The sequence below is a fragment of the Oceaniferula flava genome (assembly GCF_016811075.1).
Lineage (GTDB): Bacteria > Verrucomicrobiota > Verrucomicrobiia > Verrucomicrobiales > Akkermansiaceae > Oceaniferula > Oceaniferula flava.
Window position 1 is genome coordinate 1 of the sequence record NZ_JAFBGL010000009.1, and the last position, 57,671, is coordinate 57,671.

Consider the following 57,671-nt stretch of genomic DNA (forward strand, 5'->3'; position numbering starts at 1 on the left):
AGGGGGATTTGTTTGTTCCTCCGGAGCTTGCGCCCTCTAAAAAAAGTAACTGTTAGGCTATAGTGAAAATGAATTTTCAACTTTGCTTTTGACATGCCTTCTCATGGAAGGGTTTGCACCCTTCGTTTGTTAGAGGTTTGGTCAGCCGTGAGCGCACGAGGGCTGCAAAGCCTTCGTTATGAAGATCCGCTATATGGGCAGGGCATTAGATGCCTAAGACGTCATTGGCCTGCTTGCGGATCTCGCGGTAGGCTTCGATGTCTTGTTTCATGTCCTTGCTGAAGCCGGGAACCATGGTGGTGAGTTTGTCAGCCCATTGGTCGAGCTTGTCCGGGAAGCATTGTTTCAGGACGTCGAGCATGACGGCTACCGAACAGGAAGCTCCGGGGCTGGCTCCTAACAGGGCAGCGATCGAGCCGTCTTCTGCGGCCACGATTTCGGTGCCGAACTGCAGCACACCACCTTTTTTCTCGTCCTTCTTGATGATCTGGACCCGCTGACCGGCGGTCTCGAGGTGCCAGTGTTCGAGCTCGGCTTCGGGGAAGAACTCGCGCAGGGTATCGATCCGGTCCTCATCGGTGAGCATGCACTGCTCGATGAGGTATTTGGTGAGGTCGAGGTTGTCTTTGCCGACAGCCAGCATCGGGATGAGGTTGGAAATTTTGACCGAGCTAGGCAGATCCAGCAGGGATCCGCTTTTCAGGAACTTGGGTGAGAAACCGGCGAAGGGCCCAAACAGCAGAGTCTTCTTGCCATCGATAACGCGGGTATCGAGGTGGGGAACGGACATTGGCGGCGCGCCGACCGCGGCTTTGCCGTAGACCTTGGCCTCATGTTTGGCGACGATTTCAGGGTTGTCGCAGACTAGGAACTGACCGCTGACCGGGAACCCGCCAAAGCCTTTGCCCTCGGGGATGTCGGATTTCTGCAGCAGCGGAAGGCTCGCGCCGCCGGCGCCGACGAAGACGAAGGGCGCTTTGATCTTGCGATTGATGCCGCGCTCCATGTTGCGGACCTTGATCTGCCAGCCGCCGTCTTTGGTGCGCTTGAGGTCTTTGACGATGTGATTGGTGGCCAGCTTGATGCTGTCCTGCGCTTCCAGATAGCTCACCAGCTGCTCGGTCAGTGCGCCGAAGTTGATGTCGGTGCCGCTGTTCACGCGGGTGGCCGCGATCGCTTCATGGGCGGGGCGACCCTGGGTGAGGAGGGGAGTCCACTCGCTGACGGTCTCGGCATCATCGGTGAATTCCATGTCTTGGAAAAAGTGGTGCGCTTGCATCTTCTCGAAGCGCTTTCTCAGGTAGCCGACGTTTTTCTTGCCGCGGACAAAGCTCATGTGCGGCACGGCATTGATGAACTCCTTGGGATCGCCAAGGATGCCCTGCTCGGTGAGGTAGGCCCAGAATTGCTTGGACACTTGGAATGCCTCGTTGATCTCCAGCGCCTTGGTGATATCGACGTCACCGTTCTCGAGCTCCTTGGTGTAGTTCAGCTCACAGAGTGCGGCGTGGCCGGTGCCGGCGTTGTTCCATGGATTCGAGCTTTCGCGTGCGACGTCGGCCAGGGCTTCGACGATTTGGATGTTCAGGGTGGGGTCCAGCTGGTGCAGCAGCACACCCAAGGTGGCACTCATCACACCGCCGCCAATGAGAAGCACATCGGCCTCCTCCATGGTTTCCCGACGCGCATCAACATCATTATTTTTCAAAGCCTGATCGTGAGACATGGTCGTGCATTTGCCATCCACCTGACTCGCTGTCAAGACTATCGCCTTACGGAAATGGTCACTTTCAGCGGTGGCTACTCGCTTTTTGGCTCCTCAGTCGCCTTGGGCGCGGTGGCGGTGACGGGGAGGACCGGAAAGAGCGGGAATGCGGCGTCCAGCTTGATCTCGGCAGGAGGTACCAGATCGAAGGGGCCTTCATGTGGCGGGCGCAGCTTGGAGGCGAGGCTGACGGCGGTGACCACCACGATGGTGTCGTCGTCTTTTACCGCCACTTTTCCTAGGTGCAGCAGGGAGGCAAAATGCGGCGTGATGCCCAGCTCAATCATGTCGCCCTGATGAAACCCCTTGTAGGAATCGGCATAGGGAGTGGGAAAAATGATCTCGGCGACCACCGGGTAGGGGGAGAGCTGGGTGTATTCATCCGGCTGCATGTAGGCACGCAGTTGGACGGCAAAGCCCTCGCTGATGATGTCGTCCTTCGTCAGTTTGCGAGCCCCGATCACGCGGTAGTTGCCTTCCAGATAGGTGCAGAAGGTGTTCTCGCGGAAATTCGTCAGGTAGCTGTGCAACAGGCTGGTGTTCACCTTCTCGAGCTCGCCGTCGGAGAACTCGAGGTAGCTCTTGCGCAGCACCGGTGCCGATCCGGCAGGCAGGCCAGGGGCGGTCTGGGAGGTATAGGCCTTGTGCTCTGGCAGTCGTCCCAGCTTACGCAGGATCTCGTAGTTGCGCGGCACCTCCGGATGGTTGAAAATGCTGAAGCAGAGTGACCAGGTGAGCACTGTGAAGCAGGAGGAAAGAATCAGGATAAGCATCCACCAAAACCACGGGGGACGGCTGTTCGCCATACGCTCCATAAATGTTGGTTGTGGGTCTCTCGGCACGGTGGGTTAATGGATAGTGGATAATGGGTAATGGACAATTAAAAAATCCGCGGATGGGAAAACTACTATTGGCTTCGAGGCGTCGCTACGCATAGTCTGGGGCAGATGCCAGCCCGCTCTGGTGGCATCCTTTCCAATCTCAACTTTTCATTCGCCGCGTGCCCAAAATTCAAATTCTCGACGACACCCTAGCCAGCCAGGTCGCAGCCGGGGAGGTGGTGGAACGACCGTCCTCGGTGGTCAAGGAACTGGTGGAGAATAGCCTGGATGCGGGGGCGAAACACGTCACCGTGGAAATCCAGCGCGGCGGCACGGCGATGATCCGGGTGACCGATGACGCCTGCGGCATGAACCGCGAGGACGCACTGCTCTCGCTGGAACGCCACGCCACCAGCAAGCTGAAGAATAGCGAGCAGCTGGAATCGATCCTGACCCTCGGGTTTCGCGGCGAGGCGGTGCCGAGTATTGCCAGTGTGGCGCGGTTCAGGATGACCACGCGGGAAAAAGGCAGCGTCGCAGGCACCGAAATTCAAGTCGACGGAGGCACGCTGCGCGACGTCCGCGATGCTGGGGTTCCGGAGGGCACGTCTATCGAGGTGAAACAAATTTTCTTCAACGTGCCGGCTCGGCGCAAGTTCCTGCGGGCGGAGAGCACCGAGTTCGCCCATGTCGAGCATCAGGTGCGCCTGCATGCCTTGGCAGCTCCAGAGGTGCGCTTCACCCTGATCAAAGATGGTCGACCCGTCTTCGATCTGCCGGCGGCCAGCGATTGGCGGGTGCGCATTTCGAGTCTGGCCGGGAGTGAGGCGGCGGGGAAATTGATCGAGGTGAAACGCAGTGCCGGCCCAGGCATGGTGCTGCGCGGATATCTGCTGCCTGCGGACTATGCGCGGAAGGGGAGACGACAGCAGTTTGTCTTCCTCAACGGACGCCCCATCGAGGACTCCGCGATCTCCCGAGCTCTACGCGATGGTTATAAAGGGGCGGTCAGCGATGGCGTGCACCCGGCGGCTTGGCTGTGGATCGATATGGATCCCTCACTGGTGGATGTGAATGTGCACCCGGCCAAAAAAGAGGTGCGATTCCGCCGTCCCTTCGATGTGCGCAATTTGATTGCCGAAGCGGTGGAGCGATCGCTGGCTGGCGATCTCGAGGAGCCGCCACCAGCTACTGATTTCCCCGCGACACCAGAGCGTGCGGAGACCACCGAGCAGCCAGTGGGCTCGCCGGTGGCGCCGACAGGTAAGAAACCTTCTGTCTCCGCTGTGGGGGCATCCTCGCAGCGGGTGCCTGTTTCGCCCCCTGCAGCACCGTCGCAGCCCAGCTCGCCGAGTCGGGAAACCTCGACATCTCAGCCGGTTTTTCCCCATCAGGTGGAGCAGCAGGAAGAGTTGACTGCTCCCTCGGGGAAACCCGTGGTGGAGCAGCCGGACTTCCGACTGATCGGGCCGTTGCACGATCGTTATGTCGTGTTAGAAGGTGACGAGGGAGTGGTGCTGCTGGACCCGGTCGCCGCGCGCGAACGAATCGTCTACGAAGATTTGTTAGCGGCGGGCAGTGGCGCGGCGATCGAATCCCAAGGCTTGTTAGTGCCAGAGCTGTTGGAACTGGATGCCGTGGATTACGACATCGTGCTGCGCCACGCGGGCCACTTTGCCGAGGCGGGCATGCAGGTGGATTCCTTTGGTGGCACCACGGTTCAGGTCAGCAGCATGCCGGCCTTCATCAAGGTGTCCGACGTCCGCGGCTTCTTGCTGGAGCTGGTGGACGAGCTGCACGAGACCGTGGGGTCGCGTCGTGGCAAAGCGATGGCGTTCGAGGCTTTTGCCACCGGTCTGGCCAAGCGGGTAGGGCGGCGGGAGCCATGCCGGATCGATCATGCGGAGTCCTTGCTGACCGCGATGTTTGCCTGTGACCTGCCCTATTGCACACCGGATGGTCGGCCCACCCTGATCCATATTTCCCTCAATGAACTCGACCGCAAGTTCGGTAAATAAGCTTCCGCCATGCTCCTGATCATTCGCAAACATAACGAAGCCGCTGCGATGACTCGCTGGGGTGTGCGCATTGCCCGCGCCCTCGACAGTCCGCTCAATATTCTCTGGCTGGAACAAGGCGGTAGCGATCAATCGGCGACCGATCTCAGCTGGAAGCCATGGGGGGTGGATCTTTTGGACGAGGAGGCGCAGTGGAGCCATCTGGCCGATGCCCTCATCGACTGCGGCACCATGGAAATCAAGCTTTGCCGAGTGAATTGCTTGAGCCGACACGAAACCGCGCTTTCCGTGGAGCGATCGCTCACCCCGGATCTGATCGTGGTGGGGCGGCATGATTCGGCGCGCGATGGATCGATGACAGGAAAGCTGGCGCGTGAAATCCTCGACGACGCGCACTGCCCGGTGCTGGTTCTGCGGCTCGGCAGTTTCAATATCGAAGAAAACACCGCCCCCTCGATTCTCGTGCCTTGCGCCGGAGGAAGTCACTCGCGATTGGGGCTCAGGTTGGCGGCGAAGATGGCCGGCAGCGAGGCCACTGCATTTTACATTGAATCGGATACCGATGAGCTCTCTGCGGATGTGGGGCGCGAGCACCTGCGGCGTGCGGTGCAGCGAGCTGGCGTTTCCGAAGAGGAGATCAGCTCCAAGGTGGTGCTTTCCGATAGCATTTCCACAGCTCTCAAGGCAGAGGTGAAAAGTGGCCAGTATGGGCTGTTGCTGATTGGCGCTACAGGCGGTGGCACGCTGCGGCGGAAGCTCTTCGGCACGGTGCCGGAGCGGCTGATGAAAGGTGACGAGGGGATGAGCGTGGGCGTGATCCGCGCGGCCCGACCCATGGGGCATCGCTTGCGCGAGAAAATGGGGCAGCTGCTCAGTCTGAACGTGCCGCAGCTCGAGCGAGACGAGCGGATTCTTCTGTTCACCGAGATCGAGGGCAAGGCGCGCTGGAGCTTTGATTTTGCAGTGTTGATGATTTTGGCCACGGCCATTGCTGGTCTGGGGCTGTTAGCTGACAGCGCGGCGGTGGTGATCGGTGCGATGCTGGTCGCTCCGCTGATGACCCCTTTGTTAGGTGGTGGTCTGGCGGTGGTGCAGGGGAACTGGCCGCTGTGGAGGCAGTGTCAGAAGGCCGTCCTCTTGGGCTTTTTCTCGGCTTTACTGATCGGCATTGGCCTCGGCTTTGGTGCGCGTAGCATCGGTATGGGGATCACCGGTGAACTTCTCGCGCGGGGCGAGCCGACCCTGCTGGATTTGGGTGTCGCGTTTATCTCGGGCATTGCGGCATCGTATTGCTTGGCCCGACCGAAACTCAGCAGCGCGCTTGCCGGTGTGGCGATTGCCGCCGCTCTGGTGCCACCGATCGCGACCACTGGCATCTGCCTCGCCTTGAACGAGCAGGACACAGCCAAGGGGGCGGGCCTGTTGTTTGGCACCAATGTGGTCGCCATCGTCCTGGGATCGGCGATGAACTTTCTCATTGCCGGAGTGCGTGGGAAAAAAGACGCCGCCCAGCTGTGGGCGCAACGTTTGGCGATTGTTCTGGCTCTCGTCTGTGCCGGCTTGACGGTTCCGCTGGCATCTGTGCTGGTCAGTAAGGCGGCGAAAACCAACCCCATCGAACGCAGCATCGCCGAGGTGCTCGTGGCGTCCGATCTTCCCGCAGCGCAGGATTACCGACTGCTGAGCACTCAATTTCATCGCAAAAAGAACCAGTCGGGAGTCATGGAGATCCACCTGGAAGGTCCCGGATTTCCTCCCCCCGAGCTCGCACAGAGCATTCAGCGGGCTGTTGAAAAGAGTCGTGGAAAAGGAGTGAAAACACGCATTCGGATGTCCCTGATCCGCGATGTGTCGTCCATCAATTGAGCGGGTTTTGCGTAACTTGCTGAAAAAGATGTATTTATGGGTTTTTCGCGGGTGGCTGAAATCCATCTATTCTTCTTGCCAAACCGGTTGATTTTAGTAAGTTCCGCCCTCTGATTTTCTTTCGTCCTGCGGATTGGCGCCCCGTATCTGTAGGACATCATGGGGCAACGCTGCTGAGTAAGATCAGCGGTAAACGGAAAGAAATTAACCAAGGAACCTAACCTTAACCACAAAACCAAAACTAATGACTGCTACTGCAGAACTGGAATCTTTGATCGACTCAAAGTTCCGCTCATTCGAAGAAGGATCCGTTGTCAACGGAACCATCATTGCCATCAAACCTCAAGTTGTCCTCGTGGACATCGGCTACAAATCCGAAGGCGCTATCCCAGCGGCTGAATTTGAAGACGAGGAAATCGAAGTAGGCGATGAGTGCGAAGTCCTTCTGATGAAACTCGAAAACGATGAAGGCATGGTCGTGCTCTCCAAAGAGAAAGCCGCCCACCGCAAGAACTGGGAAAAAATCGTCGGTGTTTACCACGACGGTGGACTCGTCAAAGGCAAGATCAAGAGCGCCGTCAAAGGTGGTCTCATGGTCAACGTCGGTGTCGAAGCCTTCCTTCCCGGCTCACAAGTCGACATCATCCCACCCAAAGACCTCAACGAATACGTTGGTAAGGTTTACGAATTTAAGATCGTCAAGGTCAACGACGAGCGCAAGAACATCGTTCTTTCCCGCCGCGAAGTGATCGAAAGCGAGCGCGCCGAGCAACGCCAGCAGTTCCTCCAGTCCGTCAAAGTTGGCGACAAGGTGGAAGGTCAGGTCAAGAACATCACCGACTTCGGTGCATTCGTCGACCTGCAAGGCATGGACGGCCTGCTTCACGTCACCGACATGAGCTGGGGTCGTATTTCCCACCCATCCGCTCTGGTCCACATCGGCCAGACACTGGAAGTGCTCATTCTCGACGTCGATCGTGAAAAAGAGCGTGTTTCTCTGGGCCTCAAGCAAATGGAGGACAACCCATGGGAAGACATCGAAGCTCGTTACCCAATCGGCACCGAAGTTACCGGAAAAGTCACCAAGCTTCTTCCTTACGGTGCGTTCATCGAGATGGAGAGCGGCGTCGAAGGCCTCGTTCACGTTTCCGAACTCTCTTGGGTCAAGCGTATCAACCGTCCAAGCGATGTGCTTGAGATCGACCAGGAAATCAAAGCTGTCGTCCTCGGTATCAGCATCGAGGAGCAGAAGATCTCCCTCGGCGTCCGTCAGATGGAAGAAAACCCATGGGACATCCTTGAGACCAAGTACCCAATCGGCACCCAAGTCAAAGGCGAGGTGCGCAACCTCACTCCTTACGGTGCATTCCTCGGAATGGAGGAAGGTATCGACGGTATGATCCACGTGTCCGATCTCTCTTGGACTCGCAAGATCAACCACCCAAGCGAAGTCCTCAAGAAGGGCGACGAAGTGGAAGCCGTGGTGCTCAGCATCGACAAGGACAACCAGCGTGTTTCCCTTGGCGTCAAGCAGCTTGACGGTGATCCATGGGCCGAAATCGAAAACGACTTCAAGGTCGGTGACCTCGTTAAAGGTTCCGTTGCCAAGATCGCTAGCTTCGGCGCATTCGTTAACCTCGAGAATGACATCGATGGCCTCATCCACATCTCCCAGCTTGCTGAGGGACACGTCGAGAAGGTCAAGGACGTCATCAAAGTGGGCGACGAAATCGAAGCCCGTGTCATCAAGGTGGACAAAGTGGAGCGCCGCATCGGTCTCTCCATCAAAGCCGTCAACTACGACCCAGAGCAACTCGAGAAAGAGTCCGCCAGCTTCGAGACCCTGCGTCCGTCTGGTGACCTCGTCGGCCTCGAGCAGGCATTCAACCTCGCTTCCTCCGGAAGTTCCGAGGAGTGGAGCCCAAGCTCTGACGACAAGGAGTAATCTCCGAGTCGCTTAAACGACCCAACAACAATCATCACGCCGCCGAGGGGAAACCTTCGGCGGCGTTTTTTTTGAGTGTGGTAGCTCGACACCGCTTTGTATTCTATGAATTTGGACAGCATTCATGTTGGAACCCTCGCCGAGAGCCTCCAATGCACCACTTTGGGGCAGGGTTGCCTGGAGGGGACATGGGGGCAAATCGCAAGAGTCAACCGCACCCTCCACTCACCACTTTGGGCGCAATGACGCCAGCAAGCTCGAATGGTGCGGCCCTTGCCTCCGAAGTGGCTTTCGAAGGAGATGGTATGGAGATTTTTGGCGAGGGCTCGGAGCTGAGTGACGCTCCACCCGTGAGATCGCAAAGCGGTGTCGAGCCACCGCACTCAAGATTACTCTCGCTTCGATCCATCGATTCAAGTTAGGTTCGACCAATGGCTCATCGTGATTCCATACCTTGGCCTCATGCGCCCCCGCATTTCAATAAAGCATCAGGGGTGTATATGGTGACTGCCGGAACCTACCGCAAACAGCACTTTTTTAAGAGTCGCTTAAGATTGAAGTTTCTTCATGAACAGCTGATGACTTTATCAGATCGCTACGGGTGGCAGCTCCAGGCTTGGGCATTATTTTCCAATCACTATCACATGATTGCCACCTCACCGAAGGAGGGTGGAGGCAATCTATCGAATATGCTTAGCCATCTCCATACGGTGAGTGCTCGTTACGTGAATAGCTTGGATGAAACTCCGGCACGCAAGGTGTGGCATAACTACAGGGACACGCCACTGACTTATGAGGCGTCCTACTTCGCGAGACTGCATTATGTAATAGAAAACCCAGTTAAACATGGATTGGTAGCTGTCGCGGATCAATACCCATGGTGCTCGGCTTCATGGTTTGCCCAGAAAGCCTCACCAGCTTTCCAAAATACGGTGCGGTCTTTTAAATACGATAGAATCAAGATCGAGGATGATTTCTGAGTGCGGTGGCTCGACACCGCTTTGTATTCTATGAATTTGGACAGCATTCATGTTGGAACCCTCGCCGAGAGCCTCCAATGCAACACTTTGGGTCAAGGCTGCCTGGAGGGGGCATGGGGAGGCAAATCGCAAGAGTCAACCGCACCCTCCACCCACCACTTTGGGCGCAATGACGCCAGCAAGCATAAATGGTGCAGCCCTTGCCTCTGAAGTGGCTTGCGAAGGAGCTGAGTGGCGCTCCACCCGTGAGATCGAAAGTGGTGTCGAGCCACCGCACTTATAGTAGAGCATCTACTGCGCATCCATTTTACTGAGGCCTCGTTTGGTGAGCCGCACGGTGAGGTCTTCACCTGTTTCTTCCGGGTTCCAGCCCATGGCGCGCCCTTCTTCGATGATGGTTTCCACCATGTCCGGTCTGAAAATGCGGGGACATTGGGCGATGATCATCTGACCGTCGGGGAACTCGTTGAGCTCGATGCGGACTTCGGTGAATCGATCGGTGCTGCGCTTTGCCCAGCGGTATTGGAGATCGTAGAAGCAGATGACTTCGCTGCGTTTGAGGGGAAGGGCCATGCAGGAATTCTAAGCACTAAGTGGTAAATTCTAAATGCCAAATAGTGGAAATAAATCAGTGCCAAAGATGATGGCTTCAGGGATGATGGGCGCGCGATGGCATTGACGGCTTACCAACAAACAGCAGAGGTTTTACGCGAGCTGGTGCGCGAGGCGGTGCTGGATCACGAGGCCTTCGAGCAGAAGGTGCGCGCCTGCGAGCTGGATCGGTGTCGGGCGACTTGTTGTCACGATGGCGTCTACCTTTCACAAGAAGAGGCTGAGGGCCTTCAGCGACTGATCGTAGATCATGCGGACACCTTTAAGGACTATGGTTTAAGTTTGCCAGTAGAGCCGATCGTTTCTGTCCGCGGAGGAAGATCATTGAAAACGGCGACCCGTGAGGCTGACGACGGGGAGCTGGCGGATGATTACCCGGCGCATTTTCCCAAGACCCGCTGCGTGTTTCTCGACCGGCAAGGTCGCTGCGGCATCCAACGCTTGGCGATGGAGCAGGGAGGGGAGCCATGGTTTGACAAACCGCTGACCTGCTGGATTCATCCGATTGTGGTCCAGCCGTCGAACCGAGAGAGGTCTCGGCCTGTGGTGAGTCTGGTATCGCCAGAAAATGATCCTCAGAAAAGCGGAGGCTATCCGGGCTTTGCCTCCTGCACTCACTGCGGCAGGCCGGATGAGGGTGGAAAAAAAGCCCGGCAGGTGTTAGCTGCCGAGCTTGAAATGTTAGGGGCGATTGCAGGTCGCGATTTATTGGGCGAACTGAATGCCGAGAATGTTTGATTGGAAACCTTAGAATGGCTCATGCAAGGGCATGAGGAACGTTCAGGGTCCGAATATCGTTAGACATCCAAGCTCGTCCACGCTGCATTCTTGGCGCTGGATCCGACCACGGCTTCAATGAAGGCCATGCCGCGAATGCCGTCGTCAATGCCTGGGTAATCGGTGGCGATCTCTGACGGTGTCTCACCAGCTTCTACCGCGCGAATGTGGTTGGAGAAATTCAGGTAAAGGTTGGCAAAGGCTTCCAGGTAGCCCTCTGGGTGGGCTGGGGGAGTGCGGGTGCCCGCTTTGGCGGCTTCGCAAAGGTAGTCGTGACCGGTGCGGTAGACTTCGGCTGGGCGGTCGTTGTATTTCACCAAGAGCGTATTCGGCTCGTTCTGATGCCATTCGAGCCCCGCCTTGGTTCCCCAGACGCGGATGCTGAGATTGTTCTCTTCACCAACGGCAATCTGCGAGGCATGTAAGACGCCCTTGGCACCGCCTTCGAAGCGGAGTAGCACGTTGCCATCGTCGTCGAGGCGACGACCGGGAACAAAGGCGGTGAGGTCCGCGGCGAGTTCGGAAATGTGCAGGCCGGAGATGACCTCGGCGAGGTTCTCAGCGTGGGTTCCGATGTCGCCCATGCAGCCGGCAGCGCCGGATTTTTTCGGGTCGGTGCGCCATGCTGCTTGTTTTTGGTCGTCCGACTCAATGGCATCGGCAAGCCAGCCCTGCGGGTATTCCACCACCACCTTGCGGATTTCACCAAGATGTCCTTCCGCCACGAGGTGGCGTGCTTGTTTCACCATCGGGTAGCCGGTGTAAGTGTGGGTCAGACCGAAGAGTTTGCCTGATTTTTCAATGATCGGCTTGAGCTGTTTGGCCTCGGCCAGGTCAAGAGTGGCGGGTTTATCACAGAGCACGTGGAAACCGGCTTCCAAGGCAGCCTTGGCGGCAGGGAAGTGGACGTGGTTAGGTGTGACGATGGCGACAAATTGCATGCGCTCATTTTCAGGCAGCGCACTTTCTTTTTCCATCATCTCCTCGTAAGTGCCGTAACAACGGTCGGCGGGGAGGAACAGGTCAGCGCCGGAATCTTTCGAGCGCTGTGGGTCAGATGAGAAGGCACCACAGACGAGCTCGATCTGTTGATCAATGGCAGCTGCGATGCGGTGCACTGCACCAATAAAGGCACCACGGCCACCGCCGATCATGCCCATGCGGACTTTTTGAGTAGGAATCATAATGAGTGTGTTTTGTTAGGTCGCTAGGGTCCGTTTGTTAGGCGGGTTTACTGATTGTCGTTATCAAAAGCAGAGTCAAACAGCCCACCGGTATTACGCGGGAAGTCGAGGTTTTTGACGTAAGCGCACGACTCGGTGGCGCCGTGGAAGCGGTCCATGCGGGCATCTTCCCATTCGACGGAGAGAGGACCCTCGTAGCCGGTGTCACTGAGAGCGACGATGATTTCTTCGAAATTAATATCGCCACGACCCACGGAACGGAAGTCCCAGAAGCGGCGGGCATCAGCGAACTCGGTATGACCCCCAAAGACCCCTACGGTGCCGTCACCGTGCCCCCACCAGGCGTCCTTCATGTGGACGTGGTAAATGCGATCCGAGAAGGTGCGGATGAATTTGACGTAGTCGACGCCTTGGTAGCCGAGGTGTGAAGGATCGTAGTTGAAGCCGAAACGCTTGTGCCCCTTGACGGCCTCGATGGCGCGTTCGGTGGAGGCGATATCGAATGCGATTTCCGTGGGGTGCACTTCGAGGGCGAAGTTGACATCGACTTCTTCGAAGACATCGAGGATGGGGATGAAGCGCTTGGCGAAATCGTCGAAGCCGGCTTGCAGGTATTCCTGAGATGTCGGTGGGAAGGAGTAGAGCGCGTGCCAGATTGAGGATCCGGTGAAACCGTTGACCGCTGGAGTGATGGGGTGTTTTCCGCCGGGGCGGGCATCCATGAACTTGCGGCAGGCACGGGCGGCATTTGCCATGTGCTCGGCGGCGCGCTGGCGCACACCTTCCGGGTCGCCATCGCCCCAAATGTCCTCACTGAGGATCGCTTTGTGGCGCTCATCGATGTTATCGCAGATCGCTTGGCCGACGAGGTGGTTGGAGATGGCGTAGCAGTCGAGGCCGTTGTCGTTGAGCAGCTGCCATTTCTCGGCGATGTAAGCATCATCGGAGAGTGCGGCATCGACATCAAAGTGATCGCCCCAGCAGGCGAGTTCAACACCATCGTAGCCCATTTCCTTAACCTTGGGCAGGAGATCGGCAAGCGAGAGATCGGCCCACTGGCCGGTGAAAAGAGTAACTGGTCGTGACATAATTGGATTCGGTTAGGTTGGTGTAGAGAGGTGTTGTTTCAAGGTGGCATCAAAGCGTGGTGCCATCCTCTGGTATATAGCTACAGCATTAGCATCGGGTGTGACAAGCGAGTCTTGCATTGGCTGCGTGAATGATGCTTCCAGAGCTTCCAGCGAGTAGCCGGGGGCATGACCCGCACGCATCGCCGCGCCCAGTGCGGCGGAGGCGTTGGTTTCCATGCGTTGCACATTGGCATTGAAAATGTTAGCGATGGTCTGGCAGACGCCGTGGCTCTGAGAAGTGCCACCGGTGACGTAAATGCTGTTGGGCACCGTGCCCATCCACTGGCTACGAGCCAACATGTTAAGAAATTGTCCGTCGAGCAGGCTGCGGATGGTGGTGGCGTCTTGCGGTGCCGCCGGAGCGAGCGGGGTGATTTCTGCTTCGAAAAACGGCAGGCTCGGCTGACTGTCGGCGGTCGGTGGCACCGAGGCGTGCTGGTCGAACTCCTCCCAGCTCAGACCGAGTGAGTTTTTCAGGCGTTCCGAGCAGAGTGCTCCATTGTGGAAGCAGATCAGACTCATGAAATTGCCGCAGGGGTTGCCGAATACGTGACCGTAGCCATCCGGATCGGTCCGTGGCTGGTCCATGGCGGCGAAGAGGGTGTAGCTGGTGCCCAGGCTGATCACCATTTTGCCCGGTGAAGCGGCACCCATACCAACCAGGCTACAGGGGTTGTCGCCCGACCAGAGAATGACTTTGGCCTTGGGGCTGAAGTGGTATTTTTCCACGAAGTAGTTAGCCAGCGTGCCGGCTACGGTGGACGATGCTGCTAGCGGGGGAAGCTTTTCAGCCAGACCGGGTGCGGTCGCAGCCAGCGCGGTCTCGTCCCACTCGCCGCTGCGGAGGTTCATCAGGTTCATACCGGCGCCGTCACCATGGTCGATGGCCACGGACTTGCCTGCCAGCACGGAAGCAAGAAACGAGCTGGTGAGGTGGATGCGATCGGTCGCCGCCCAGGCGTCGGGCGATTGCTTGAAAAAGCGGCGGATTTGCGGGCCGGAAAAGCGTTGGGTGGTGGTGGAGCCAGTGCGGCGCCCCATTTCCTCGTCGCCACCCATGGCGGCTGCGATTTCGGCGCATTCCTCAGAAGTCGAGCTGTCCATCCAGATGGGGGAGAGCGATCGGCTGAGGCAGGGAGCGAGCTGGGAGGAAAGGTCGCTTTGAGGATCCAAAGCGGCCAGTGTGTCAGAAAAAGTGGAGTTCAGGTAGACCGTGGCATGCTGCTGCCCGGAGCCTGAAATGGCGGTGATTTGAGAAAGATCCATGCCCTCGTCAACCAGACGGGAGAGAAGCAGATCCAGGGCGTCCAACCACATTAGGGGGCTGGAAAAAACCTCGCCATCATGGTCGCCGCGGACAAAGCCGGAGGTGGTTTGATGCTGCGGCAGATTGGCTTCGAAGTTCACCGATGACTGCGTGACAATCGTGCCAGCCTGAGTGTCGAGGATCAGGGCCGAGAGACTTTGGGTGGAGCAGTCTAAACCAAGGAGCATGGTGGGAAGGCTGAATAGTGGTGTGAAAGGGGGCGACTTGTCACCAGCAAGTGAAAGGGAAGACGCCTTCTCCGCTGGAGACGGAGAAGGCGTGATAAGAGACAGGTAGGTTTAGTCGTCAATCTTGACTGGCTTGTAACCACCGATGGCTTTGAAGTAGAGCATCAGCAAGAGGTAGATCACAGCCATGGCAGCGGGGATAAAGGAATCCACTTTCAAGGTGCGACGGTTACCTTCGATGTCTGCAGCGACCACAGTTTTCTGGGCCTCTGTGCGCTCATCGACGGCTGTTTTCTTAGCTTCTTCCAGACGTTTGCCCTCGATTGGAGTGACGGTATCGAACTGGAGGAACTGGCTCTTCTGCTCAGGTGCTTGCCAATCTGCGTAGAGTTCGGTGTCGGCTTTCTTGAGCTCTTCAGCGGCGTAGCGGTCTTTGAAATATCCGAGACCAGGGGTGCCGATGAGACCGGCGGACATCATGCCGATACCACCCATCAAGCTCATGGCGATAGCGCCAGTGGCAGGGAAGCGATCGCCAACGACGGCGAGCATGGTAGGCCAGAAGAAGGTCTTACCGAGAGCGTAAACGAGCAGGGCTCCGAGTGCTGGACCGAAGGAGGTGACAGCGGAGACCAGGTTCAGGCCAAGGCAACCGAGCAGGGCACAAACAAACAGCAGGCTGATAGGTTTGAGACCTGCTTTTTCCTCGATGAAGTGAGCGCAGAAACGCAGCAGGAACATCATGGCGGAGGTGAAGACAAAGAGGATCTTTCCTTCTTTCTCACTCAAGATGGCACCGGTGATATTCTGGATCCAACCGTCGGTGCCCAGCTCAACCGCGCCGACGAGGGCGTGGGTGATGAAGAGAACAAACAGCAGCCAGTGGCCGATGGCGAACTTGGTGATGGCTCCAATAGAGACCAAGGTGATGATGGCGATGAACAGCGAAATCAATTTTGGAGCGTTGGAGTCAGCTTCGAAGAATGGTGCGATCGTGCCCTGGAAGAACAGGTAGAGCATGAAGGAAACAACCAGTCCGCCGAGGATGCCGACGTCCTTGAGCATTTCACCAAACTTGAGGCCCTTCGCAGTAGCTTCCGACTGAGGAAACTTCTGGCCGAAGAACATCACACCGTAAACGATGGTAGGAACGAGGTAGAGTGCCAGCTGAGCTTTCCAGCCCCAGCCGCCTTCGCCACCGAGGAACCAACCGACCATGCCGCCGAGGATCATACCGAGTGGCCATGATGCGTGGAGGATGTTGAGGTAGTGGTTACGGTTCTCAGGGAAGAGGGTTGCCACCAGAGGGTTGGCCACCGCTTCGAGCGTTCCGTTAGCAAGCGCGAACACGAACATGCCCCAGAACAGGAACTGGTAGGCCGTGGCACTGTCCTGACCTTGCATCGCACCAAAGGTGATAAAGGCAGAGAGGATGTGGAAGAGGAAGGCGGCGATGACCAGCTTGCCGTAGCCGATTTTATCGACCACCACACCACCGATCATGATACCGAAGCAGAAACCAGTGAATCCAGCACCACCGATGGCACCTAACTGGGCTCCGCTAAAGCCAAAATCAGCGGCCCAGTTGGCAAAGATGCCGCCTCGGACACCGAAACCAACACCGGCTGCTAGAATCGCTACAAAGCCAGCCCATAAGAGCCGTTTTGCATTAATATTGTTATCGTTACTCATAGGGTAATATTAGTTTTATTTGTCAAATCGCTGAATGCGATTCACGTCTTCTATGCAAAGAAAAACGATTAGACCAGATAATCATTGATAATGTTTTCCAACATTTCTTGGCGTCCGCTAGAGAGTTGTGGTGGGTCAATTGACTGAGCGTGAGCGTCCAAGCTGTCGAGAGAGGTGGAGCCGGATTCGATCTCGGCACCAATGCCACTGTCATAACTCGAGTAACGTTCTGTGATGAAAGCATCCATCCGACCGTCTTCGATAATCTTGTGCGCGATCTTCAATCCGCGGGCGAAAACATCCATGCCACCGATGTGGGCGTGGAAGAGATCTTCCGGCTCGTGAGATTCACGACGACGCTTGGCATCGAAGTTCAAACCACCGGTGGTGAAGCCGCCCATTTTCAGAACGCGGATCATGACCTGGGTGGTGTCGTAAACATTGGTCGGGAACTGGTCGGTGTCCCAGCCGATGAGTTCGTCGCCACGGTTGGCATCGATGCTGCCGAGTGCGTTGGCACCGATGGCGACGTCGAGTTCGTGCTCCATGGTGTGGCCGGCGAGGGTGGCGTGGTTGGTCTCGATGTTGAGCTTGAAGTGGTCTAACAAATCATACTCACGGAGGAAATTGAGACAGGCAGCGGAATCGGAATCGTATTGGTGGGTGGACGGTTCGCGCGGTTTTGGCTCGATGTAGAACTGACCTTGGTAGCCGATCTTCTTGGCGTGATCCACGGCGAGGTGGAGCATGGCGGCGAGGTGATCGAGCTCACGTTTCATGTCGGTATTGAGCAGGGTGGCGTAACCTTCACGGCCTCCCCAGAAGACGTAGCCTTCACCGCCGAGACGGTGGGTGGCTTCAAGTGCGTGTTTCACCTGGCTGGCGCCGTAGGCAAAGACATCGGCATTCGGCGAGGTGGCTGCGCCGTGGGCGTAGCGCGGGTGACCGAACAGGCAGGCTGTTCCCCAGAGAAGTTTCTTGCCGGTTTCGCCTTGGAATTTTTCCAGCTCATCGACCACGCGATCGAGATTCTTGTGAGTTTCCGCGAGGGTGGCTCCTTCAGGGGAGATGTCGCGATCGTGGAAGCAGTAGTAATCGATCTGGGATTTGTTGAGGAACTCGAAGAAGACAGGCACCCGGTTCAGGGCGTTCTGCAGGGTTTCAGAGCCGTCGTCCCAGGGCATCAGTGCGGTGCCGGCACCAAAGGGGTCGCCCAGCTCGTTGCGCATGACGTGCCAGTATGCCGCGCCAAATCGCAGGTGCTCACGCATGGTTTTATCGCCAATTTTCTCGTCCGGATTGTAGTGACGGAAGGCGAATGGATTGGTCGATGACGTTCCTTCATACTGAAATTGAGGAACGTTAGGGAAGTATTCTGACATGTTTTTTTTATGTTGGGTTGATGTTGGTTGGTGAGGGTTATTGGGTTTTCCTAACGACCGAAAAGCTGGAGTTCATGGATGGACCAATAATATTTTGGACTCTTTCCTTGCTGATTGATGCGGATGAATCGAGCTTTGGTAGGCGTCGTGAAGAAGCTTGTTGTGGAGGCTGAACCTTGCTGGTTGCTGGTGGTTTTCCAGCTTTTTCCGTCCATGGAGAAACTGACGGTGTAGGTGGCTGGGAAGTCATTGGGCGACTGGGAACTGTCCATGGTGATGCGTTCGATCTCGACGGCGCTTGGCAGCTCGATCTGGATCCACATTCCTGGTTCCATTCTATGTTTCGAGCTGTAGCGGGTCTTGGCATTGCGATCGATGGCATACTTCAGGTCGTTTTCTCTGTGGCTGGCGGTGAGTTTCCACGATTGATGGTTGTTTAGCTCCTTGGGGGCTAAAGCATCCAGCTCTTTCTGTGTCCACATTTCCTTGCGACCGGAATCGACCTTGCGGATTCCTTTCACCATGGAAGGCGTGATCATCGAGGCTTTGTTGCCGAAGCTGTTACGCACGTAGGTGGCGACATCGGAAATCCATTGGTCGCTGTTGCTTCCTTGTGGTGGCATGATTCCGGCAGGGTAGTTCTTGCCATCCAAGGGACCTTGCAGACCGTGCAACAAGGTGCGCACCAGGGTCTCTCCGGAGCCGGTGACTCGCCCGGAGCTCAGCGCCGGAGCGAGAGTGACGCCTTCCTGACCTGCCATCGGCGACCCTTGACCCTTGTCGCCGTGACACTCGATGCAGAGCTGGGTGTAGATTTTCTGACCACGGGTCATGGCGCGATCCATGGGCGTGCTGGCTTTGCCCCGGCGAGGGTTGGCCAATTGTTCGCGGACCTTGATGTTGGCCACGACGGCAGGGAGATCTCCATGATCGGACATCAGCTGATCGCGCGTGCTGGCGAGGCTGGCCGGGTTACCGCAGTATTGCAGGGAGTTCAGCAGCTGGATGGCAATTTCGGGGTTTTCGGTGTCGGCGAGCTTGTTGATGGCAGCGAGCACAGTGGCATCGTTTTTCTTGATCCAGGCTTCACTAACGCGGATGGCATTGCAGACGATGCGTTGGTCGGAGTCGGTAAGGAGCTTGCCCAACAATTCCGGCTGAGCGGCTGACATGCCTTCGAGCGTCCACAGCGCGGTGATGCGCGTTTGTGTTTTGACCTTCGGGTTCAGCGTGGCTTTTTGCAGCTGCGGAGCGACGGATTCGCGGTCGTCACGGAGGATGATCAGGCGCTTCGCGGTGTCGCGCCACCAGCCGTTGGCGTGGTCGAGGTATTTAAGCAGTTCCACGGTTTTCAGTCCATTGAGTTTGGGTTTGGGCCCCGGTTTATGGTCCTTGTGCACCAGACGGTAGATGCGTCCTTTGCCGATGTTTTTGTTGAGCCCCCAGTTGTCGATGATGCCGCGCAGGTAGCTGCCGGGTTTGGTCCAGTTTCCTTGCTGGATGATGCCGCGGTGCATATCGACGATGTAAAGGCAGCCGTCCGGACCGGTGGATGTTTGCACCGGGCGGAAGTTGATGTCCCTGGTGCGAATGAATTCCGTGCCAGGCTCGGTGGCGCTGCCGATGACGGTTTTACCATTCGAGCGTTCGACTTTGGCGCGGCGGATCAGACGACCGACCGGTTCCGGGACGAAGAGGTCGCCGTAGACATCGGACGGTAAGGCATCGCCTCGGAAAATTTCCTGACCAGCGCAGCCGGTGAAGTAGTTCAGGCCTCCAGTGGGTCCCACGCGGCGTTCGCCACCTTGCACATCCGGCACGGGGGCCATCGGGTAGACTTTGTAGAAGGTTCCTTTGAATTCGTTCGGCACACTGATCATGCCGTATTGGGCAGGCTGCTGGAAACCTTCGGCCGGACGCTCGCGGCCGGCACGGGTGTAATACATCCGACCGTCGTCGTCCTGGGTCAATCCCCACTGGCCGTTGCCGCTTGGGATTTTTTCCACTTCCAATTTACCATCGGTGAAGCGGTAGCGAACGTTTTCGTAGGTGAGATAGATCCAGTTATCCAATGCCCAGATCAGACCGCTCGGCTGGTGCTCCATATTACCTCCCCGGTGACCACCTTCGTGAATTTTGACTTTCTCATCAGCCACTCCGTCGCCATCGGTATCGCGGTAGTTCCATAGGTCAAGGGTGTGGGAGACACCCACCATCAAGCGATCGTCGAGTGGAAGAATCATGCGAGGCAGCACCATCTTGTCGATGTAGACACTGTGCTTATCATACACGCCGTCGCCATCGGTGTCCTCGTGACGGGAGATTCTGGAAACCGGTTCGTTCTCGCCGGAGGCATCGGCATCCTGCATGTAGCTGCGCATTTCCACCACATACATCACGCCATTGCCATCCCACGCGACGGCGACAGGTTCGTGAATAATCGGGTCGCTGAGGACCAGTTGAAGCTCGTAGCCTTCCGTAACTTGAAGCGACTCCAGGGCGCCCTTTTTGCTGAGGAAGCCGCGTTGGTAGATTTCTTGATCCTGGTCCTGATCCTGAGCGGAAAGCGGAGAGAGGGTGGCGAAGCCGACAAGAGCGGCGGTGATGCTGTAATTACGAAATAATTTCATGCGAAGAATGATTGTTTCACCTAATACGGAAGCTGTCTATTGTTTCACACGTCAAGAGGTTATCATTTTTCGTCATTGAATCGGCAGGGGATTTAGCCAGTGTAGGCCCATGGATGAGCACCCGGAACTCGATGCCAAAGGCTTCACCGCGACGCTGATGCCGGGCCAAATCGCGCCGGCACTTTTTCAGGCGCTACCGGATGTGATTTTTTGGATCAAGGATGCTGAGGGCCGCTTTGTCTATGTCAACCAGGCCTTCTGCCACGAGGTGGCGAAAATGAGTGAGGACGAGGTGTTGGGTCTGAAGGACGGAGATATCTTCCCGCCCACTCTGGCGAAGGTCTTTCTGCGCGGCGACCAGCGGGTGCTCAAGTCGCGAAAACCGAAACTCAACAAGCCGGAGCTGCTGCCCAATCGCATGGGAGGGGTCGAGTGGCGATCGACGAGTAAAATCCCGCTGCAAGATCTCGAGGGCAACTGGGTGGGCACGGCCGGGATTTCCAGAAAAACTGGATACAGCGAGCAGCTCCCCACCTCGGGCGGCCAGCGGAAGCTTTCTGTGATCGTCGCGGCGATTCACGATAACTTGCAGCACCAGGTGAGTATTACCAGTCTGGCTCAAGCGGCCTCGATCTCGGTGAGCACGCTGGAACGTTTGTTCCGTGAGCATATGGATACCACACCGCGGCAGTTCATTCTGCAGGTGAAGATGTCGGCAGCCTGCGATTGGTTGATGAATACGGAGATGCAGGTGAGGGAAGTGGCCAATGCGCTGGGTTATGAAGAACACGCCAATTTCACCCGCGCCTTCACCAAGCTGATGGGGATGTCTCCGCGTGCGTATCAAGAATTTTACAAAAAGAGTTAGAAAATGGAATTACCGATTCATGCCTTACGTGACGAGATTGGCGAAGCTGTGCAGCAGAGCGGGCGTTTGCTGCTGCGCGCCCCCACGGGATCAGGGAAATCGACCTGTGTTCCGTCGATGTTGTTAGAAAGTGGGGTCGAGGGACTGATTGTGGTGGTGCAGCCTCGCCGGATTGCTGCCCGACTGCTGGCCAGACACGTCGCGGCACTGCGTGGTGTGAAACCCGGTGGCGAGGTCGGTCACGTGGTGCGCTTTGAAAACTGCATGAGCGAGCAGACTCGCATCGTTTACGTAACCGACGGTGTGCTGCAGCGCTGGCTGCAAGAAGATGCCGATCTTCCGGGCGTGGGTGCGGTGGTCTTTGATGAATTTCACGAACGCCGCATCGCCAGTGATGTGGCTTTGGCACGGTGCCTCGATTTGCAGGAATCTTCACGGGAGGATCTCAAGTTGGTGGTGATGTCCGCGACGCTGGAAACTGGCGGCCTGCGCGAGTATCTTCAGCCCTGCGAGGTGCTGGAGGCAGATGGGCGTGTTTTTCCTGTGGATATCAAGTATCAGGCGATCAGTCAGGGGGCGCAACGCGGCGCTCAGGGGCCACGTGCAGGACTGTGGGATCACGTGGCGGCAGCGATCAAACAGGAGGTCGGCCGCGAGGATGCGGGGCATATTCTGGTCTTTCTTCCCGGTGTGCATGAAATCCGGCGGACGGTGGAGCTGGTGGAGCGCGCGGCGTGGTCGCGTGGCTGGAAAGTCTGTCCGCTATACAGTGGTCTGTCGCCCAAGCTGCAAGATGAAGCGGTGGCTCCTCACGGAAGTCCGCGTATCATTGTCTCCACCAATGTGGCGGAGACCTCACTGACCATCGATGGCGTTTGCACGGTGATCGATGCCGGATTGGCGCGTGTCGCTCGCTACGATCCCGTGCGAGGGATCGATACCTTGATGATCGAAAAAATCTCGCGCGCTTCAGCGGATCAACGTGCCGGTCGGGCAGGACGGACGGCGCCGGGGAAATGTCTGCGTCTGTGGAGTGAGAACGATCATGGTCGGAGGGTGGCCTTTGAGCTGCCCGAGATCAAACGGGTCGACCTCGCAGAGGTGCTGCTCGCACTCAAGGCGGCGGGCATCGACGATGTGGCGAAGTTCCGCTGGTTGGAAGCACCCGATGCCCATGCTCTGGAGGTGGCGACCCAGCTGCTGCATCAGCTCGGCGCGCTGGATGTTCTCGAAGAAATCACGGAGCAGGGTAGGGCGATGGCCCGCTTTCCTCTGCATCCACGTTATGCCCGACTTCTGTTAGCGGGGCAACAGCACAACTGTGTGGCCGAGGCTGGTTTCATTGCCGCGGCCGTGCAGAGCGAGGGTGTTTTTCTACGGGGGAAAGGGGGGCAGAAAGCATTTAGTGACGACAGTGATCTCACCGATTTCGCCGCCGAGTGGCGTGCCTTCAATGTGGCACGCGATATGCGCTACGATCCCCGACGCTGTGGCGATTATGGCATCATGGCGCGTGGTGCACGCGAGCTGGAGAAGGCACTGAAGCAGTTGGAGCAAATCGCTCGAAGGTCAGGGCTCAATTGGCGCCCTCCGCGCGATGCTGAATTCGATCAAGAGGCGGTGCGCCATGCGGTGTTGGCAGCCTTGAGTGATCGCTTGGCAGCCCAGCTGGGTGAGGCCACCTTGTCGTGTCGGGTGGTCGGAAACCGGAAAGGGAAAATCGATGCCGAGAGTGTGGCTAAGGGCGCCGATGCCTTTGTGGCTGCCGAGATGACCGAGGTCGAGGGCCGGGAGGTCTCGGTGTACTTGAACCGCTGCACCAGGATCTCGCTCGAGTCGCTGCAGGCGCAATTCCCGGAGGACTTTTCCGATCACGATGGGGCTGTTTATGACGAGTCGGCACGGCGTGTTGTGAGGCGACGCGAAACCCGCTTCCGTGACCTCGTGCTTGCCTCCAAAGAAGGTGGAGAGCCACCGCTCGATCAAGCCGCTCATCTGCTTGCTCAACGGGTGGTTTCCGGAGAGCTGAAACTCAATAAGTGGGACCGCGCCGTCGAGCAATGGATCGCACGCTTGGTGAACCTCAGCCAGTGGATGCCGGAGATGGAGCTGCCCGGATTCAGCGAGGACGATCATCAAATGGTGATTGAAGAAGTTTGTCAGGGAGCGAAATCCTACAAAGATATCAAAAACCGCGACGTCCTCCCGGTGCTTTCCAAATGGCTGTCCGGACCGCAAAAGGCGGTGCTCGATGCCTATGCGCCGACCGAAGTGAAGCTCTCGAATGGGAAGTCCGCCAAGGTGAAATACAAGCGTGATGCCGAACCCTGGATTGCGATGAAAATGCAGCACCTTTACGATGTCACCGAGCTTCCGAAAATCGCCGATGGCAAGGTGAAGTTGTTAGTCCACTTGTTGGCACCCAATCAACGTCCGTGGCAGGTGACAGGTGATCTCGAAGGGTTTTGGGAACGCGGCTATCCCCAGATGAAAAAAGACCTCGCAGGAAGATACCCCAAACACGAATGGCGATGATGATGGAAAGATTCGATTGAGTTGAACATTATCTATCGAACTCCCCCTGACTATGCACGATCGATCGAACCAACTTCCCACCCGGCGCCAAGCCTTGCTTTTCTCTGCCAAGGTGAAGCTACTGCAGGGGCGGCGCATGCTGATGAATCTTGCAGACGGGGTGAGTCGACATCCTCGATCGGACGCTCTTAGCGAGGCACCAGTCATCGCCAGCTCGTCCACTCCGCTCTGGACCGAAGAGCACGCAGCCGAACGCGACCTAACAGCAGGCAAGGTCCAGAACCTTCGCATGGCCTGCCGGGCGCTGCACGGCACGGTGATTCCGGCTGGCGAGGTGTTTAGTTTTTGGAAGCAAATGGGGCGAACCACCCGAGGCAAGGGATACGTCGTAGGTAGAGAGTTGAGGGAGGGTTGCATGATTCCCAACCTTGGTGGTGGGCTGTGTCAGCTTTCCAACGGACTTTACAATGCCGCGCTCAAGGCAGGGTGCCGCATCGTTGAGCGCCATGCGCACTCGCAGGTGGTTGCCGGTTCTCTTGCGGCGGTGGGTAGGGATGCGACGGTATTTTGGAACTATGTTGATCTACGGTTCAGCTACCATGCCGCTCTGCGCCTGGAAGCCTCCTTGAGTAAAAACCATCTTCACATCCGCTTCCTCAGTGAGCAAAGCGGAGATGCGATGGCACCTGATTCAGGTTCTTCTCCGCAGCCGATTGAAGAGGTGGGAAATTGTTTCAGCTGTAATGTCGGTGGCTGTTTTCGGAACGCTCCTCAGGATGCAACAAAGCAGGACTTGGGTCGCACGGCGGTGTTGTTAGATTCGTATGTGCCCGAGTTCCAGCAGTGGTTAAACACCCACCTGCAGGCTGACGACCGGGTGCTGTGTCCTATCAACGCCCGTCGATACCGAGCTCCGGCGTATCGGTGGAAAAACCCGACGGCGACCCCTTTCCGCTACGCCACTGCTCTGACGCTTCTGAGATCGCTTCGGCTCCGTTTTCTGTCCCAGAACGGCGGAGCGTTGCAACGGACCTTGATGGAGTTCGATCAAAAACTGGCTGCTACCTACGCCCGTAGGATCGATTTCCGCGTCACTCACCTGATCGTTAGCCAGAACCTTCTGCCGCACCTCTGGCGGCTCGGAGTGATGGGTGGACGAACCTTCGATGTTCTTGCTACGCGCTATCCTCTGGGGGAAATACAAAGCCGATTGAACTCTGCTCATATCAAACACGCTCGGAGCTCGACCCTGAATGATTTTCGCGTGGATGCATCTTTGTGCGAGATCGAGCAGGAAGCTTTATCGCATGCTCAGCGGATCTTCACCGCCCACCACGGAGTGGCGGATGCCATGCCCGGCAAGGTGACTCGCTTGCCCTGGGTGGTTCCTCAAGTTGAAGTTCGGTCGCACACGCCGCACTCACCTCTGATGATCGGGTTTCCCGCTTCACCTCTTGGAAAAAAGGGCGTGTATGAGCTGCAAGAAGCGCTGCAGGGGATGGATGTCACCGTGCTGGTCTTAGGAAACGCCGATGAAGGTGTAGACTTGCCGAATAGTCGTCAGGCTAGCCTGTCTGAGATCATGCAGTGTGACCTTGTCGTCTTGCCAGCTCACATCGAGCACTCACCGCGACCTCTGCTTCGGGCACTTGCGATGGGCGTGCCGGTGATTGCAACCAAAGCTTGTGGGTTGCCTGCTCAAGAGGGACTCACCTTGTTAGAGGAACCTGATGTGACGGCTCTCAGGAAGCTCATTCAGACTTTCGCCCAGAGCGTGCGGCCTTGAGGTCGTCCATGGACGACCGCTGCGATTACACGGCGTCAAATGGCCAAAGCAGTGGGATCAGGCAGCTGGCCATGAGCCAGAGGATCACGGCGAGCGGGAAACCGGCGCGGAAAAAATCGCCGAATTTATAACCACCGGCACCATAGACAAAGGTGTTGGTCTGATAGCCGATGGGGGTCGAGAAGCTGGCGGAGGAGCCAAACATCACGGCAATGACAAAGGGGATGGGGCTCACCGGTTCGCCAATGGTGAGACTCAGGGTATTGGCCACAACGATGGCGAGCGGGGTGAGCAGCACGGCGACAGCATTGTTGGAAATGATCTCGGTCATCACCGCCGATAGCAAATACATCAGCGCCAGCATGAGGTAGGGGTTTTCAATGCCCAAACCGTTGGTCATACCGTTGGCAATCAGTTGGGCGAGGCCGGATCGCTCGATCGCCATCCCCAGCCCTAACATTCCAAAAATCAAAAAGACCACCTTCCACTCAATCGCGCGGTAGGCTTCCTGGGGCTGCACGCAGCGGGTCACTAGGACGAGTAGCGCTCCGGTAATCGCCAGCTGCACAATCGGGATCCGGGGGATGCCAAAGTTGCCACCGATAGCGCCAACAATCATGAACAAGAGCAGCGCACAGATGGCAATAGGGGCTTTGCTTCTGCGGAAGGTGGTGTGATTGGGTTCGCTGAGGTTGATGAAGTCGCGCTGACGGAAAAGGGTGCGCATTTTTTCCGTCGGACCCTGCACGAGCAAGGTGTCACCAAAGGCGAGCTTTTCGTCTTCAAAGCGTTCGCGCAGGTTGCGTCCGCGGCGGTGCACCGCTAGGATCAGGACGCCGAAGCGTTGACGGAAGTTCAGCTCCTTCAGGCTTTTTCCGGTCATCGTCGATTCCGGTCCGATGATGCCCTCCATCAGCAGCGCACTCTCGGTGCGGATGCCTTCGAGACCTGCCGATTCCTTACCGCGGACATCGATGCCCTCGGTTTGAGAGACATCCATGACACCTTCCAACACCCCTTTGAAGACGATTTCATCGCCCGCTTGGAAGATGATTTCGTTGAGTGGACGGCGCAGTCGTCTGCCGTCGCGCAGCACTTCCAGCACCCGGGCTTTTTTCATTTTCGCCAGATCAGTTTCTGGAAATGCCTTGCCATCGAGGTCACTCTCTTTGCGCACATAGGCATGGGTGATGAACTCTCTGGAGTTTTCGTTATCGAGCAGAGTGGCCAGGGTGACGCGTGTGGGCAGCAGCTTCTTCCCGATCGTCAGCATGTAAATAAATGCCGTGGCCACAAAGACGAGACCGAGTGGAGTGATGGAAAACATGGTGAAGCCCTCCAGTCCCTTTTTCTCGGCGATGCCGGTGGCAATGAGATTGGTGGAGGTGCCGATGATGGTCATGGTGCCGCCGACGATGGCTGCGTAGGAAAGGGGGATGAGATACTTGGAGGCGGTGTATTCGCGGCGACGGCAAATGCCTAACACGATGGGCATGAACACCACCACCACCGGCGTGTTATTGACGAAGCCAGAGAGGAAGGCCACGAGTGACATCATCACCACGAGCATCTTGACCGGGGAGCTGCCGGCCAGTTTTTCAAACCAATTACCCAGCGCTTCGATCACCCCGGTTCGCTCCAGTGCGGCACTGAGCACAAACATGCAAGCCACGGTGATCGGGGCGGGGTGGGAGAAAACTTTCAGCGCATTGTAGGGGTCTTCAACATCGACGCTGAGAATGCCGGTCATCACGCAGGCAAGCAATGCCGACAGAGCCACCAGTTCGGCTGAGATCCACTCTTTGACAAAACAGATAAAGACCAGCACCACCAGCGCGGCGAGGAATCCCTGTTGCCATGTTTCGAAGATGAGCATTGCGGTGTGAAGTCTATGACATGTGTGCACAACTTGGCCAGAATCGATTGATCCCAGGGCGCAGCAAAAATGGGGGAAGCGACTACTGCGAAGTCAACTGCTCGGCCCACACCGCTTCTTTGAAGCCGGTGAGTGCGGTGGTTTCGCCAACCAGAAATGGGCGTTTCACCAAGTTTCCGCATTCGTGCAGTGTCTGCAGTGCTTCTTGCTCGGACATGGCAGGGAGCTTGTCCTTCATGCCCAGCTTGCGGTAATCCATGCCAGAGGTATTGAACAAGGCCTTGAGGCCTAATACCTCCTTAGCCTGTTGCAATTCGTCAAGCGACGGCGGTTGCTCGCGCACAGGGATCTCTTCGAATGAAATATCATTCGCTTGCAACCACTTGCGTGCCTTCCGACAGCCATCGCATCCCTTGTAAGCGTAAAAACGCAGCATGGTGAAAAAGGAGGAGGGGTTTGGTAGGGGGGGGGGATTTGGGTGAGTCCGATCGCGTGATCAGACTGAAAAATCATCCCCGCAAGAATTTAGCCCACACGGAAAACGATCCGGGCTTTGCTGGTGTCATAGGGAGACATCTCCATTTTCACCTTGTCACCCACCACCAAGCGGATGAAACGTTTACGCATTTTCCCAGAGATGTGTGCGAGGACTTCGTGTCCACTAGGCAATTCCACCTTGAACATGGTTCCAGCGAGGACGGAGGAAATCGTTCCTTCTACCTCGACAGCTTTATCTTCACGGCCGTCGTCTTTTCTCTTACGGGGGCCATAATTGTGTCGGTTCCGGCGTCGTCCGCCGCCTCCTGGCCTTTTGGGTCTTCCTGCGATAGTGTGCTCCTTTGTTGATTCATTATCCACAGTGATCAGAATGAACGCCGTGGCGATCACATCATCATAGATTATCACGAATTCGCAACTCTAAATTCTTAAAATGTCAATGAGTCACGGACATCAGAGGCTGGAAGAATGATGTTTTTTTCCGCCCGGGCACTTGTATGGCCGATGTACAGGGTGTCCAGTCTGCGGAGAGGATGTGGCTGTTCCGCTATCGATTCATCAAGCGCCTGAATGCCTGATTTTTCAGTGATTTTCGGCTATTTTTCCTCAAGTTCTGATTGAGTTCCGAAAGAAAGGCACTAAATTTATCCCAGTGGACGCTTCATTCGTTGTTGCCCTGAGGCAGCAAAGCTTTAGTCTGGCTGAAGCTGAAAGAAATTCACACACCGTCCTTCCTTCCAATATTAATCCAAATCTATGAGTCTTCACGCAACACTGAGCCCAGAAGCACAAGCACGTCTTGATGCGCAAAAGAGAAACAGCACCATCAGCAGTATCATTATTTCCCTGCTGGTTGTGTTATTGGTAGGCATCGCTCTGATGTTCTTCCTACTGCCGAGCGTGGATAACTTCACTCCGGAGATTGTTTCTTATCAAGGACCTCAGGAGGAAAAGGAAAAAGTCACCAAACGCGAGATCTCTCGGAAAGTGCAGCCGAAGCCTTCCTCTCCTTCGTCTTCCATGGCTAAGGTGATTGCGGCCAATGTCACTTCGAACATTGCCATCCCCGTTCCTGAAACCAACGCTGAGATTTCCCTCGAAATGGGCAACGGCGATGACTTTGGTGACGGCTGGGGCGACGGAGACGGCTGGGGCGACGGTGGCGGTGGAGCTACCTTCTTCGGTCAGAAAGTGCAGGCCACCCGCGTTTGCTACGTAATCGATTACTCTGCTTCCATGCGCGGTAAGCGGATTGAGTTGCTGAAAAAAGAGCTGACCAAATCTGTCAAAGGTCTCAGCCCAGGGGTGCAGTATCAGCTGATCTTCTTCGCTGGACCGGCATGGCTGGCTGGTGACGAGGTGGAAATGGCGAAAGACCGTTCCGGTGCCATCGTGAAAAGCGGCAAGAACGAATTCAAATGGTCGTCACCCAAGAAGAGTGCCAGCAGCTGGAAAACGACTGGCAAAAAGCAGCCGGTCTCATGGCTCGAAGCTTCTCCTCAACAGATTTTCAAAAGCCTGAAGGCAGTGAAAAATACACCTCTCGTCTGGGGCACCGCATGGGAAGATCCACTTAAAATGGCTTTGAATATGGATCCTGCACCTCAGGTGATCTTCTTCATGACCGATGGTCTTGCCGGAGGTAGCTCCGATCAGGTTGCACGCAACGTCGCAGCACGAGCCAAGACCAAGGGGATTCAAATCAACACCATCGCCATGATGGAGCCGAAGGCTGAGAAAGCGATGAAAGTCCTCTCCAAGAACCACGATGGCACCTTCACCCTGATTCAGGAAGACGGTAAGGCGGTCAAGAAGTAAGGTTGAATGGCCGAAAGGCAGTTGAACCTACAAATAGCAGTTCATTCGTGGTGACTCAAATCACGAATGAGCTAACAGCCTCAAGGTTGGGGTAATCGAGTTCCCCAAACAGAGCCAGTGATGAGCCCTTCATACACTGGCTTTTTTGTGCCTTTGGGGGGCGAGCAAGCGGCACCTAAATTGACCTGATGGAATATCGCCTCAATAGCGGGCCGCGGTGAACGTGGTCGTCCGAGACCATCGCAGAAGAGGTCTAATCAATCAGTTCCGGATAATGGCGGTAGGCCATGTTCTTGGAAATCTCGGCGATGTCGGGGCTGGTGCGCATTTTGAGCACCTGCTGCATCATCTCGGCGCATTCTGCCTGGGACAGTGAGCGCACCGCTTTTTTAATGCTGGGCACCATGTGAGGGCCCACCGAGAGTTCATCCACTCCCAAGCCGACCAAGAGCGGAGTGAGTAGCAGTTGGGCTGCCATTTCACCGCAGACTCCGGTCCAGATGCCGTTGTCTTTGGCGGCGCGCACCGTCATGTCCATCAGACGGAAAACCGCCGGGTGGGTGGGTTTGTAGAGATTGGCGACGTAGGGGTTCACGCGATCGACGGCGACTGTGTACTGGATCAGATCGTTGGTTCCGATGGAGAGGAAATCCACTTCCTTGGCAATTTCATCAGCCATCACAGCGGCAGAGGGGATTTCGATCATCACGCCCACTTGAATGTTTTCATCGAAGGGAACTCCCTCACGGTGCAGCTCGTCCATCGATTCCTTGAGCAGCTCTTTCGCCGCCAATACTTCGGCAATGCCGGAGATCATGGGGAACATGACGCCCAGTTTGCCCGCGGTGCTGGCACGCAAGACGCCACGCAGCTGTTCTTTGAACAGAGCGGTTCGAGTCAGCGAAACCCGAACGCCACGCCAGCCCAGAAAGGGGTTGGGCTCGGGACTGGACAGGGGTTCGGCGGAGATTTTGTCGCCGCCGGCGTCGAGAGTCCGGACGATGGTGAGGTGCGGGTTCATCGCCTTGGCGACCTCAGTGTAAACTTTTTCCTGCTGGTGCTCGTCTGGCATCTCACCGCCGTTGAGTAGATAGAACTCGGTGCGGAACAGGCCTACCCCTTCGGCTCCCGACTGCGCCACCTGGGGGAGTTCGTTGGTGAACTCGATGTTGGCGGAAAGCGTAATGCGGTGACCGTCCGAAGTGGCGGTGTCTTTTTCCCGCAGTGTCTCCAGCTCTTTTTGCGCCTGCTTCTTGCGCAGCGACTTTTCCTGATACTTTTTGATCGTCTCAACCGAGGGGTTGAGGATCAGGGTGCCGTTGTAACCATCGAGGATGCCTCCTGAGAGGGTGGTGATGTCGATCACTGCGCCTTCCAGTCCCACAATGGCGGGAATGCCAAGTGATCGGGCTAGAATGGCGGTGTGCGAGTTCACGCTTCCTTGCTCAGTGGCGAAGCCTAACACGTGATTGCGATCGATCGATGCAGTGTCACTGGGGCTCAGGTCGTAGGCCACCAGGATGTGCTGGTGGTCAGGGCGATCGGAGGCGGGAGAAGTGGCATCTTGGGTGAAATTACGCAGCACTCGCTGACAGACGTCATCGATGTCGGCTGCCCGTTCGCGCAGGTAGGAGTCGTTGACCCGACGCATCGCCTCCAGGAAGGTTTGCATCACCGCGTAGAAGGCATACTCGGCATTTTGCCGGCGCTCGCTAATGGCGTGGCTGACCCGCTTGAGCAAGGTCTTGTCCTCTAACACCATCAAGTGGGCATCGAAAATTTTGCCTTCCTCTTCGCCGGACAGGTTTTCGATGTGGACACGCAGCTGGTCGAGCTGCTCCTTGGTGATCTCCAAGGCTTTTTCAAATCGTTCCTGCTCGCGCTCCACCTGATCGTCTCTGATCTCATAGACATCAGGAGCGGAAAAACCACGCGCCATCACATGCACGGGTCCAAAGGAAATCCCAGGCGAACCAGGAGAGCCTTGAATAATGATTTCCTCAGTGTTGACGTGCATCCCGGTTAGTTTGTACGGAACTGGGGCAGTGGTCAAAGCTGAATCTTGCATGCTGGCAAGATGCCTCTAGCAGGCGAGGGCAGCCGTTGTCTCTGGCAACTGCCTATTCTTCAAAGTTTTTTTCGATCAACTCACCCAGTGCATCCAGGGCGGAATCTGCATCTTCACCGTCGGCTGAGATGGTTAGAACGGAGCCGTGGCCGGCTGCGAGCATCATCAGTCCCATGATCGATTTGCCGTCGGCTTGCTCGTCATCTTTTTCCACCTGAATATCACAAGAGAAGCGGCTGGCGGTCTTAACGAATTGAGCAGCGGGACGGGCGTGGATTCCCAATTTGTTGGTTACAGTGAATTCGCGGGTAGGCATGTTGAGCGATAGGTTGGATCGTCAGGGGGCTTGTCTGCTGCGGACTCTAGCTATCAGCCCGCTGCGGGGGAAGGGATTTTTTTCCAAAATGCGAAAATTTTGGAAGTTTTGTGACGCAATGCGTTGATTGTAAGGCTTACTAGGCGGCTAAAGTCCTGGTCCAAATTGGCTGGAGTTCATCTTATCGATCAAACGCTGGTTGAACTCGGCTGCCATGTCGTAACCCATGATCCGCAATTGGTGCTCGAGACAGGTGACCGCCACCAGGCGGGTGGTATCGCGTCCCGGAGCGACAGGAATCTCCACATGGGTGACGCCGTGGCCGAGGATACGGTAGGATTTTCGGTTCACTCCCAGACGGTCCACATTGTTGAGGTCCGCCTGGGGTTTCAGGGTCACGACCAGATCGAGTCGCTTGCTGGGACGAATACTGCCGAGACCGAAGATATTGCCAACATTGATGATCCCCACGCCGCGCATCTCGATGAATCCACGGGAGAATTCCTTGGTGCTGGCGACCAGTTCACCGCCGATCTTGTGAATGATCACCATGTCATCGGCCACCAGAGCGCCACCGCGTTCTAGCAGACCGATGGCGACCTCGCTCTTGCCCGCTCCGCTATCGCCCATGATGAGCACACCGACACCGCGAAAATCGACCATGCAGCCATGGCGGGTGGTCGACTCGGCGAAGTCTTTTTCCAGATTCAGCGTGGCGGCGTTGACAAATTTCATGGTCACCATGGGAGTGCCAAAGACGGCGATGCCGTGTTCGTTGGCCACCTTGAGCAGGTCGGGGGTGAGTGCTTTGCCGCGTGAGGTGACGATGCAGGGGATATCGCGCTGACAAATGATGCTGAAACGTTCGATCCGCTCGGCTTCATCCAGCTTGTTGAGATACGATTGCTCGGAGTTGCCCAGCACTTGCACACGTTTGTAGGCAAAGTAGGAAAGGAAGCCCGCGAGAGCGAGGCCGGGGTGGTTGATGGTGGGCTCGAGGATTTTGCGTTCGTAACCCACTTCATCGCCGAGCAGCTCCAGCTTGAGAGATTCGCCGTGGCGTTTAAAGAAATCTCCCACGCTGAGATGGGAGATACGCTTTCGTTTGTGTTTCTTCGGCATGTTGAGGATGTTCTAACGCAACATGCGGTTGATTGCACGTCTGCTGATGAGTTTTTTGTCACAGCAGAGAGAGGTAGTCGGTGCTTGAGTGACTCCTCGTTCTTCTCCATGACTAAGGCATGCCCAAGACCTACATAAGCCAAGCCACGCGCCGGACGCAAAGTTCCCGCGCCGTGGCCGAGGAGCTGCAGATCCCGGTAAGCTCCCGAACCGATGCAAAAATGCTGATCGGCCGCAGGGAATGGTTTTCACTTCCCGATCTGGGGGTGGATATTGTGACCGCGAAAGTGGACACCGGTGCCTATACCTCCAGTCTTCATGCCCACGATATTGAGTCGTTTGAGAAGGGCGGCGAGGAGTGGGTTCGCTTTGTCTCCTACAGTCACCACGGCGAGGCAGTGCATTGTGAGGCTCCCTTGGTGCAGCGGAAAAAAATTAAAAGCTCCACCGGCCAGGGGCGCGAACGCATGATTATCAAGACTGTGGTTCGTCTGGTCGGAGGATTCGAGTGGGATGTGCTTTTCAGCCTTGCAGATCGATCCGTAATGAAGTGTCCTCTGCTTATCGGGCGGCGCGCTTTATCTGGTTACTTCGTCGTCGATACTCAGGCTTCCCATTTGTTTGGAAATATCTCGAGCCTGACTGGTCACTCCCACCACAAACGAAAATGAAAATAGCTATTCTCTCTCGAAATCCGCGCCTGTATTCTACGAACAGCCTGAAAGTGGCTGCTGAAAAAGCAGGCCATGAGGTGGATGTGATCGATTATCTTAAGTGCCACATGAACATCGCCTCCAGCGGTCCGAGTATCTTCCTCGGTGACAAGGAGCTGAACGACTACGATGCCATTATCCCTCGCATTGGCGCATCGCGCACATTCTTTGGAACCGCCGTGGTGCGCCAGTTTGAAATCATGGGCGTTTACTCGATCAATGAGTCCGTGGCGATCTCTCGTTCGCGTGATAAATTGCGATCTCTGCAGCTGCTGGCACGCAAAGGCATCGGCCTGCCGGTGACCACCTTTGCGCACGATACCCGGGCCACTGGGCACATGATTAAATTGTGCGGCGGCGCTCCGATTGTGATCAAGTTGTTAGAAGGCACGCAGGGGGTGGGTGTGGTATTGGCTGAAACGGCCAAAGCTGCCGAATCCGTGATCGAGGCTTTCCGCGGCCTGGATGCTAACATCCTTGCCCAAGAGTTCATCAAGGAGGCTGGTGGCGCCGATATCCGCTGCCTGGTGGTTGGCGGTAAAGTCGTGGCTGCGATGAAACGCCAAGGTAAGGAGGGCGAGTTCCGCTCGAACCTTCATCGCGGTGGCAATGCTGCGGTGGTGAAAATAACTCCTCAAGAAAGAGCCACAGCCGTTAGGGCCGCCAAGATCATGGGACTGAGCCTGGCTGGGGTCGATTTGCTTAGGTCCAACCACGGTCCGGTGGTGATGGAGGTGAACTCTTCACCGGGGCTGGAAGGGATTGAAACAGCCACGGGCAAAGACGTCGCCGGACAGATCATCAGCTTCATTGAGAAAAGCGCCAAGGTCACCAGCACCCGCACTCGTGGGAAAGGTTAGGCTCTGAAAAATTCAAAGCTTCCTCCGTCGGACGTCGTTCCGGTGGAGGAATTTTTTTGTCCGAGTGGCGCTGCGACTTGGCCGGTCCACATCGCGCCCTCCTTGCTCCTCTTGGCTTAAGTCGCGGGAGTGATCTTTTGCAGCAGTAGTGCGAGTCCGAAGAGCGCCAGGCAGATCAGCGGCACGGTCACCGAGTAGCTGGCGGCGAAGCTGGCGTCTAACAAGCTAAAGCCAGCCAGTGCGCGCGAGACGAAGGCCGGTTTGTCGTTAGGGAGCGCACGGAAGGCGAATAGCATCCAGCTGCAGTAAATAATCAGGACGGTGTAAAATAGGGGCCGACTGGTCTCTGCCGTCAAACTGCTGTTGCCCCACGGATAGGAGTCCTGTTTGGGCTCAAAACCAAGCGACAACATCAAGGCGATGGCCAGCAGGGGGAGCAAGAACATCGCGGCTTTCAGGAAAAGCGAATACTTGATCTTCTCCTGATTCGATTCCGTCGCGGCAACGCTGGCAAGCAGCAGTGTGTAAATCCCCACAGCGGCTCCGGTGATCAGCACGGGGGCGATGATCCATTGCCCGTGGAAGGTGGGAGTCGTGCTACTGGTGGAAAAAAAAGCTGGTAGAGCGGCGGCCGCAGCAAAGATCACCAGCTGAGTCCGACACAGGGCCATGTTCACCAAGGCCAGAGGTCGGGACCTTTTGTGGAAGAGGGCGTAGACGACGATGAGAGCGACCAGCACTCCGAGCAATGCCAGCTGATCCGTCTGCACCAGGGATTGCAGATCATTTCCACTGGCGCTCTTCAAGGCATCCCATGGCACCTTGAAACCGTAGATGATCGCGACAGGAAAAGAGGCCGCTCCAACGACGAGACCAAGCCCTAACAGCGTGATGGCGGAGATGGCGACGAAGCTGGGTGAGAGCACTCCCGATGGAATCGGGCGTCCTGGGCGGTGTTCCGTATCAAAGGGGATGTCGCGGTAGTCGCCTAGCATGCAGCCACCGACATAAAGCAGCGAACCGGCAAGCATGATCAGCCCTAACATCCAAAGCTGGAAGGTTTCGACGCCGTTGAAGTAGTAGCTGTGGCCTGAATTTTGAAGTGTCTCGGCCATCAGGTAGGCCATGAGCACATTGCTCCAGACGGTGGGCAAATTCGCCACCCGACCCGTTGCCAGCACGGCACGGAATTTTTCACCGAAAGAGGCGTTCATAAAATGCAAAGCGGATGCCGTCCGCTGTTACGGTTAGAAGCGAACGACAAACCACAGACCGCCGAAGACGCTGTCGTCGTTGATCACGCCAGGCACGGTGCTTTCATCGTCGATCAAGAAGGAGGCACCGACGAATGGTGTGACGGAGACAGCCTCGGAAACATGGTAGGTCAGGGAAAGACGGGTGTAGGCATCGTTGAAGCCATCACGACCATAGTAGTCGCTGACGTAGCTGATTCCGGTTTTCAGCGAGATGTAGGATTTGTCCGAGAGTGTCTTGGACCAGTTGCTCTCCACATGGCCATACCAGGCATCGGCACCTGTGTCGTAGTAAGCTCCAGTGGTGATGCCGAAGTCATCGCAGAACTGATAGGTTCCGAAAATGCCGAGATCGACACCGTCTTCGAAGACATCGCTGCTGAAGCTGCGGTAGGTGGCGCTCAGCCCCACGGTCAGTTTGTCCGATTTCAGGAAGCGTAACTTGGCGAAGGCGGCGGACTCATCGTAGTCGCCTTGGCCGGTTTCCGTGGCATACCATCCACCGACGTTGAGCAGGGTGTAATCGTTCAGGGCGATTTCCGTTTCGATTTGGAAATCCATCACGCTGTCCTCCGCGAGGGTGAATCCCCGATAAACATATTCGCTGCGGATACCGGTGACGGCCTCGATGCCGAGCGGGATCTCATTTTCCACATCGGCGGAAAGGGAAGCGGGCAGGGAGCTGAGAACTAGAGCGAGAGGGAGAATACGTTTCATGGTTGGAAGTCAGATTATGATGATTTGGAGCTTAGGCAATGACATTAGCCATTTTCTCGAGGCCTTCAAGCACACGGCTGTTCGGACAACCGTAGTTGAAGCGGACGTGGCCGGGTGCGCCAAAGTAAACGCCGTCGGAGAGGTAAAGTGTCGCTTCTTTTTCAAAGAAATTCGCAGGGTTGTCTTTTCCGAGCGCCCGGCAGTCGATCCAGGCGAGGTAGGTGGCTTCAATGTCGGGGATCACACAGCCTGGCAGACGGGTGCGGACGAAGTCGGTGACGGTGTCGCGGTTCTTGGCCAGATAGGCGAGCAGCTGCTGACGCCATGGCTCGCCGTGACGGTAGGCGGCCTCGGCGGTGTAGTAGGAAAGGCAGCCGATCTCTGGCTGGCTGTGCCCCTTGGCCTGGGTGAATTTCCGACGCAGTGCCGCATCGCGGATCACCGCAAAGGCGTATCCCATGCCGGCGATGTTGTAGGTCTTGCTCGGTGCTAACAGGGTGATGATGCGCTTCTGCAGCTCCTCCGGCAGGCCGGCGGCGCAGACGTGTGGGGTCTGTGTTTCATCGAGAATGAGATCGCAGTGGATCTCATCGGATACCAGCACGATGTCATGCCGATCGCAGAAGGCGGCGAGCTGCTCCACTTCTTCGCGGGTGAACACGCGGCCCAGTGGGTTCTGCGGGTTGCTGAGGAGGAAAATGGCGGTGTCCTCGGTGACGGCGGCTTCCATGGCCTCCCAGTCGAAGACCCAGCGACCATCCACCTGGATGTGGGGCACGGTGAGGCACTCTTTGTCCGCATCGTGGTGCACGCTGAGGAATGGTGGGTAGATCGGTGTGCAGGTCATGATCTGGCCGCCGGGTTTACCGATGGCGCGGGCGATCATGGAAAGCGCGCAGACCAGGCCTCCGAGGTGGACAATTTCTTCTTCCTGAATGCTGAGCTGGTGACGCTTCTGCATGTATTCCTGCAGCGCATCCATCAATCCTTGGTGGGGGACGGCGTAGCCTAACACTCCGTGCGCCACACGCTCTTGTAGAGCCTCCAGCACTTCAGGCGGCGAGGTGAAATCCATGTCCGCCACCCAGAACGGGTCGAGCTCAGGGAACTTGTCCCATTTCAAAGAACCGGTGCCACGGCGCGGAATAATGCGGTCGAAATCAAAAGCCATGCCCATGTGCTAGCGAACGCACTGGTGATGGCAACGATAAAGACGGAATTCTGTTGGTAGTGCTCTTATTGGCTGCCGCGTTGGCACCAGCACCTATCGCTTTGCCCCACTTGGTCAGTTGACATCCGAGCGAACGTAGTTAGTTGGTGAGTATGACCACCAGCTCCTCTGCCGTTATCCGATCAGCCTTTCTGGCCGATGCTCTGAACCTCGGCCCCCACTGGGTTTACAATCAATCGGCCATTGCTCGGTTGTTTCCCGATGGGGTATACAATGTGCATGATCCGATCAGCCAATACCACCCGGGTAAATCGGCCGGTGACTTGACTCATTATGGCGATCAGATGATGTGCCAGTTGAACGCCTTTGCTGCTGCGGGTCATTGGGATCAAGAGGTCTATCAACAAAAGTGGCAGGCGATGTGGCGTGACTCCGAGAGCTACATGGACGGCGCCACCAAGGAGACCTTGGCCCGTTTGGAGGACCCGTCGTCGCCTGCCTCGATGTCAAGCGATATGGCAGGGGCATCGCGCGCCTTGTTAGTCGCTGCGATGATCGATGAAGCCTCGCTGGACGAGCAAATCTCTGCCGCCCGGACACTGACCCAATTTACCCACGGTGACCCCGAGGTGGTTGATGCGGCTGAGCTGTTAGTTAGGATGAACTACTTGCTGGTTTCAGGAACCAACCTGCCGGACGCGGTGCAGGAGGCCTGTCAGCACCCATACCCGGAGCTCAATGCCAAACAATATTTCGAAATGGCAAGTTCCAGGCTGGAGGCCGATCCGTTGCAGGCGGCGGAGGATTTGGGGTTAACTTGCCATACTTCCGAAGCCCTACCTGTGCTGCTCTTTTTCCTGCTTCGCTATCCCGACGACATCGCGAGTGCGCTTTCTACCAATGCGCTGGCCGGCGGGGACAACTCCGCGCGTGCGATTCCTCTCGCCATGTTATTGACCCAAGCCAATGGGTGGGGGAGCTATCAGGAAAAGGTCTACGCAGAGGTGAATCAGCGTCGCCACATCGATGATATCCTGGTTCAATGCGAGTCTGAAAATTAACGGTTCTCACAGCCTTTTAATATGCCCCGTTTAAGCATGGGGTCGACAGGTGGAAAATTACGGAAGATAGAGTGCCTCAAAGCGATAGAAGGCTTTCGGTGCCGGAGGGTCGAGGTCTTCGATTTCGAACTTGGTGTTGATGTTGACGTCGAGATTGCCATTCGTCTCGGAGCTGGTGTGATCCGCGCGATAAATCTCCTCAAAATCATTGTTCAGAGTGGTCGAGCGAGTGAGCCTCCAGATTGTTCCTACGGGCGCGTCATAGTTAAAGCCAAATTCGAGTTTGGGGTGACCGTTGCTAAGCTGAGTGATGCGAAGATTGCGAGGATCTCCCGCATCGGCGAGATCGGGGTCCGTGCCGAGTGCGACCTCTACTCCATAGAGGTTGCCATCGCCATCATCATCGGTGAACCAAAGGCGGGCGACATCGGTGACCACCCCCTCATAGGCTCCTATGTCGATGGTGCCCACCTTGCGAGGATCTCCCGCGAGGTCGGTGGAGAATGGGTTGGCCGAATTGTCGCCCACATCAAGAACGGGAGAACTAGCCCTCAGTCCCGCGTCCCCATGATCAAGCGATGGAGCATCATTCTTGTTTAAGGGAATTAGAAAGCGAGGGTCGAGGCTTAAGTCCGTTCCGTCACGGTTGTTGGGGCTGCCGAGATCGGTGGTATTCCAATATTGAATCAGACTATAGGTGACGGAGATGCCCGAGTTATAGGGGAGAGAAGCGTATTGGTGATTCTGATTATTGAATCCAGCATTGCCCCAAACGAGGCAGTTCTGCAATGAAGACACTCCAGACTGAATCACATTTGAGTGCTCCGCCTGATTCCCTTGCCAAGTGCAATTGACAAATTCTGCTTGGCCAGTGTAACCCGAGATCGTGCCCGCTCCGTGGTTTGAAAGAAATAGGCAGTTGAAGAACCGAGAGCTCGAGAAGGCGTTGTAGTATGCTGAACCTGTTTCCGGCACACTGTTACCTTGGAACTGACAATTCAGAATCAACGACGAGCCATACCTTTCAAAAAACGCACCGCCCCACCTCGCCGTATTCCCCAAGATGCGACTGCCTTCGAGGTAGATATCCGATCGGCTCACCGCGATGGCCCCACCAAAGCTGCCTGAGTGATTCCCTTGCAGCACGCAATCGGTGAGCGAGAGGGTGTTGTCACCAACGAGAAAAACGCCCCCTCCATCGCGCCCTGAACTGGCGTCATCGACCGCGATAAGAGCGCTGTAGAGCACAGCAGCGGAACCGATGTAGTTTTCATCCCCCTCCTCGTCATCCTCATTGGCATGTCCGCCCTCGATGACCACACCATCCAGGTGGTCTAAGGGGAGGGAATCCGGCGCGACAATCACGTGATAGGCATTGCCGGAGTTGTCGCCGCTAGAGTGATCATTTTGGTCGATATCGCCTGAGAGCACAGTGCGGTAAATCTTGGGATTCCGCTCGGCCAAAGTGGGGTTCCCCTCGGCGGGAAATCCTCCACGGATGAGGAGTTGCCCTTGGAGCGCGAAGCTGGCAGTGCGTAGATCACTGTCGGTGGAGCTGGTCTCGTCGGGGTAATAAGTTCCCTCCGCGACGTAGATTCGGTGTCCTTCAGGCGTCTGACTGAGAGCATCCTGAAGCTTTGAGTAAGCATTCGCCCAACTGCTGCCGTCTCCAGTGCCTCCAACCACGGCGGCGTTGACATAGACAGGACCTTGAAACTCAAAGGCACCGAGGTCGACCGTTGTCACGATGCGCGCATTCCCCATGACATCATCAGCACTCAGAGCCTCACTCGACAAGCCTGCATCAATCATCGGTGAGTTCGCCGCGAGTCGGAGGTCGCCACCGATCTTCAAAGGCGCGATCAAAGGTGTCAGCGGAGTGATGAAGAGGGGATCGTTCGCCGGCAGTGTGCCGTCGAGATTGCCAAGCCCTCCCAAATTTCCAGCCGACCAGTTCTCGACGAGGCTTTGGGTAAAGGCCGGAGACCCGGTCCCTGATTTTTCAAATGACGCCGACATCGTGGTCGGGTTTTCTAACGCTGCGTTTTGCCAGATGAGGCAATTAAAAAGCTCGGGGGCCGAATCCTCGGAGAAAAATGCGCCACCATTTTGCGAAGCATGATTTCCCTGAAATGTGCAGTTGCGCAGCTTCGGCGAGGAGTTTTCCAGGTAGAGCGCGCCCCCCTTGGAGAACGATCGGTTGCTGAGAAAGAAGCAACTATCGAAAGTGCCACCTGTGGCTTTCAACGAAACGGCTCCTCCTTCGTTAAATACCTGAGCCCCTTGGAAGGAACTGCTCGTGAGGTTCAAGGTTCCGGATTCCGCACGGATAGCGCCACCAAAGTCCTGCGCGGAATCTCCCCGGAAGATCGATCCGATCACCTGAGTCGACGTTAAGTTGGTAAAAATGCTACCCCCGGTGGCGGCCTCATTGTCTTTGAAACGACAGTCCGTGTAGGTTTCACTCGAACGGTCGCTGCCGATTGCGCCGCCTGAAATGGAAGCGACGTTTTTGGAAAAGCTACACCCCGCGAATTCCATATTGAACGCCTCGTCATTGTAGACCGCGCCCCCACGCGCGGATGTGTTGCCCTCGAAGACTGAGTCGAGGAAATCCGTAGAGGAAAGCGAGTTGTAAACCGCGCCGCCATTGAGCGTTGCATTGTTTTCGGAGAACCGGCAGGAGGTAAACTTCCCTCCAGAGTAATAGCTGTAAACCGCCCCGCCACGAGGGGCTGAGTTATCGATAAAACTGCAGTTTTCGTATTCGGGTGATGATGAACTTTGGTAGACCGCCCCGCCTTTGTCAGTGTCCGTCCCTTCGGTAAATACGATCCCTCGAAAGACCGTATCCGAATTGTTAAGATTGAAGATTCTAGAGGTGTTGTTGCCTGTGATGGTAACGACTGAGCCAGAAGTAGTTCCGTCGATGATGAGGTTCTTGCCCGTGATGGCAATCTCTCCAGTGTGAAGGGACACGGTGGGGGCATTGGAACCTGTGTATGTTGCGAAATCGAACGTGATCGTCTCTCCATCCACCGCATTGGCAACTGCCTCGCGCAAAGTGCCCGAGCCAGCATCATTTATGGATGTGACCACAGCAGCAGGTAACAGAGTGGGGAGGCTGATCAGGACGAAAAGTAAGGTTTTCATAGAATAAGGGTGCTGAAAATTTGATGCTGAGGCCTGTCGTTCGCTTTATGGTCCGAGGTCGACCTGTAGCAGATGGCTAGCAGAGTAGTCTAGGCGAGGAGATGGTTGCTAGGATTTGCTTTTCAGGAGGGTGTTAGAGGGAACCATCATGGAGGCGTTGGCGGGAGTAGCTAAAGGCACAGGATCTATTCTTGCGAAGACTCAAGTGTTGATGGTTATGAAAAACCCCGAAGCAAATGCCCTGAGTGTTGGTGTAGATGTGTTTATGGGGCGAACTGATACTCACACTTGCCTATTCTAACTTGCTCACTCGCCATGCCAAGGTGAATTCTGCCAGGCCTGTATTTTTAAAAGACAATGGCCAATGAGGGGATCAACGCGACGTGGAACGGGTCAAGTATTGGGAACAATGTCTTTTGTGCGGAACGTGTTTTCTCGGTTGCGATCTCATTTTTACCACGTATTAAAAATCCATGCTCGAGCGACCATTCGTCACCACTGTATTTTTTCTTAGCCTCATCGTCACATCTCTCCATGCCATTGAGAAAGATAACCGGGGGCGCTGGGAGCAGCCGTCGAAACATGGGCCGGATACAGAAGTCCCCGGGTTTCTGATCAATCTGGGGCCTACCGGAGCAAGGGCCACGATGGAGGCCCAGTCGTTTACCGTGAAATACATCTTCGCTGACTCTCCAGCCGCAGGGAAACTTGCTCTGGATGATGTGATCACGGGTGTCAATGGACGCCCTTTTGACGTGCCCCACACGTTCGGGCACCACATGACACGAATGAAAGAATTTCCCACCGTCGGATACGAAGGCCCGATGATGGACTTTGGCAATGCCATCGAGGAGGCTGAAGGCGGTGATGGTAAACTCATCCTCTCGGTCACCCGTGCAGGGCAGCCCATCAAGGTGACCATTCCTCTGAAAGCCATTGGTAAGTTCTCTGACACCTTTCCCTTGAATTGCCCCAAATCAGCCCTTCTGGCGAAGCAGGCGTCTAACTACCTCAGCGGCCCTGGTTATGACTACATCCAAAAAGAAAAGGTCCACGCCAAGGGAATGAGCGCGCTGGCATTACTCGCAGCCGGGAAGAGTGCTCAAGCCAAAGAGCTTGCCCACGCATGGAATGAAAAACCTCACAAAGGCATCTGGGTCTGGCCTACCGGCTATCAATGTATTTTCCTCTGTGAATATTACCTTCTCACCAAAGACGAAGCAGTTCTCCCCACCATCCAAGCACTCGCTGCGAAATTGGAATACGCCCAAGTGGATGACATGGCGAACTACAAAGACCGCACCCACGGGAAGATGGGCAACGTTGGACACAAGTTCCGCACTGGCGGCATGGGGCACAATACCGAAGTTGGCGGATATGGAACCATGAACATTACCACCACCTTATCACTCGCTGCATGGGAACTCGCGAAACAGTGCGGAGTCGCTGTTGATCAGAAAAAAGTCGACCTTGCCTTCGACTATTTACGGTCGAGCACGGACAAGGATGGCTACATCGGCTATCACACCAAAGCAGGAGCATACGCCGCGGGTGGACGTCAGGGCCTGTCCATTGTCGCCCATCATCTCGCAGGTGAATCACAGAATAATCCGGAGTATCTCAAACGCGTCACTCATGGGCTCAAGAATTCCAAAAAATACCTGCCGGATGCTCACGCTGATGGCATGTTAGCTGTCTGCTGGGGCCTGCTCGGCACCCGCCTCTGCGGCGATGTTGAAACCCAGCGTGCCATCATGGATTACAACAAAGCCTGGTTCAACATGGCCCGTTGTCACGATGGCTCCTTTGTCGCCCTGCCTGGTCGCGATATGTATGATTCCTGCTACTACCTCTCTTCCCGACATCAGCTCACCGCAACGATGGCCCTCGTCCTCGCCAATGGTGAACCCGTGCTCAAAATCCAAGGTAAGTAAACGCCGCCTACGATCAACCGGTTAGAGGCCTGGTTTCGATCGGCGTCTTCTTGGCATTCCAAAGTGATGATTGCCCCGAGAGCTCGGGGCTGGAGTTACTTGTGTCTGGTCCAGCTGCTTGTGCGCCCGATCAATGAGACTCCGATGTAGCCGCGCATGATCAATTTTCCTTGGTCCAACCAGATCTTTCCTTGGTAGGTTTTTCCGCTTGAGCTGTCGTAGACGGTGCCGCCTTGCCACATCTTCCCCTTCTTGGTGAAGCCGCGGATGATGACGAGTCCGAGCAGTGGGCGCTTGCGTTTCGAGACGTCCGGATTGTTGCTGTCGTGCCTGCGTTTTGGATCGCGGACGTAAGAAAGCGCTCCGGTAAGTTGACCCTTGTCGTTCACCTTGATTTTGATCCGCGCCGAGCCATCGCCCTTTAGCCACTCGCCCTCGATAGGATCGGCCGCCCAGCTCTGGGAACTACAGAGCAGCAGCACAGTGAGGAACATTAATGGTAGGCGCATTGGGGATGGGGGAATGGTTCGAGGGGACGATGAGACTGGGTGCGGCCGTGGACGCTAAATTCCCTGCAGCACCCCACTGGAGTCCCCGACCCGACGTGCATTCACGTTCATCCGCTCTAACATAGCGAGGTAGAGGTTGGTCATCGGTGTGCCTTCCTTGACCCGGTGGTAGCGGCCTGGGTTCAAGCTGCCGCCGCCACCTCCTGCGAGGATCAGCGGGAGATCGTTGTGGTTGTGGCGATTGCCATCGCCGATGCCGGAGCCGTAGACGATCATGGTGTTGTCTAACATAGTTCCGTTGCCTTCTTGCATCGATTTCAGACCGGCGATGAAGCGGGCGTATTCTTCGAGGTAGAATTGATCGATTTGGGCAATCTGCTCCAGGTTCTCCTCGTTGCCTTTGTGGTGGGAAATCGAGTGGTGTCCCCCGGAGATGCCAATCTCGTTGAACGAGCGGTTTGATCCGTCGTGGGCGAGCAGGAAGGTGCTGATGCGGGTGGAATCGGTGCGGAAGGCGAGCGTCATCAGCTGATACATCAGGCGGATATGTTCGCGGTAGCTGGCGGGGATGCCGCTGGGGCTCTGGAAGTCCGTGGTGGGCACTTCGAAGTTTTCGTGGCGACTGATACGCTGCTCGACATCGCGCACCGCGGTCATGTATTCCTCGAGTTTGTCCCGATCCTCAAAGCCGGCTTTTTTGCGCATGCGCTTGGCGTCCTCGAGCACGAAATCCAGCACGCTCTGCTGACGGGCGCGCCGTTTGGCATCGGCCACGGCGTTGCCGGTGCCGAAGAGTTTTTCGAACACAGCACGCGGATTCCGCTCGGCTGGCATCGGGGTGCTGGCGCTGCGCCAGGAGAGGTTGTACTGGTAGGCGCAGGAGTATCCGGAGTCACAGCGACCCGATTTCCGCGGTGGATCCGTGCTCAGCTCGAGCGACGGCAGGCGGGTTTGATGGCCGATCTGTTGGGCTGCGATTTGATCGACGGAGGTGCCCACGTGGATGTCGTCTCCGGCTGTCTTTCTGGCCTGGCAGCCGGTCAGGTAAGTGGCATTGGCCCGGGCGTGATCGCCTGCGCCGTCACCGTTGGACTTGGCCTTGTCGTGATCGAGTCCGCCGATGATCTGGAAGCTGTCGCGCAGCTTTTCCATGGGTTTCATCGACTCTGCCATCTGGTAGCCGGATCCGACACCGGACGGCATCCATTTTTTCAAATTCACGCCGTTGGGCGCGTAGACGAAAGCCATGCGGAGTGGCGCGGCGGGAGCGCTGGCGGCCTGGGCTGCGTGGAGCGATTCCAGCTGAGGAATGGCCAGGGTGGCTCCCAGGCCTTTGAGAAATGTTCTGCGTTGCATGGTGTTAGGAAGTGGTGGGTTTATCGACGTTGTTGTTGGAATGGAACACTGTGAATGATTCCACGGATTAAACTATGGGCAGTATAATCGTCTTTCTGGAGCTGCGACAGCACTTTATCGATATGCAGTCGATCGAGCCTGCCGATGCCCCGACCGGTGGCGTAGGTCATCATCTTAATGGTCAGGCAGCGGAGGAATTCATCGCGCTTACCATGGAGGATGACCTGGCGCAGCGACTCGGCATTTTCTAACTTCTCACCGGTGACCAGCTGGCCGGTGGTGTCGATGGCTTCGCCTTTCACGGACTCGCGATAGATGCCGATGGCGTTGTAATTTTCAAAGGCGAAACCGATGGGGTCCATCAGATTGTGGCAGCCGGCGCAGGCGGTCTTGCTGCGGTGTAGTTCCAGTTGTTCACGCACGCTCATTTTTTTGCCCTTGTGGCGGGCGTCTTCCAGCTGCGGAAGCTCCGGTGGTGGCGGCGGCGGGGTGATATCGAGAATGTTTTCGAGGATGAACTTGCCGCGCAGCACCGGCGAGGTCCGGTTCGGCTGTGAAGTCACGGTGAGAATGGAGGCATGGCCGAGAATGCCACGGCGCGGAGTGCCAGCCATGCTGACGCGGCGGAAGTGATCGCCCGAGACGCCGGGGATGTCATAGATCTCAGCGAGGCGCTCGTTGATGAAGCTGTAATCGGCATCCAGAAATTCCAGCAGGTTGCGGTCGCCCCGCAGAATATGGTCCGCGAGCATCTCGGTCTCGCGGCGCATGGCATCGGCGAGGCTGGGGGTGTATTCGCGGAAGCGTTTTCGGTTTGGCGTGATGGCGGCAAGGCTGCGGAGCTCCAGCCACTGACCGGCGAAGTTCTCGACCATCTGTTTCGACCTCGGGTCCTGCAGCATGCGGGTGATCTGTGCATCGAGCTGCTGGCGAAGTTGTTGGCGATCAGCCAAGGCTAACAATTCTTCGTCTGGCATGGTGCTCCATAGGAAATACGACAGTCGGGAGGCGAGGGCGTGCTCGCTGATGGGGGCCGGTTTCTGACTGGATTTTGCGGCAGCCGTATCCGGAGCAATGAAGAGGAAGGACGGGGAGACTAACATCGCCTGCAGGGTCGATTTGATCCCGGAGCTGATGGAGTTTTCAGTCTGGGCAATTTTCTCCGTGAGCACCAGATAGTGATCGATTTCCTCCCGGTTAGGGGGACGGCGGAAGGCGCGGCGTGCGAAATTTTTCAGGACGGCGCGGGCGTAGGCTCGGTCGTCTTGGCCCGGGGCGTGGGGGATGAAGATCTGGCGATGGGCGAGGGGTTTCTGGCGTTTAATTCCTAGGGGGCCTTCAAGGCGGACGCGGTGAATCATCAGATTGCGGTCGCGGCGTTTCGGATCCTCGTGCTTGGGGTCATAAAAATCTCTGGGGAAATCGAGGGTGATCTCGGTGCTGCCGGCGGGGAGATCCAGCTCGACCGAAAACTCTTTTTCCGCATGCAGTTCGTTTTTTACTTCGAAATTGGCCACCTGTTCCTTGTCCACGATGATGTCCAGCGGGGTTGCTTCCGGGCCGGCTTGGCTGGCGGAGGCGGTGACCACCAGCCGGTAGCTGCCCGCTTGCCTCAGCTTGGGCGTCACATGCGCGCTGCTGCGGATGTAGAGGAAGGTGCCGTCGCCAATGCGTTTGCCGCCACCTGTGATGTCGCGCGCTTTGAAGTGGATGACCTTGGGTGGCATCGGACCTAACACGATCGCTTCGTCCAGTGCCTTTTCTGCGGCGCGGAGATATTTATCGATGTGTGCCGGCGAGATGCTGAGTGCGCTGCCGTTGTTGTCGAAACCGTGGCTGGAGTCGTCCGGCGGCAGCAGTTCCCGCACGGGAATGGTTATGCCGAGCAGATCCTTGATGGTGTTCTGGTATTCGATTCTGTTCATCCGCCGCATGACGCTGTGGCCAGGGTCGGTGGTGGAAGCGGGGAAGATGGCTTTGTTGATCCAGTTGACCAGCTGGTGCCGTTCCTTGGCCTCCGGCTGCTCTTCCTCGGGCGGCGGCATCAGGTGGTAATCGGTGCGGGTGAGAATGTGTTCCCAGACTTTCGGGTCCTTGCGCATGCTGGCCAGGTCCGGATATTCATCGAGGTCCAGAGAGCCCTTGCTCATGCCGTCGCCATGGCAATCGTAGCAGTAGTATTCCAACATCGGTTTGATGTCTTTGTTCCACTCGTCCATCAGCGGTTGGTCGCCGTGCACCTGTGCTGGCGCTGGGGTGGTCACGCTTTCCTCCGTTTCGACCTCTGTTTCGACCGCCATCACCGGTTCGGGTAAGCTCGGTAGCAGGAACCAGCCCGCGACTGCCGCGAGGGAAATCGAGACAAGACTGAGCCAGGTGCTGCTTTTCGCCAAAAACATCTTGCTGGGTGCATACGCAGGTTCGGGCGTATGCATTACAAAGAATACGGAGAAATCCAGTCCGCTGGCGTGGAGCGGTGCAAGCGGACGGGCTTACAGGTATTCCATGGGCTCAATATAACCCAGATCGCTGACAAAGGCATCCATGGAATTGAGCACGATTTCGAAGTGCTTGGCGCTGACGTTGAAGTTGAAAAAGCTGTGGTTCGCGGCTTCAAAATCGATCAGTTCACAGGCGTTCTTTTTTCGCTTCATCACCTTGGTGAATTTCTGCACCTGCTCGAAGGGCACAATGGTGTCGGATTTTCCATGGAGAAAGAGGCTGGGGACCAGGCGTCGGCGAATGTGGCTTGAGGGGCTGAGCTTGGTCGCCGTTTTCAGATCCGGGAAGCGACCGCTCTCGATGCCTTTGCGCGTGGTGTTGACCAGTGCGCTGAGTGCGATCACCGCTTGGGGGCGTGGGTTGTATCCTTCGACCTCCAAGACCTCCGGTTGCATGGCGAGGGAGAGAGCCATGTGCGCACCCGATGCGGCGCCTACAGCGACGATACGTTCCGGGTCGATGCCCAGGCTGGCGTGGTTGTGGCGCATCCACAGCATGGCCATCTGAGCGTCTTCGAAGGCGTCGACCGGACTGGCGTTGTGCTTCGGCCCAATGCGATACTCCACCGTGATGGCCACCATGCCTCGGCTGGCGAAGTGCATGCAGTGCGGCGCAAACTGAGTGGGCATGCTGACGTCCCAAAGGCCGCCGTGGAAAAAGATGATCGCCGGTTTCGGCTCGTCCACCGAATGATTGGGCGGGTTGAAGCAGTAGGCGTTCAGCTGACAGCCGTTTTCAACTTGGTAAACATGAGTCTGAGCGTCTTTGAGAAGTTCACGTTCGCGTTGTTCTAACAGTGGCTCGGTAGGCGCGCTGTTCTGAGAAAGGGTATCCATGTCGATCGAGTATTTCCGCCACTTCTCGCCGCAATGGGGGGCTTTGGAGAGCAAGTGCTAAGAAATGGTTTGCCCTTGTCTGGATTTATTGTCCAATGGAAAGCGTGAAACGGATGCAATTAATTCTCTTGACCTCGGTCGCCCTTCTTTCGCTTGGCATGGGTTCCAAGCTTTCCGCCCAGGCCGCCAGCGGTCAGCCATCGGCTGCCTTGGCGCAAAACCTCCAGAACGTCTATCAATACTGGCGCAATGCCATGGTGGGTAAGAACTACAATGCCTGGAAACAATCCACCGCCGAGCACCGGAAACTCGCCATTCAGAATCGCATCCTCTCGGAAAAAGGCCGTTTCCCCACTGATATCTTCAAAACACCAACCCCTCCGCCATCGATCAACGGGCTGAAGTTGCTGCGCGCTAACAGTCAGGGGGTGACCGCGAAGCTCATCTACTTCGGTAAGGTGGACTTCGGTATCGGCGGGCAACCGACGGATAACATACTGGTGCTCAACTTTGTGTATCAAAATCGTGGCTGGAAATACGACAATGCGGAGTTCGTCAATCTGAGTGTCTTGAAGGATGTGCGGAAACAGATTCAGTCTGGAAACCTCAGCTACCTCGATGATGCCGCGTTTAAGCCGAACGGTAAAATTCCGCAGAACCCCATCGTGGTTCGTGCGGCAAAATACATCACCAAGGTATACGCCTTCTGCCCGGGCCGCGAGGTCAAGGTCTCGATCAATAGCCTGAGCAAGCACCGCTTCCAGGACACCCAGCAGGCGGAAGTGGTGATCGGTGGCGGTCGCGATGGCGTTAATTCCATCTGGTATTCCATCAAGGATCTGCCCGGCTACAAGGGCGACGATCCTTTGACCCTGCGGGTCTATGTTTTCTCCCAAATCAATGGGGTGAAACCGGTGAAGGTGTTTCAGTATCAGGTGGAAAAGGGTAAGAAACCCAAGGCCACCGGCAGTGAGCGTTTCACCATCGATGCCGCCACCGCAGCCAAGGTGCTGGGGCGCCGATAGACCCCTGCGGACTCCGCAGATTCTGTCAATGTCACCGCAATCTCGGATATCGGCTTGAATAAATGCCGGTGGAGGTGCATGGAGTCTCCCGCCATGGATATCTGGATGCTCATCATCGCCACCATACTCGCAGCGGCTGCCGCTGTGCAGGGCGCGAGCTATGTGCACCGTGGTGTGCGCTCGCGCTGGACCATGGTCTGGATGTTACTCAGTTTCATGGCGCAGCTGGTTTTACTGGGGATGCGTGGCGAGATGCGTGGTGCCTGCCCGCTGGGCGATACCGGCGAGGCCATGATCTTCTCCGCCTGGTCGCTGACCCTGCTCTACCTGATGGTCGGTTCTGTCTTCCGTCTGTCGCTGCTGGGTGTGTTCACCGCGCCCTTGGTCGCCTTTTTATTAGCCGTGGCGCTGATTCCCGGCATGCTGGATCCGAATCCACCACACGTCGATCACATCGACCCCTGGGGCGAGAGCCACGCGGCATTTTCCGTGCTGGCCTACGGCGCACTCGGCTTGGCCGCCGTCGCTGGGATGATGTTCCTCGCCTTGAACCGTCGCTTGAAGGATGCCGACATGCAGAACGGCTTGTTCAAAAATCTGCCACCCGTCCGTGAGCTGAACCGCGTGGTCATGCGGCTCCTCGTGCTCGGCTTTTCCATTCTGACCTTGGGGATCATTTGCGGCTTGATGATGGAGCGCGCGGAGACCCTGAGCACCCACTTAATCGTCGCCGTCTTCCAGTGGCTGGCTTATGCCGTGTTATTGTTCATCGAGTGGCGACGGGGGATGCCACCCAGGAAGTTGTCCCTGGCGGCGGTGATCTTGTTTATCCTTTCATTATTGATTTTCCCGCTGCTCTAAGCGGATTTTGTTAGATGGAACTTGTTTGTCTTGGATTGAATCATGAAACCGCACCTGTCGAGGTGAGGGAGCACTTTGCCGTGGCCGCTGATGCCCTGGGGGAAAAAGCCCGCGAAATCATCGAGCTGAGCACCATCGCCGAGAGTGTGGTGCTATCCACCTGCAACCGGATGGAAATATACGTCGCCGCCGAACACGCCGATTACGGAGCGAAAATCCTCAACGAACATCTCGCCAGCAGCCACAGCGAGGTGGCCATGGAGCACCTCTATCAGAAAACTGGCGATGAGGCGAAGCTCCACCTGTTCCGACTCGTCTGCGGTCTCGATTCCATGGTCTTGGGCGAGACCGAGATCTTTGGTCAGGTGAAACAGGCTTACCAGCAAGCGCTCGCCTCCGGTGCCACCAAGGGGGTGCTGAACAAACTTTTCCAAAAGTCGTTTTCCGTGGGGAAACGCATCCGAACGCACACTAGCATCCAAAAAGGGCAGACATCCGTCGGCAGCGTCGCCGTGGATCTGGCCGCGAAGATTTTTGGCAATCTCAAGGGTAGCCATGTGATGGTCATTGGGGCGGGGGAAATGAGCCGTCAGGTCGCCCGCAGCATGCTCTCACGCGGTGCCACCGATCTCACCGTGACGAACCGGACCAATCAACGCGCGGTCGAGCTGGCCGAGGAGTTGGGGGGCGAGGCAGTGCCATTCGACTGCTGGGAAGGCACGCTGGCTACCGCAGATGTCATCGTATCGTCCACCGGTGCGTCCGAGCCGGTGCTGACCGCCAGCCAGATCGAGGCGGTGCGTCGCAAGCGGAAATACCGGCCGCTTTTCCTGATTGATATCGCCGTGCCGCGTGACATCGAGGCTGCGGTGGGTGAAATCGATGAAGTCTATCTTTACGACATCGATAAATTACAGCAACTTGCTTCCGAGGCCAGAGAGTCTCGCGCTCAGCAAGTCCGAATTTGCGAAGAGATGATCCAAGAGGAAATCAAACCATGAAACCATTAATCATAGGCACCCGCGGCAGCGCCCTGGCGCTCGCTCAGGCGGAAATGACTGAGGCCGCCCTGCGTGCCCAATTTCCAGACCGCGAAATCGTTCGTCAGGTGATCACCACCACTGGCGATCGCCGCACCGATGTGCCGCTTTCCGAGGTGGCCAAATCCGAGGGTGTTATTGATAAGGGAGTGTTCATCAAGGAGCTGGAAGTGGCTCTGGAAAATGGCGAGATCGATATCGCCGTGCACAGCATGAAGGATGTGCCTACCGTGCTGGCGGACCATTTTGCCATCGTCGGGGCGCTCGAGCGTGCTCCGGTGAACGACGTCATCGTGTCCCAAGCCCCCGGCGGCTTACTCGCTCTTCCTGAAGGATCCACTGTGGCCACCAGCAGCGTGCGCCGTCAACGACAGCTCAAGTGGATGCGGCCTGACCTCAAAGTGGTCGATATCCGCGGCAACGTTCCCACTCGGATGCAGAAGCTGCGCGACCAGGATGACATCGATGCCATCATGCTGGCCGAGGCCGGTTTGGTGCGCTTGGGTTATAACCTGGGTGAGGAAATCGACGGCCTGCACGCGGTTCCGCTGGACACACTTCGTTTTTACCCCGCCGCAGGGCAGGGGATTGTCGGGTTTGAAATCCGTAAGGACGACGACGACGCCCGCGCCTGCGCCGAGGCGATCACTCACCAGCCCTCGATGACTCTCTGCCGCGCCGAGCGCGAGTTCCTTCGTCTGCTCGATGCCGGCTGTCACACCCCGGTCGGTGTGCGCTCGCACATTCAAGGTGCTCGTTTGCAGATGTTAGGTCGGGTGTTCGATGAGCACAGCGATGCCAATCCCACCGAGGCCAGCGTCTCCGGACCATCCAATGTGCCGGAGCAGGTGGCTCTCGAACTTTTCAATAACCTCGCATGAAGGGAATCTGCTACCTGACCGGTGCTGGACCGGGAAATATCGGCCTGGTGACCTTAAAGGCGCAGCAGTGCATCGCTGAAGCCGATGTGCTGGTTTACGATGCCCTGAGCAGTGCTGAACTGCTGACTTGGACGAAAAGCGACTGCGAACAAATCGACGTCGGCAAGCGCGCTAAGTGCCACAAAATGCGCCAGGAGGAAATCAATCAGCTGCTCGTGGACAAGGTGCGCGAGGGCAAGGTGGTGGTCCGACTGAAAGGCGGCGACCCGATGATCTTTGGTCGTGGGGGCGAAGAGGCAGCAGCGCTGGCGGAAGCCGGTCTGAAGTTTGAAATCATCCCCGGTATCTCATCGGCATTTGCCGGTCCCACCTACGCGGGTATCCCTCTGACGCACCGCGAATATGGGGCGCAGTTGACCTTGTTCTCCGGCCACGAAGCTGAGGGGAAAACCGAGGGAGGCGTCGATTACGAAGCCCTGGCCAAAACCCCGGGCACCAAGGTCTTTCTCATGGGCGTGGCCCGCATCCGCGATATTTGCGCGAATCTGATGCAGCATGGCGCCACTCCCGAAACCCCCATCGCCCTGACACGCTGGGCGAGCACGGGCCGACAAAAAACCCTCACCGGAACGCTGGCAACGATCGCGGACCTCGTGGAGGAACACAATTTCAAGGCTCCCGCTGTGGGAGTCATTGGCAACATCATCAAAGAAATGGAAAAAATCACATGGCATGAAGATCGTCCGCTGCACGGAAAACGTATCGTCGTTACCCGCAGCCAGGAGCAAGCTAGCGGACTGGTCAACGAACTCACCGCGCTCGGAGCCGATGTGCTCGAGCTCCCCGTGCTACGCATCGTCGATCCCGAGGACAAACGTGATTTCGCCGAGCTGGTCGCCAGCGCCCACACCTACGATTGGTTGGTGTTCAGCAGCACCAATGGCGTGCGTCGCTTCTTCGATGGCTTTTTCTCTATCTATAAAGACGCCCGCAGCATCGGTGGCGTGAAGATTGCTGTGGTCGGCCCCGGCACCCAGCAGGCCGTGGAGGAATACCGCTTTGCCGCCGATCTGGTGCCCGAAAAACACATCGCCGAAGGGCTGGTGGATGCCTTCAAGGACGAACACGATATCGAGAACCAGACCATCCTCTGGGTCCGACCCAAAAACGCCCGCTCCGTCATCACCGATGGTTTGAACGAGCAGCGCGCCATCGTCGATGAATGCGTCGCCTACAGCATCGAAGCCGAAACCTCCGATCCCACGGGCGCTGCCGAGCGCTTCCGGAGTGAGGGCGCCGATCTGGTGACCTTCACCAGCTCCTCAACGGCACGCTTTTTCCACGATCTCGATCTGCCATGGCCAGACGGCTGCAAGGCCGCGAGCATTGGCCCGATCACCAGCGCCAAGCTCAATGAACTCGGCAAAACCGACATCGTCGAAGCCGAGGACCACAACATTGAAGGCTTGGTCAAAACCATCGTGGAAACCCTGAGCTAGTGGCTTGGGATTAAGTTTCTGACATGGTCATAGAGAGGGATGATCCCTCCCGAAATTAGCAGTCGTTGCGAGCGAGTCGGGGTTACATTTAGTGAGGCTAAGTAATGAACAAATGTTTACTTTTCCTCTTTGATCCATCGCTCTCGCTGTGTAACTTTTGCTCCAATGATCATGCGTTGGCAAAAACCTCTTACCATCGGCTTCCTGTCGATGGCGATCATGTCGGGTAGCTCCTTGGCTGCCCAGACAGTGATTGACGGGGTTTTGACCGATGATTTGACGGACCTGTCCTATTTCACCGCTCCGCTCAATATGTCGCTGGAGCTCGTCGCTTCCGGCGTGGCCATGACATCGGATGTGCCGAGCGTGGATCGATTGGTTGATTGGAAAATCGATGGCACCACGCGGTTGAATCTTTCCAGCTTCGGCTCCATTCAGGTGACTCCTGAGCAACAAATCGTCGATGGCGAATGGCAGCTCTGGGTGCTCTATTACACCGATACCGGCAGCTTCTTGAGTGAGGTCAATCTGCAGCCGTTCACCACCTCTACGGATACCTTCAGTGCCGATTTAAGCAGCACGGCTCCCGTGGATGCCGATGAGTTTTTTCTTCGCTTCCGAATCAAAGAGGCCGTGGGTGACGGCTTCACCTTTTCAGAGATTCAAGCCGCCCCAGTGCCCGAGCCCAGCACCGCGTTGTTAGGACTCGCCAGCCTCGCTCTGATCTTCCGCCGCTCACGCGCCTAAACCCCTCGTGCCGATCAACGGCGGAGTTTTACCTCATGGCCATCAAGTTCGGAGAAGTCCCGCAGAATTTCGCATGTTTAGCGTCTTTTGCGATCAAAGAGTGGCACGTAGAAGCACCGTAACATTCAGGACCTTTTGCCGTGTCCGTGCTTTCCTCCGCCTGAATTAGCTCGGCACGTTATTGCAACTCGGATGGAAGCAACTACCAAGGCACTTCCGAGCCGTTGATATACCAGAATTTGCCCGATTGATCCGGCTTCAGCCCGGTGATCAGCTTGAGCATTTGGGGCACGCTGTCCTTCGGATCCAGCGGTGCACCGGCACCACCCATGTCGGTTTTGTTGTGTCCCGGGTTCAGGGAAATCACGATGAACCCATCACCGGCCAGCTGACCGTGCAGTTGTCGGGTCGCCATGTTCAGCGCCGCCTTGCTCATCGAGTAAGCGGCGTAGCTGCCACGCGTGCGGGCAATGCTGCCAAGACCCGATGAAATGTTGACGATCTTCGGGTGCTTGGAGAGCTTCAGGTTCGGTTGGAGCGCTTTGGCGAGCAGTAGGGGACCAGTGGCATTGATATTGAAACAACGCTGCAGCGCCTCGCGATTGAGCCCCCGATTCATGTAGCCCGCGTTGTTGATCAACACGTCGATTTTTTGTCCCTTCAGCTCCTTGGCGAGATTGGCGATGTCGTCATCGCTGGTGATATCGAGTTGCAGCACCTGGGCGCCGGTGGCTTTCAGCTCCTTGGCCTCGGCCGGCTTGCGCGCAGTGCCAATCACCTTGTGCCCCGCCGCCGTCCACTGCTTGGCATGCTCTAACCCCAGCCCCCGATTCGCCCCCGTGACCAACACCGTCAAAGGTTCATCTTCCGCCTGCGTGCAGTTGGGTAAACAAACGAGGAATGCGAGAGCGAGAAACAAACGACTCAAGGTCGTCAGCACAGTGGTCTTGGTGGTGTTCGGCATGGGATTGGAAATGGGTTGGGTATTAGATAGCACATGCACTGCGTCGCGTCATCTTTTCCCTGAAAATGAGGGGCGTAGGTTTGTTAATAGAATGAGGCAATAAGGGGCAGGGGTATACGCAATGGGCGGAACTACCGAGAAATGAAATGCATTAGATATTGATGAGGTCGGGATTGAATCGGCCTTGTTGGATGAGGAATCCTAAGGGAAAGCTGCCGCGGCTTTTCTGATCACCTTTTTTCTCCCAAGAATCGGCAAGGTTTTTAAGTTCTTCTGCTGTGACGAGTGTGATGATCGTCTGTTTTTCAACGAAGAAACTCATCGCTGTGACAGCACTTTCGGGAGTAAAGGACGGTCCGATAACAAGGAAGGCGCTAACGCGTTTTTCGGATGCGGAGATGTAACGGGCGAACTGTTTGATGTGGTCGGGAAGATGCACGGGCAATTCCTTGGATTTGTTATCCCAGAGAATCAGTCCGTCGCCATGAGACAACGCACCATCGGCGTGTTCCGTTCCGACTTGTTTGAGTGGACGGTGGCCTAATTTAAATTCGAACAAATACTTGGTGGCATCTTCGAATTTTCGCTCAATCTCGATATCTTTTTCTATGAGCTGTTGGGCGCGAAGGTAAGCATGGTCGCGAGCCGCAAACTTGAGGTATTCTGCAAACCAGTAGGTGCGTGCGTCTTCGACCTCATCGTCACGTTGCTTGAGGTGATCGTAAAAGCCGATGATCCGAGCCATGACTTCGGCTTTTGTGCCAGATACCTGCAGATTTAAATCGCGACACCAGTCGACAATCGCATCATGTGCGAGACCATCCCTTGGCGTTGTTCCTCCTAGTAAAATCGAGGGTTTTACTCGATGGATGATAAGATCCCGAAGCTCTTCCAGAGTTTCGGATCCTTTAGGGTGACAATCAACTTTTTTTAAGGTCTCGATGTAGTAGCTCTTCTTTCTCACTGCCTTGTATTTCAGGAGTTCTTGATAACCATGTTGGCGTATTTCAATACCGAGAATTTGTCGTAAACATGCTGCGATTTCTTCCGGTATAATATCGTAATCCTGACCGTCATCATCACGCACCATCGTGATAAATCCTGCCGTTTGAAGGTGTCTACGTGCGGAATCGACGTGGCTGCGGAGGTGGACTTCATTACCGGGTTGTGGAAACTTTCCTAAGCTTGCTTCAATGACCCGATACTCGAATTCAGTAATATTGAGCCGTCTCCGCAGGTTTGAAATCAGGTTTTGCTCGTCGGGTGTGATGTCATTATCTTGATCCCAGGCCGTCTCTAAAACAAAGCGGAAGAGATCGAGGTTTTTGGCACTCGTGCCATTAGTGGGTTGTGGATTCTCATTGGCAGCATCGATGACAAGCCTTTCCCACTCAATGACTTCTTTA

General features: G+C 56.4%; 44 protein-coding genes (1 of these 44 running past the window's edge). 19 read left to right on the forward strand and 25 right to left on the reverse strand.

What is annotated here, in order from left to right:
- Positions 1–205: 205 nt before the first annotated feature.
- Together mqo and JO972_RS13010 are read right to left on the reverse strand one after the other, a co-directional pair.
- Positions 206–1,726 carry a malate dehydrogenase (quinone) gene (gene mqo / locus JO972_RS13005; RefSeq protein WP_309490499.1) on the reverse strand — a complete coding sequence of 507 codons (1,521 nt, stop codon included), beginning with the start codon at positions 1,724–1,726 and terminating at the stop codon, positions 206–208.
- Positions 1,727–1,800: 74 nt separating this feature from the next.
- The gene (locus tag JO972_RS13010) at positions 1,801–2,538 is read right to left on the reverse strand and encodes a hypothetical protein (protein ID WP_309490500.1); all 738 of its coding nucleotides are present in this window, start codon (positions 2,536–2,538) and stop codon (positions 1,801–1,803) included.
- Positions 2,539–2,765: 227 nt separating this feature from the next.
- On the opposite strand from JO972_RS13010, the gene mutL reads away from it, so the two are divergent.
- From mutL to JO972_RS13030, 4 genes are all read left to right on the forward strand, one after another.
- Complete coding sequence (gene mutL, locus JO972_RS13015; protein WP_309490501.1) at positions 2,766–4,604, forward strand: DNA mismatch repair endonuclease MutL; 1,839 nt, start codon at positions 2,766–2,768, stop codon at positions 4,602–4,604.
- A 9-nt stretch (positions 4,605–4,613) separates the two neighbouring features.
- Positions 4,614–6,470: a DUF389 domain-containing protein gene (locus tag JO972_RS13020; protein WP_309490502.1), complete on the forward strand. Its 1,857-nt coding sequence runs from the start codon at positions 4,614–4,616 to the stop codon at positions 6,468–6,470.
- A 244-nt stretch (positions 6,471–6,714) separates the two neighbouring features.
- Positions 6,715–8,415 (forward strand): 30S ribosomal protein S1, encoded by a 1,701-nt coding sequence (locus JO972_RS13025; protein WP_309490503.1) that lies wholly within the window; start codon positions 6,715–6,717, stop codon positions 8,413–8,415.
- 431 nt (positions 8,416–8,846) lie between these two features.
- Positions 8,847–9,395 (forward strand): REP-associated tyrosine transposase, encoded by a 549-nt coding sequence (locus tag JO972_RS13030; RefSeq protein ID WP_309490504.1) that lies wholly within the window; start codon positions 8,847–8,849, stop codon positions 9,393–9,395.
- Between the two features lie 291 nt (positions 9,396–9,686).
- On the opposite strand, the gene JO972_RS13035 is transcribed toward JO972_RS13030, so the two are convergent.
- Positions 9,687–9,968, reverse strand: coding sequence for a hypothetical protein (locus JO972_RS13035; RefSeq protein ID WP_309490505.1), 282 nt, complete (start codon positions 9,966–9,968; stop codon positions 9,687–9,689).
- A gap of 96 nt (positions 9,969–10,064) precedes the next feature.
- Between JO972_RS13035 and JO972_RS13040 the strand changes: the two genes are divergently transcribed.
- A complete protein-coding gene (locus JO972_RS13040) occupies positions 10,065–10,745 on the forward strand; it encodes a DUF3109 family protein (protein ID WP_309490506.1) in 681 nt (226 codons plus the stop codon).
- 59 nt (positions 10,746–10,804) lie between these two features.
- On the opposite strand, the gene JO972_RS13045 is transcribed toward JO972_RS13040, so the two are convergent.
- The 6 genes from JO972_RS13045 to JO972_RS13070 form a co-directional block, all read right to left on the reverse strand.
- Positions 10,805–11,968 carry a Gfo/Idh/MocA family protein gene (locus JO972_RS13045; RefSeq protein ID WP_309490507.1) on the reverse strand — a complete coding sequence of 388 codons (1,164 nt, stop codon included), beginning with the start codon at positions 11,966–11,968 and terminating at the stop codon, positions 10,805–10,807.
- 47 nt (positions 11,969–12,015) lie between these two features.
- Complete coding sequence (locus tag JO972_RS13050; RefSeq protein WP_309490508.1) at positions 12,016–13,056, reverse strand: sugar phosphate isomerase/epimerase family protein; 1,041 nt, start codon at positions 13,054–13,056, stop codon at positions 12,016–12,018.
- A 12-nt stretch (positions 13,057–13,068) separates the two neighbouring features.
- Positions 13,069–14,592 (reverse strand): FGGY family carbohydrate kinase, encoded by a 1,524-nt coding sequence (locus JO972_RS13055; RefSeq protein WP_309490509.1) that lies wholly within the window; start codon positions 14,590–14,592, stop codon positions 13,069–13,071.
- Positions 14,593–14,703: 111 nt separating this feature from the next.
- Positions 14,704–16,284 (reverse strand): MFS transporter, encoded by a 1,581-nt coding sequence (locus tag JO972_RS13060; protein WP_309490510.1) that lies wholly within the window; start codon positions 16,282–16,284, stop codon positions 14,704–14,706.
- Positions 16,285–16,352: 68 nt separating this feature from the next.
- Complete coding sequence (gene xylA / locus JO972_RS13065) at positions 16,353–17,666, reverse strand: xylose isomerase (protein ID WP_309490511.1); 1,314 nt, start codon at positions 17,664–17,666, stop codon at positions 16,353–16,355.
- Positions 17,667–17,716: 50 nt separating this feature from the next.
- A complete protein-coding gene (locus tag JO972_RS13070; RefSeq protein WP_309490512.1) occupies positions 17,717–20,296 on the reverse strand; it encodes a DUF7133 domain-containing protein in 2,580 nt (859 codons plus the stop codon).
- 109 nt (positions 20,297–20,405) lie between these two features.
- On the opposite strand from JO972_RS13070, the gene JO972_RS13075 reads away from it, so the two are divergent.
- From JO972_RS13075 to JO972_RS13085, 3 genes are read left to right on the forward strand one after another with little or no spacing between them, the layout of a single operon-like run.
- Positions 20,406–21,164: a helix-turn-helix domain-containing protein gene (locus tag JO972_RS13075; protein WP_309490513.1), complete on the forward strand. Its 759-nt coding sequence runs from the start codon at positions 20,406–20,408 to the stop codon at positions 21,162–21,164.
- A 3-nt stretch (positions 21,165–21,167) separates the two neighbouring features.
- Positions 21,168–23,699 (forward strand): ATP-dependent helicase HrpB, encoded by a 2,532-nt coding sequence (gene hrpB, locus JO972_RS13080; RefSeq protein WP_309490514.1) that lies wholly within the window; start codon positions 21,168–21,170, stop codon positions 23,697–23,699.
- A 52-nt stretch (positions 23,700–23,751) separates the two neighbouring features.
- The gene (locus JO972_RS13085; protein WP_309490515.1) at positions 23,752–25,485 is read left to right on the forward strand and encodes a VanW family protein; all 1,734 of its coding nucleotides are present in this window, start codon (positions 23,752–23,754) and stop codon (positions 25,483–25,485) included.
- A 25-nt stretch (positions 25,486–25,510) separates the two neighbouring features.
- Here the strand turns inward: JO972_RS13085 and JO972_RS13090 are convergent, their stop codons facing one another.
- The 3 genes from JO972_RS13090 to infA form a co-directional block, all read right to left on the reverse strand.
- Complete coding sequence (locus tag JO972_RS13090) at positions 25,511–27,361, reverse strand: sodium:proton antiporter (RefSeq protein WP_309490516.1); 1,851 nt, start codon at positions 27,359–27,361, stop codon at positions 25,511–25,513.
- An 82-nt stretch (positions 27,362–27,443) separates the two neighbouring features.
- Positions 27,444–27,797: a Spx/MgsR family RNA polymerase-binding regulatory protein gene (locus tag JO972_RS13095; RefSeq protein WP_309490517.1), complete on the reverse strand. Its 354-nt coding sequence runs from the start codon at positions 27,795–27,797 to the stop codon at positions 27,444–27,446.
- Between the two features lie 89 nt (positions 27,798–27,886).
- A complete protein-coding gene (gene infA / locus JO972_RS16815) occupies positions 27,887–28,267 on the reverse strand; it encodes a translation initiation factor IF-1 (RefSeq protein WP_343221593.1) in 381 nt (126 codons plus the stop codon).
- A 348-nt stretch (positions 28,268–28,615) separates the two neighbouring features.
- Between infA and JO972_RS13105 the strand changes: the two genes are divergently transcribed.
- Complete coding sequence (locus JO972_RS13105; RefSeq protein ID WP_309490518.1) at positions 28,616–29,677, forward strand: vWA domain-containing protein; 1,062 nt, start codon at positions 28,616–28,618, stop codon at positions 29,675–29,677.
- Between the two features lie 253 nt (positions 29,678–29,930).
- Here JO972_RS13105 and ptsP read toward each other — a convergent pair whose 3' ends face one another.
- The 3 genes from ptsP to hprK all read right to left on the reverse strand — a co-directional run bounded on the left by ptsP (position 29,931) and on the right by hprK (position 33,183).
- Positions 29,931–31,694: a phosphoenolpyruvate--protein phosphotransferase gene (gene ptsP, locus JO972_RS13110; protein WP_309490519.1), complete on the reverse strand. Its 1,764-nt coding sequence runs from the start codon at positions 31,692–31,694 to the stop codon at positions 29,931–29,933.
- 103 nt (positions 31,695–31,797) lie between these two features.
- A complete protein-coding gene (locus JO972_RS13115) occupies positions 31,798–32,061 on the reverse strand; it encodes an HPr family phosphocarrier protein (RefSeq protein WP_309490520.1) in 264 nt (87 codons plus the stop codon).
- Positions 32,062–32,208: 147 nt separating this feature from the next.
- On the reverse strand, positions 32,209–33,183 hold the full coding sequence (gene hprK, locus JO972_RS13120) for an HPr(Ser) kinase/phosphatase (protein ID WP_309490521.1): 975 nt from the start codon (positions 33,181–33,183) through the stop codon (positions 32,209–32,211).
- Positions 33,184–33,302: 119 nt separating this feature from the next.
- On the opposite strand from hprK, the gene JO972_RS13125 reads away from it, so the two are divergent.
- Both JO972_RS13125 and rimK read left to right on the forward strand, forming a co-directional pair.
- The gene (locus JO972_RS13125) at positions 33,303–33,854 is read left to right on the forward strand and encodes an ATP-dependent zinc protease family protein (RefSeq protein WP_309490522.1); all 552 of its coding nucleotides are present in this window, start codon (positions 33,303–33,305) and stop codon (positions 33,852–33,854) included.
- Positions 33,851–34,756 carry a 30S ribosomal protein S6--L-glutamate ligase gene (rimK, locus tag JO972_RS13130; protein WP_309490523.1) on the forward strand — a complete coding sequence of 302 codons (906 nt, stop codon included), beginning with the start codon at positions 33,851–33,853 and terminating at the stop codon, positions 34,754–34,756. The genes JO972_RS13125 and rimK overlap by 4 nt, the downstream gene beginning before the upstream one ends.
- Before the next feature lie 116 nt (positions 34,757–34,872).
- On the opposite strand, the gene JO972_RS13135 is transcribed toward rimK, so the two are convergent.
- Genes JO972_RS13135 through JO972_RS13145 form a run of 3 tightly spaced genes read right to left on the reverse strand, consistent with a single transcriptional unit; the run spans position 34,873 to position 37,897 of the window.
- Positions 34,873–35,970 carry a UbiA family prenyltransferase gene (locus JO972_RS13135; RefSeq protein ID WP_309490524.1) on the reverse strand — a complete coding sequence of 366 codons (1,098 nt, stop codon included), beginning with the start codon at positions 35,968–35,970 and terminating at the stop codon, positions 34,873–34,875.
- A gap of 33 nt (positions 35,971–36,003) precedes the next feature.
- Positions 36,004–36,726 (reverse strand): hypothetical protein, encoded by a 723-nt coding sequence (locus tag JO972_RS13140; protein WP_309490525.1) that lies wholly within the window; start codon positions 36,724–36,726, stop codon positions 36,004–36,006.
- Positions 36,727–36,757: 31 nt separating this feature from the next.
- Positions 36,758–37,897, reverse strand: a complete 1,140-nt coding sequence (locus JO972_RS13145) for a MalY/PatB family protein (protein WP_309490526.1) — start codon at positions 37,895–37,897, stop codon at positions 36,758–36,760.
- 152 nt (positions 37,898–38,049) lie between these two features.
- On the opposite strand from JO972_RS13145, the gene JO972_RS13150 reads away from it, so the two are divergent.
- The gene (locus JO972_RS13150; RefSeq protein WP_309490527.1) at positions 38,050–38,958 is read left to right on the forward strand and encodes an ADP-ribosylglycohydrolase family protein; all 909 of its coding nucleotides are present in this window, start codon (positions 38,050–38,052) and stop codon (positions 38,956–38,958) included.
- A 57-nt stretch (positions 38,959–39,015) separates the two neighbouring features.
- On the opposite strand, the gene JO972_RS13155 is transcribed toward JO972_RS13150, so the two are convergent.
- Positions 39,016–42,111 carry a right-handed parallel beta-helix repeat-containing protein gene (locus tag JO972_RS13155; RefSeq protein WP_309490528.1) on the reverse strand — a complete coding sequence of 1,032 codons (3,096 nt, stop codon included), beginning with the start codon at positions 42,109–42,111 and terminating at the stop codon, positions 39,016–39,018.
- A gap of 473 nt (positions 42,112–42,584) precedes the next feature.
- Between JO972_RS13155 and JO972_RS13160 the strand changes: the two genes are divergently transcribed.
- Positions 42,585–44,045 carry a DUF6288 domain-containing protein gene (locus JO972_RS13160; protein ID WP_309490529.1) on the forward strand — a complete coding sequence of 487 codons (1,461 nt, stop codon included), beginning with the start codon at positions 42,585–42,587 and terminating at the stop codon, positions 44,043–44,045.
- A gap of 95 nt (positions 44,046–44,140) precedes the next feature.
- Here JO972_RS13160 and JO972_RS13165 read toward each other — a convergent pair whose 3' ends face one another.
- From JO972_RS13165 to JO972_RS13180, 4 genes are read right to left on the reverse strand one after another with little or no spacing between them, the layout of a single operon-like run.
- Positions 44,141–44,554, reverse strand: coding sequence for a DUF2147 domain-containing protein (locus JO972_RS13165; protein WP_309490530.1), 414 nt, complete (start codon positions 44,552–44,554; stop codon positions 44,141–44,143).
- Positions 44,555–44,608: 54 nt separating this feature from the next.
- On the reverse strand, positions 44,609–45,910 hold the full coding sequence (locus tag JO972_RS13170; protein WP_309490531.1) for a DUF1552 domain-containing protein: 1,302 nt from the start codon (positions 45,908–45,910) through the stop codon (positions 44,609–44,611).
- 20 nt (positions 45,911–45,930) lie between these two features.
- Positions 45,931–48,345: a DUF1592 domain-containing protein gene (locus JO972_RS13175; RefSeq protein WP_309490532.1), complete on the reverse strand. Its 2,415-nt coding sequence runs from the start codon at positions 48,343–48,345 to the stop codon at positions 45,931–45,933.
- Positions 48,346–48,402: 57 nt separating this feature from the next.
- Positions 48,403–49,302 (reverse strand): alpha/beta hydrolase, encoded by a 900-nt coding sequence (locus JO972_RS13180; protein ID WP_309490533.1) that lies wholly within the window; start codon positions 49,300–49,302, stop codon positions 48,403–48,405.
- Positions 49,303–49,406: 104 nt separating this feature from the next.
- Between JO972_RS13180 and JO972_RS13185 the strand changes: the two genes are divergently transcribed.
- From JO972_RS13185 to JO972_RS13210, 6 genes are all read left to right on the forward strand, one after another.
- The gene (locus JO972_RS13185) at positions 49,407–50,273 is read left to right on the forward strand and encodes a hypothetical protein (RefSeq protein ID WP_309490534.1); all 867 of its coding nucleotides are present in this window, start codon (positions 49,407–49,409) and stop codon (positions 50,271–50,273) included.
- Positions 50,274–50,366: 93 nt separating this feature from the next.
- Complete coding sequence (gene ccsA, locus JO972_RS13190) at positions 50,367–51,134, forward strand: cytochrome c biogenesis protein CcsA (protein ID WP_309490535.1); 768 nt, start codon at positions 50,367–50,369, stop codon at positions 51,132–51,134.
- Between the two features lie 14 nt (positions 51,135–51,148).
- Positions 51,149–52,135, forward strand: coding sequence for a glutamyl-tRNA reductase (hemA, locus tag JO972_RS13195; RefSeq protein ID WP_309490536.1), 987 nt, complete (start codon positions 51,149–51,151; stop codon positions 52,133–52,135).
- Positions 52,132–53,055, forward strand: a complete 924-nt coding sequence (gene hemC, locus JO972_RS13200; RefSeq protein WP_309490537.1) for a hydroxymethylbilane synthase — start codon at positions 52,132–52,134, stop codon at positions 53,053–53,055. The genes hemA and hemC overlap by 4 nt, the downstream gene beginning before the upstream one ends.
- Positions 53,052–54,554 carry a uroporphyrinogen-III C-methyltransferase gene (gene cobA, locus JO972_RS13205; RefSeq protein WP_309490538.1) on the forward strand — a complete coding sequence of 501 codons (1,503 nt, stop codon included), beginning with the start codon at positions 53,052–53,054 and terminating at the stop codon, positions 54,552–54,554. Before hemC ends, cobA begins: the two co-directional genes overlap by 4 nt.
- A gap of 171 nt (positions 54,555–54,725) precedes the next feature.
- On the forward strand, positions 54,726–55,301 hold the full coding sequence (locus tag JO972_RS13210) for a PEP-CTERM sorting domain-containing protein (RefSeq protein ID WP_309490539.1): 576 nt from the start codon (positions 54,726–54,728) through the stop codon (positions 55,299–55,301).
- A 202-nt stretch (positions 55,302–55,503) separates the two neighbouring features.
- On the opposite strand, the gene JO972_RS13215 is transcribed toward JO972_RS13210, so the two are convergent.
- Positions 55,504–56,265, reverse strand: coding sequence for an SDR family oxidoreductase (locus JO972_RS13215; protein WP_309490540.1), 762 nt, complete (start codon positions 56,263–56,265; stop codon positions 55,504–55,506).
- A gap of 151 nt (positions 56,266–56,416) precedes the next feature.
- Positions 56,417–57,671 carry the 3' portion of a hypothetical protein gene (locus tag JO972_RS13220; protein ID WP_309490541.1) on the reverse strand. Its footprint extends 278 nt past the window's final position, so the window shows 1,255 of its 1,533 coding nt (coding positions 279–1,533); its start codon lies off the right edge, out of view; it ends in the stop codon at positions 56,417–56,419.

What these genes read in the sequence shown, in the direction of transcription:
- mqo (WP_309490499.1), bottom strand. Translation starts at nt 1,726, where the DNA reads ATGTCTCACGATCAGGCTTTGAAAAATAATGATGTTGATGCGCGTCGG.
- JO972_RS13010 (WP_309490500.1), bottom strand. Translation starts at nt 2,538, where the DNA reads ATGCTTATCCTGATTCTTTCCTCCTGCTTCACAGTGCTCACCTGGTCA.
- JO972_RS13020 (WP_309490502.1), top strand. Translation starts at nt 4,614, where the DNA reads ATGCTCCTGATCATTCGCAAACATAACGAAGCCGCTGCGATGACTCGC.
- JO972_RS13025 (WP_309490503.1), top strand. Translation starts at nt 6,715, where the DNA reads ATGACTGCTACTGCAGAACTGGAATCTTTGATCGACTCAAAGTTCCGC.
- JO972_RS13030 (WP_309490504.1), top strand. Translation starts at nt 8,847, where the DNA reads ATGGCTCATCGTGATTCCATACCTTGGCCTCATGCGCCCCCGCATTTC.
- JO972_RS13035 (WP_309490505.1), bottom strand. Translation starts at nt 9,968, where the DNA reads ATGGCCCTTCCCCTCAAACGCAGCGAAGTCATCTGCTTCTACGATCTC.
- JO972_RS13040 (WP_309490506.1), top strand. Translation starts at nt 10,065, where the DNA reads ATGGCATTGACGGCTTACCAACAAACAGCAGAGGTTTTACGCGAGCTG.
- JO972_RS13045 (WP_309490507.1), bottom strand. Translation starts at nt 11,968, where the DNA reads ATGATTCCTACTCAAAAAGTCCGCATGGGCATGATCGGCGGTGGCCGT.
- JO972_RS13050 (WP_309490508.1), bottom strand. Translation starts at nt 13,056, where the DNA reads ATGTCACGACCAGTTACTCTTTTCACCGGCCAGTGGGCCGATCTCTCG.
- JO972_RS13055 (WP_309490509.1), bottom strand. Translation starts at nt 14,592, where the DNA reads ATGCTCCTTGGTTTAGACTGCTCCACCCAAAGTCTCTCGGCCCTGATC.
- JO972_RS13060 (WP_309490510.1), bottom strand. Translation starts at nt 16,284, where the DNA reads ATGAGTAACGATAACAATATTAATGCAAAACGGCTCTTATGGGCTGGC.
- xylA (WP_309490511.1), bottom strand. Translation starts at nt 17,666, where the DNA reads ATGTCAGAATACTTCCCTAACGTTCCTCAATTTCAGTATGAAGGAACG.
- JO972_RS13070 (WP_309490512.1), bottom strand. Translation starts at nt 20,296, where the DNA reads ATGAAATTATTTCGTAATTACAGCATCACCGCCGCTCTTGTCGGCTTC.
- JO972_RS13075 (WP_309490513.1), top strand. Translation starts at nt 20,406, where the DNA reads ATGGATGAGCACCCGGAACTCGATGCCAAAGGCTTCACCGCGACGCTG.
- hrpB (WP_309490514.1), top strand. Translation starts at nt 21,168, where the DNA reads ATGGAATTACCGATTCATGCCTTACGTGACGAGATTGGCGAAGCTGTG.
- JO972_RS13085 (WP_309490515.1), top strand. Translation starts at nt 23,752, where the DNA reads ATGCACGATCGATCGAACCAACTTCCCACCCGGCGCCAAGCCTTGCTT.
- JO972_RS13090 (WP_309490516.1), bottom strand. Translation starts at nt 27,361, where the DNA reads ATGCTCATCTTCGAAACATGGCAACAGGGATTCCTCGCCGCGCTGGTG.
- JO972_RS13095 (WP_309490517.1), bottom strand. Translation starts at nt 27,797, where the DNA reads ATGCTGCGTTTTTACGCTTACAAGGGATGCGATGGCTGTCGGAAGGCA.
- JO972_RS13105 (WP_309490518.1), top strand. Translation starts at nt 28,616, where the DNA reads ATGAGTCTTCACGCAACACTGAGCCCAGAAGCACAAGCACGTCTTGAT.
- ptsP (WP_309490519.1), bottom strand. Translation starts at nt 31,694, where the DNA reads ATGCACGTCAACACTGAGGAAATCATTATTCAAGGCTCTCCTGGTTCG.
- JO972_RS13115 (WP_309490520.1), bottom strand. Translation starts at nt 32,061, where the DNA reads ATGCCTACCCGCGAATTCACTGTAACCAACAAATTGGGAATCCACGCC.
- hprK (WP_309490521.1), bottom strand. Translation starts at nt 33,183, where the DNA reads ATGCCGAAGAAACACAAACGAAAGCGTATCTCCCATCTCAGCGTGGGA.
- JO972_RS13125 (WP_309490522.1), top strand. Translation starts at nt 33,303, where the DNA reads ATGCCCAAGACCTACATAAGCCAAGCCACGCGCCGGACGCAAAGTTCC.
- rimK (WP_309490523.1), top strand. Translation starts at nt 33,851, where the DNA reads ATGAAAATAGCTATTCTCTCTCGAAATCCGCGCCTGTATTCTACGAAC.
- JO972_RS13135 (WP_309490524.1), bottom strand. Translation starts at nt 35,970, where the DNA reads ATGAACGCCTCTTTCGGTGAAAAATTCCGTGCCGTGCTGGCAACGGGT.
- JO972_RS13140 (WP_309490525.1), bottom strand. Translation starts at nt 36,726, where the DNA reads ATGAAACGTATTCTCCCTCTCGCTCTAGTTCTCAGCTCCCTGCCCGCT.
- JO972_RS13145 (WP_309490526.1), bottom strand. Translation starts at nt 37,897, where the DNA reads ATGGCTTTTGATTTCGACCGCATTATTCCGCGCCGTGGCACCGGTTCT.
- JO972_RS13150 (WP_309490527.1), top strand. Translation starts at nt 38,050, where the DNA reads ATGACCACCAGCTCCTCTGCCGTTATCCGATCAGCCTTTCTGGCCGAT.
- JO972_RS13155 (WP_309490528.1), bottom strand. Translation starts at nt 42,111, where the DNA reads ATGAAAACCTTACTTTTCGTCCTGATCAGCCTCCCCACTCTGTTACCT.
- JO972_RS13160 (WP_309490529.1), top strand. Translation starts at nt 42,585, where the DNA reads ATGCTCGAGCGACCATTCGTCACCACTGTATTTTTTCTTAGCCTCATC.
- JO972_RS13165 (WP_309490530.1), bottom strand. Translation starts at nt 44,554, where the DNA reads ATGCGCCTACCATTAATGTTCCTCACTGTGCTGCTGCTCTGTAGTTCC.
- JO972_RS13170 (WP_309490531.1), bottom strand. Translation starts at nt 45,910, where the DNA reads ATGCAACGCAGAACATTTCTCAAAGGCCTGGGAGCCACCCTGGCCATT.
- JO972_RS13175 (WP_309490532.1), bottom strand. Translation starts at nt 48,345, where the DNA reads ATGCATACGCCCGAACCTGCGTATGCACCCAGCAAGATGTTTTTGGCG.
- JO972_RS13185 (WP_309490534.1), top strand. Translation starts at nt 49,407, where the DNA reads ATGGGTTCCAAGCTTTCCGCCCAGGCCGCCAGCGGTCAGCCATCGGCT.
- ccsA (WP_309490535.1), top strand. Translation starts at nt 50,367, where the DNA reads ATGGATATCTGGATGCTCATCATCGCCACCATACTCGCAGCGGCTGCC.
- hemA (WP_309490536.1), top strand. Translation starts at nt 51,149, where the DNA reads ATGGAACTTGTTTGTCTTGGATTGAATCATGAAACCGCACCTGTCGAG.
- hemC (WP_309490537.1), top strand. Translation starts at nt 52,132, where the DNA reads ATGAAACCATTAATCATAGGCACCCGCGGCAGCGCCCTGGCGCTCGCT.
- cobA (WP_309490538.1), top strand. Translation starts at nt 53,052, where the DNA reads ATGAAGGGAATCTGCTACCTGACCGGTGCTGGACCGGGAAATATCGGC.
- JO972_RS13210 (WP_309490539.1), top strand. Translation starts at nt 54,726, where the DNA reads ATGCGTTGGCAAAAACCTCTTACCATCGGCTTCCTGTCGATGGCGATC.
- JO972_RS13215 (WP_309490540.1), bottom strand. Translation starts at nt 56,265, where the DNA reads ATGCCGAACACCACCAAGACCACTGTGCTGACGACCTTGAGTCGTTTG.